General features: G+C 66.5%; 59 protein-coding genes, 1 tRNA gene and 1 pseudogene (1 of these 61 cut by a window edge). 33 read left to right on the top strand and 28 right to left on the bottom strand.

Annotated elements, in window-relative coordinates; genetic code table 11:
* Both A5756_RS17500 and A5756_RS17495 read left to right on the top strand, forming a co-directional pair.
* Window positions 1-650, top strand: the 3' portion of a protein-coding gene (locus A5756_RS17500; protein ID WP_066954966.1) for a response regulator transcription factor. 55 nt of this gene lie to the left of the window's left edge; the window shows 650 of its 705 coding nt (coding positions 56-705); its start codon lies beyond the left edge, outside the window; the stop codon is at window positions 648-650.
* On the top strand, window positions 628-2145 hold the full coding sequence (locus A5756_RS17495) for a cell wall metabolism sensor histidine kinase WalK (protein ID WP_066954988.1): 1518 nt from the start codon (window positions 628-630) through the stop codon (window positions 2143-2145). Before A5756_RS17500 ends, A5756_RS17495 begins: the two co-directional genes overlap by 23 nt.
* Here the strand turns inward: A5756_RS17495 and A5756_RS17490 are convergent.
* Complete coding sequence (locus tag A5756_RS17490; protein ID WP_066954962.1) at window positions 2138-2614, bottom strand: lipoprotein LpqH; 477 nt, start codon at window positions 2612-2614, stop codon at window positions 2138-2140. The two genes, A5756_RS17495 and A5756_RS17490, sit on opposite strands and share 8 nt — an antisense overlap.
* A 177-nt stretch (window positions 2615-2791) precedes the next feature.
* Between A5756_RS17490 and A5756_RS17485 the strand changes: the two genes are divergently transcribed.
* Window positions 2792-4663: an alkyl/aryl-sulfatase gene (locus tag A5756_RS17485; protein ID WP_066954959.1), complete on the top strand. Its 1872-nt coding sequence runs from the start codon at window positions 2792-2794 to the stop codon at window positions 4661-4663.
* On the opposite strand, the gene A5756_RS17480 is transcribed toward A5756_RS17485, so the two are convergent.
* The 6 genes from A5756_RS17480 to A5756_RS17455 form a co-directional block, all read right to left on the bottom strand.
* Complete coding sequence (locus A5756_RS17480; RefSeq protein WP_066954956.1) at window positions 4653-5624, bottom strand: NADPH:quinone oxidoreductase family protein; 972 nt, start codon at window positions 5622-5624, stop codon at window positions 4653-4655. The two genes, A5756_RS17485 and A5756_RS17480, sit on opposite strands and share 11 nt — an antisense overlap.
* Window positions 5624-6235 carry a TetR/AcrR family transcriptional regulator gene (locus tag A5756_RS17475; RefSeq protein ID WP_066954953.1) on the bottom strand — a complete coding sequence of 204 codons (612 nt, stop codon included), beginning with the start codon at window positions 6233-6235 and terminating at the stop codon, window positions 5624-5626. The genes A5756_RS17480 and A5756_RS17475 overlap by 1 nt, the downstream gene beginning before the upstream one ends.
* Entirely contained in the window at window positions 6232-7539 is a 1308-nt protein-coding gene (locus A5756_RS17470; RefSeq protein ID WP_066954950.1) for an acyl-CoA dehydrogenase family protein, read from the bottom strand. The genes A5756_RS17475 and A5756_RS17470 overlap by 4 nt, the downstream gene beginning before the upstream one ends.
* Before the next feature lie 42 nt (window positions 7540-7581).
* On the bottom strand, window positions 7582-8346 hold the full coding sequence (locus A5756_RS17465) for an SDR family NAD(P)-dependent oxidoreductase (protein WP_066954947.1): 765 nt from the start codon (window positions 8344-8346) through the stop codon (window positions 7582-7584).
* 1 nt (window position 8347) lies between these two features.
* On the bottom strand, window positions 8348-9394 hold the full coding sequence (locus A5756_RS17460) for a phosphotransferase family protein (RefSeq protein WP_066954944.1): 1047 nt from the start codon (window positions 9392-9394) through the stop codon (window positions 8348-8350).
* A gap of 62 nt (window positions 9395-9456) precedes the next feature.
* Window positions 9457-10116 (bottom strand): class I SAM-dependent methyltransferase, encoded by a 660-nt coding sequence (locus A5756_RS17455; RefSeq protein ID WP_066954940.1) that lies wholly within the window; start codon window positions 10114-10116, stop codon window positions 9457-9459.
* 104 nt (window positions 10117-10220) lie between these two features.
* Between A5756_RS17455 and A5756_RS17450 the strand changes: the two genes are divergently transcribed.
* Complete coding sequence (locus A5756_RS17450; RefSeq protein ID WP_066954937.1) at window positions 10221-10829, top strand: histidine phosphatase family protein; 609 nt, start codon at window positions 10221-10223, stop codon at window positions 10827-10829.
* A 9-nt stretch (window positions 10830-10838) separates the two neighbouring features.
* Window positions 10839-11885 (top strand): phosphotransferase family protein, encoded by a 1047-nt coding sequence (locus A5756_RS17445; protein WP_066954933.1) that lies wholly within the window; start codon window positions 10839-10841, stop codon window positions 11883-11885.
* Between the two features lie 3 nt (window positions 11886-11888).
* Here the strand turns inward: A5756_RS17445 and A5756_RS17440 are convergent, their stop codons facing one another.
* On the bottom strand, window positions 11889-12236 hold the full coding sequence (locus A5756_RS17440; RefSeq protein ID WP_066954930.1) for a lipopolysaccharide assembly LapA domain-containing protein: 348 nt from the start codon (window positions 12234-12236) through the stop codon (window positions 11889-11891).
* 100 nt (window positions 12237-12336) lie between these two features.
* Here A5756_RS17440 and A5756_RS17435 point away from each other — a divergent pair, with 100 nt between their 5' ends.
* The 5 genes and pseudogenes from A5756_RS17435 (at window position 12337) to A5756_RS17415 (ending at window position 16380) form a co-directional block, all read left to right on the top strand.
* The gene (locus tag A5756_RS17435; RefSeq protein ID WP_066954927.1) at window positions 12337-13284 is read left to right on the top strand and encodes an ABC transporter substrate-binding protein; all 948 of its coding nucleotides are present in this window, start codon (window positions 12337-12339) and stop codon (window positions 13282-13284) included.
* The gene (locus tag A5756_RS17430; RefSeq protein WP_066954924.1) at window positions 13281-14372 is read left to right on the top strand and encodes an ABC transporter ATP-binding protein; all 1092 of its coding nucleotides are present in this window, start codon (window positions 13281-13283) and stop codon (window positions 14370-14372) included. The genes A5756_RS17435 and A5756_RS17430 overlap by 4 nt, the downstream gene beginning before the upstream one ends.
* Before the next feature lie 14 nt (window positions 14373-14386).
* Complete coding sequence (locus tag A5756_RS17425) at window positions 14387-15073, top strand: ABC transporter permease (protein WP_066954921.1); 687 nt, start codon at window positions 14387-14389, stop codon at window positions 15071-15073.
* Window positions 15070-15779 (top strand): annotated as a pseudogene (locus A5756_RS17420) (ABC transporter permease). Before A5756_RS17425 ends, A5756_RS17420 begins: the two are co-directional and overlap by 4 nt.
* 4 nt (window positions 15780-15783) lie before the next feature.
* Window positions 15784-16380 (top strand): putative glycolipid-binding domain-containing protein, encoded by a 597-nt coding sequence (locus A5756_RS17415; protein WP_156659610.1) that lies wholly within the window; start codon window positions 15784-15786, stop codon window positions 16378-16380.
* On the opposite strand, the gene A5756_RS17410 is transcribed toward A5756_RS17415, so the two are convergent.
* Window positions 16343-17287 (bottom strand): prephenate dehydrogenase, encoded by a 945-nt coding sequence (locus A5756_RS17410; protein ID WP_082959056.1) that lies wholly within the window; start codon window positions 17285-17287, stop codon window positions 16343-16345. The two genes, A5756_RS17415 and A5756_RS17410, sit on opposite strands and share 38 nt — an antisense overlap.
* 131 nt (window positions 17288-17418) lie before the next feature.
* Between A5756_RS17410 and A5756_RS17405 the strand changes: the two genes are divergently transcribed.
* The 4 genes from A5756_RS17405 (at window position 17419) to A5756_RS17390 (ending at window position 19171) form a co-directional block, all read left to right on the top strand.
* Complete coding sequence (locus A5756_RS17405; protein WP_066954912.1) at window positions 17419-17940, top strand: tRNA adenosine deaminase-associated protein; 522 nt, start codon at window positions 17419-17421, stop codon at window positions 17938-17940.
* A gap of 20 nt (window positions 17941-17960) precedes the next feature.
* The gene (locus tag A5756_RS17400) at window positions 17961-18419 is read left to right on the top strand and encodes a nucleoside deaminase (RefSeq protein WP_066954981.1); all 459 of its coding nucleotides are present in this window, start codon (window positions 17961-17963) and stop codon (window positions 18417-18419) included.
* Between the two features lie 29 nt (window positions 18420-18448).
* Window positions 18449-18538 (top strand) — tRNA-Ser (locus A5756_RS17395).
* Window positions 18539-18691: 153 nt separating this feature from the next.
* Complete coding sequence (locus A5756_RS17390; RefSeq protein WP_197505792.1) at window positions 18692-19171, top strand: CAP domain-containing protein; 480 nt, start codon at window positions 18692-18694, stop codon at window positions 19169-19171.
* Between the two features lie 111 nt (window positions 19172-19282).
* On the opposite strand, the gene A5756_RS26720 is transcribed toward A5756_RS17390, so the two are convergent.
* From A5756_RS26720 to A5756_RS17380, 3 genes are all read right to left on the bottom strand, one after another.
* Entirely contained in the window at window positions 19283-19810 is a 528-nt protein-coding gene (locus A5756_RS26720) for a hypothetical protein (protein WP_369828672.1), read from the bottom strand.
* A 33-nt stretch (window positions 19811-19843) separates the two neighbouring features.
* Window positions 19844-21481 carry a DUF4185 domain-containing protein gene (locus A5756_RS17385; protein WP_066954906.1) on the bottom strand — a complete coding sequence of 546 codons (1638 nt, stop codon included), beginning with the start codon at window positions 21479-21481 and terminating at the stop codon, window positions 19844-19846.
* A gap of 80 nt (window positions 21482-21561) precedes the next feature.
* The gene (locus A5756_RS17380; RefSeq protein ID WP_066954904.1) at window positions 21562-22695 is read right to left on the bottom strand and encodes a 1,4-beta-xylanase; all 1134 of its coding nucleotides are present in this window, start codon (window positions 22693-22695) and stop codon (window positions 21562-21564) included.
* Between the two features lie 200 nt (window positions 22696-22895).
* Here A5756_RS17380 and A5756_RS17375 point away from each other — a divergent pair, with 200 nt between their 5' ends.
* From A5756_RS17375 to A5756_RS17345, 8 genes are all read left to right on the top strand, one after another.
* Window positions 22896-23282 (top strand): DUF2237 family protein, encoded by a 387-nt coding sequence (locus tag A5756_RS17375; RefSeq protein WP_066954901.1) that lies wholly within the window; start codon window positions 22896-22898, stop codon window positions 23280-23282.
* 70 nt (window positions 23283-23352) lie between these two features.
* On the top strand, window positions 23353-24615 hold the full coding sequence (locus A5756_RS17370) for a sulfotransferase (protein WP_066954898.1): 1263 nt from the start codon (window positions 23353-23355) through the stop codon (window positions 24613-24615).
* Between the two features lie 18 nt (window positions 24616-24633).
* Entirely contained in the window at window positions 24634-25875 is a 1242-nt protein-coding gene (locus tag A5756_RS17365; RefSeq protein WP_066954895.1) for an MBL fold metallo-hydrolase, read from the top strand.
* On the top strand, window positions 25872-26621 hold the full coding sequence (locus A5756_RS17360) for an SDR family NAD(P)-dependent oxidoreductase (RefSeq protein ID WP_066954892.1): 750 nt from the start codon (window positions 25872-25874) through the stop codon (window positions 26619-26621). Before A5756_RS17365 ends, A5756_RS17360 begins: the two co-directional genes overlap by 4 nt.
* A gap of 15 nt (window positions 26622-26636) precedes the next feature.
* On the top strand, window positions 26637-27116 hold the full coding sequence (locus A5756_RS17355) for a VOC family protein (protein ID WP_066954889.1): 480 nt from the start codon (window positions 26637-26639) through the stop codon (window positions 27114-27116).
* A gap of 1 nt (window position 27117) precedes the next feature.
* A complete protein-coding gene (locus tag A5756_RS17350) occupies window positions 27118-28089 on the top strand; it encodes an LLM class flavin-dependent oxidoreductase (protein ID WP_066954886.1) in 972 nt (323 codons plus the stop codon).
* A 230-nt stretch (window positions 28090-28319) separates the two neighbouring features.
* A complete protein-coding gene (locus tag A5756_RS25965) occupies window positions 28320-28466 on the top strand; it encodes a hypothetical protein (RefSeq protein WP_156659606.1) in 147 nt (48 codons plus the stop codon).
* A gap of 42 nt (window positions 28467-28508) precedes the next feature.
* Complete coding sequence (locus A5756_RS17345) at window positions 28509-29507, top strand: D-2-hydroxyacid dehydrogenase family protein (protein ID WP_066954883.1); 999 nt, start codon at window positions 28509-28511, stop codon at window positions 29505-29507.
* Here A5756_RS17345 and A5756_RS17340 read toward each other — a convergent pair whose 3' ends face one another.
* Genes A5756_RS17340 through A5756_RS17325 form a run of 4 tightly spaced genes read right to left on the bottom strand, consistent with a single transcriptional unit; the run spans window position 29508 to window position 32465 of the window.
* Window positions 29508-30122, bottom strand: a complete 615-nt coding sequence (locus tag A5756_RS17340; protein WP_066954880.1) for a TetR family transcriptional regulator — start codon at window positions 30120-30122, stop codon at window positions 29508-29510.
* Window positions 30119-30892: an SDR family NAD(P)-dependent oxidoreductase gene (locus A5756_RS17335; RefSeq protein WP_066954878.1), complete on the bottom strand. Its 774-nt coding sequence runs from the start codon at window positions 30890-30892 to the stop codon at window positions 30119-30121. The genes A5756_RS17340 and A5756_RS17335 overlap by 4 nt, the downstream gene beginning before the upstream one ends.
* On the bottom strand, window positions 30889-31389 hold the full coding sequence (locus A5756_RS17330) for a VOC family protein (protein WP_066954875.1): 501 nt from the start codon (window positions 31387-31389) through the stop codon (window positions 30889-30891). The genes A5756_RS17335 and A5756_RS17330 overlap by 4 nt, the downstream gene beginning before the upstream one ends.
* The gene (locus tag A5756_RS17325; protein WP_066954975.1) at window positions 31386-32465 is read right to left on the bottom strand and encodes a dihydrodipicolinate reductase; all 1080 of its coding nucleotides are present in this window, start codon (window positions 32463-32465) and stop codon (window positions 31386-31388) included. The genes A5756_RS17330 and A5756_RS17325 overlap by 4 nt, the downstream gene beginning before the upstream one ends.
* Before the next feature lie 106 nt (window positions 32466-32571).
* Here A5756_RS17325 and A5756_RS17320 point away from each other — a divergent pair, with 106 nt between their 5' ends.
* Both A5756_RS17320 and A5756_RS17315 read left to right on the top strand, forming a co-directional pair.
* Window positions 32572-33429, top strand: coding sequence for an SDR family NAD(P)-dependent oxidoreductase (locus A5756_RS17320; RefSeq protein ID WP_066954872.1), 858 nt, complete (start codon window positions 32572-32574; stop codon window positions 33427-33429).
* Window positions 33430-33437: 8 nt separating this feature from the next.
* Window positions 33438-33821: a DUF1330 domain-containing protein gene (locus tag A5756_RS17315; protein WP_066954869.1), complete on the top strand. Its 384-nt coding sequence runs from the start codon at window positions 33438-33440 to the stop codon at window positions 33819-33821.
* Between the two features lie 3 nt (window positions 33822-33824).
* On the opposite strand, the gene A5756_RS17310 is transcribed toward A5756_RS17315, so the two are convergent.
* Window positions 33825-34322 (bottom strand): adenosine-specific kinase, encoded by a 498-nt coding sequence (locus A5756_RS17310; protein ID WP_066954866.1) that lies wholly within the window; start codon window positions 34320-34322, stop codon window positions 33825-33827.
* Window positions 34323-34445: 123 nt separating this feature from the next.
* Here A5756_RS17310 and A5756_RS17305 point away from each other — a divergent pair, with 123 nt between their 5' ends.
* The 4 genes from A5756_RS17305 to A5756_RS17290 are packed head-to-tail and all read left to right on the top strand — an operon-like array spanning window position 34446 to window position 38461.
* Window positions 34446-35801 carry a wax ester/triacylglycerol synthase family O-acyltransferase gene (locus tag A5756_RS17305; protein WP_066954862.1) on the top strand — a complete coding sequence of 452 codons (1356 nt, stop codon included), beginning with the start codon at window positions 34446-34448 and terminating at the stop codon, window positions 35799-35801.
* 4 nt (window positions 35802-35805) lie between these two features.
* Window positions 35806-36291 carry an NUDIX domain-containing protein gene (locus tag A5756_RS17300; RefSeq protein WP_066954860.1) on the top strand — a complete coding sequence of 162 codons (486 nt, stop codon included), beginning with the start codon at window positions 35806-35808 and terminating at the stop codon, window positions 36289-36291.
* A 1-nt stretch (window position 36292) separates the two neighbouring features.
* Window positions 36293-37198, top strand: a complete 906-nt coding sequence (locus A5756_RS17295; RefSeq protein ID WP_066954856.1) for a haloalkane dehalogenase — start codon at window positions 36293-36295, stop codon at window positions 37196-37198.
* A 36-nt stretch (window positions 37199-37234) separates the two neighbouring features.
* A complete protein-coding gene (locus tag A5756_RS17290; protein WP_066954853.1) occupies window positions 37235-38461 on the top strand; it encodes a cytochrome P450 in 1227 nt (408 codons plus the stop codon).
* A 1-nt stretch (window position 38462) separates the two neighbouring features.
* Here A5756_RS17290 and A5756_RS17285 read toward each other — a convergent pair whose 3' ends face one another.
* Window positions 38463-38831 (bottom strand): hypothetical protein, encoded by a 369-nt coding sequence (locus tag A5756_RS17285; RefSeq protein ID WP_066954850.1) that lies wholly within the window; start codon window positions 38829-38831, stop codon window positions 38463-38465.
* A 226-nt stretch (window positions 38832-39057) separates the two neighbouring features.
* Here A5756_RS17285 and usfY point away from each other — a divergent pair, with 226 nt between their 5' ends.
* Window positions 39058-39438: a protein UsfY gene (gene usfY, locus A5756_RS17280; protein ID WP_231989146.1), complete on the top strand. Its 381-nt coding sequence runs from the start codon at window positions 39058-39060 to the stop codon at window positions 39436-39438.
* Window positions 39439-39526: 88 nt separating this feature from the next.
* Here usfY and A5756_RS17275 read toward each other — a convergent pair whose 3' ends face one another.
* Window positions 39527-40597, bottom strand: a complete 1071-nt coding sequence (locus tag A5756_RS17275; protein WP_066954847.1) for an ATP-dependent DNA ligase — start codon at window positions 40595-40597, stop codon at window positions 39527-39529.
* Window positions 40598-40623: 26 nt separating this feature from the next.
* On the opposite strand from A5756_RS17275, the gene ligD reads away from it, so the two are divergent.
* Complete coding sequence (gene ligD / locus A5756_RS17270; RefSeq protein WP_066954844.1) at window positions 40624-41664, top strand: non-homologous end-joining DNA ligase; 1041 nt, start codon at window positions 40624-40626, stop codon at window positions 41662-41664.
* 1580 nt (window positions 41665-43244) lie between these two features.
* Entirely contained in the window at window positions 43245-45287 is a 2043-nt protein-coding gene (locus A5756_RS17265) for a glycoside hydrolase family 172 protein (RefSeq protein ID WP_066954841.1), read from the top strand.
* Here the strand turns inward: A5756_RS17265 and A5756_RS17260 are convergent.
* From A5756_RS17260 to A5756_RS17250, 3 genes are all read right to left on the bottom strand, one after another.
* Window positions 45284-46042: a rhomboid-like protein gene (locus A5756_RS17260; RefSeq protein WP_066954838.1), complete on the bottom strand. Its 759-nt coding sequence runs from the start codon at window positions 46040-46042 to the stop codon at window positions 45284-45286. The genes A5756_RS17265 and A5756_RS17260 overlap by 4 nt on opposite strands.
* Window positions 46039-47343: a diaminopimelate decarboxylase gene (locus A5756_RS17255; protein WP_066954835.1), complete on the bottom strand. Its 1305-nt coding sequence runs from the start codon at window positions 47341-47343 to the stop codon at window positions 46039-46041. The genes A5756_RS17260 and A5756_RS17255 overlap by 4 nt, the downstream gene beginning before the upstream one ends.
* A gap of 73 nt (window positions 47344-47416) precedes the next feature.
* Window positions 47417-48046: a cysteine hydrolase family protein gene (locus tag A5756_RS17250; RefSeq protein ID WP_066954833.1), complete on the bottom strand. Its 630-nt coding sequence runs from the start codon at window positions 48044-48046 to the stop codon at window positions 47417-47419.
* A 109-nt stretch (window positions 48047-48155) separates the two neighbouring features.
* Between A5756_RS17250 and A5756_RS17245 the strand changes: the two genes are divergently transcribed.
* A complete protein-coding gene (locus A5756_RS17245) occupies window positions 48156-49358 on the top strand; it encodes a cytochrome P450 (RefSeq protein WP_066954830.1) in 1203 nt (400 codons plus the stop codon).
* Between the two features lie 6 nt (window positions 49359-49364).
* On the opposite strand, the gene A5756_RS17240 is transcribed toward A5756_RS17245, so the two are convergent.
* Entirely contained in the window at window positions 49365-49901 is a 537-nt protein-coding gene (locus tag A5756_RS17240) for a TetR/AcrR family transcriptional regulator (protein ID WP_066954972.1), read from the bottom strand.
* 154 nt (window positions 49902-50055) lie between these two features.
* On the opposite strand from A5756_RS17240, the gene A5756_RS17235 reads away from it, so the two are divergent.
* Window positions 50056-50442, top strand: coding sequence for a PPOX class F420-dependent oxidoreductase (locus A5756_RS17235; protein WP_066954828.1), 387 nt, complete (start codon window positions 50056-50058; stop codon window positions 50440-50442).
* Here the strand turns inward: A5756_RS17235 and A5756_RS17230 are convergent.
* From A5756_RS17230 to A5756_RS17210, 5 genes are all read right to left on the bottom strand, one after another.
* Window positions 50426-51589 (bottom strand): zinc-binding dehydrogenase, encoded by a 1164-nt coding sequence (locus A5756_RS17230; RefSeq protein WP_066954825.1) that lies wholly within the window; start codon window positions 51587-51589, stop codon window positions 50426-50428. The genes A5756_RS17235 and A5756_RS17230 overlap by 17 nt on opposite strands.
* 12 nt (window positions 51590-51601) lie before the next feature.
* A complete protein-coding gene (locus A5756_RS17225) occupies window positions 51602-53005 on the bottom strand; it encodes a wax ester/triacylglycerol synthase family O-acyltransferase (protein ID WP_066954822.1) in 1404 nt (467 codons plus the stop codon).
* Between the two features lie 150 nt (window positions 53006-53155).
* Complete coding sequence (locus A5756_RS17220; RefSeq protein ID WP_066954819.1) at window positions 53156-54139, bottom strand: NAD-dependent epimerase/dehydratase family protein; 984 nt, start codon at window positions 54137-54139, stop codon at window positions 53156-53158.
* Window positions 54140-54166: 27 nt separating this feature from the next.
* Window positions 54167-54847 carry a cutinase family protein gene (locus A5756_RS17215; protein WP_082959057.1) on the bottom strand — a complete coding sequence of 227 codons (681 nt, stop codon included), beginning with the start codon at window positions 54845-54847 and terminating at the stop codon, window positions 54167-54169.
* Window positions 54848-54870: 23 nt separating this feature from the next.
* Complete coding sequence (locus A5756_RS17210) at window positions 54871-55044, bottom strand: CsbD family protein (protein WP_066954818.1); 174 nt, start codon at window positions 55042-55044, stop codon at window positions 54871-54873.
* Between the last annotated feature and the right edge of the window lie 193 nt (window positions 55045-55237).

Genomic DNA, 55237 nt, shown 5'->3' with positions numbered 1-55237 from the left:
TGCTCGCCGAAATGGTGTCGATGGCGCTGCGCTACGAGGGCTGGAACATTGCGACCGCGAGCGACGGGGCGTCGGCCATCGCCGCCGCCCGCGCCCAACGCCCCGACGTGGTCGTCCTCGACGTGATGCTCCCCGATATGAGCGGGCTCGATGTCCTGCACAAGTTGCGCGAAGAGACCCCGCAGCTGCCCGTGCTCCTGTTGACGGCCAAGGACGCCGTGGAAGACCGCATCGCCGGGTTGACCGCGGGCGGCGACGATTACGTCACCAAACCGTTCAGCATCGAAGAGGTGGTGCTGCGGTTGCGGGCGCTGCTGCGACGCACCGGAGTGACGACGGTGGACAGCGGCGCGCAGCTGGTGGTCGGCGATCTGGTGCTGGACGAGGACAGTCACGAGGTCACCCGTGCCGGCGAGCCAATCGCCTTGACCTCCACCGAGTTCGAGTTGCTTCGATTCATGATGCGCAACTCCAAGCGCGTGCTGAGCAAGGCCCAGATCCTCGACCGGGTGTGGAGCTACGACTTCGGCGGCAGGTCCAATATCGTCGAACTCTACATCTCCTATCTGCGCAAGAAGATCGACAACGGCCGCGACCCCATGATCCACACGCTGCGTGGCGCGGGTTATGTCCTCAAGCCGGCTCGCTGACCCGGGGCGGGCCTGGTCCCTGCGGCTGCGGTTGCTTGTCGGGCAGATCGTCGTGCTGGCCATCGTGTGCGTCGGCATCACCGCGGTGACCGAGCTGGCGCTGAACCACCATCTGGTCAAGCAGCTCGACGGGCAACTCGCCGGCACGTCGTTCCGTTCGGCGCTGATGTACCCCGAACCGAACCGTCCGGGCTGGCGGCGCGAGCACTCCTACTACCCGCGGCCGGGCCCCGGCCCCCGATTCCTGGACGCCCCCGGTCAGCCGGCGGGCATGGTGGCCGCGGTGATCAACCACGGCAAAACGGTCGGCGCCGGCTATCTGACCGGTAGCGGCACCCGGGCCGCGCTGACCCCGACCGCCCAGGACCAACTGGAGCGGATCGCCGACAGCCGCGTGCCGGTCACGGTGGACCTGGATGGCCTCGGCCGCTATCGGGTGGTCGCCGCCCCGAGCCGAAACGGGGGCGACACCATCGTGACGGGGCTCTCGATGGCCAACGTCGATGCCACCCTGATCAGGATGCTGATCATCTTCGGCATCGTCACCGTGATCGCGCTGGCGGCCGCGACGATAGCCGGGGTCGTCATCATCCGGCGGGCGCTCGCGCCGCTGCGCCGCGTCGCGCAGACCGCGAGCAGGGTGGCCGACCTGCCGCTGGACCGCGGTGAGGTCGAACTCCCGCTCCGGGTGCGCGAATCCGACGCCAACCCCTCGACCGAGGTCGGCCAACTCGGGTCCGCCCTCAACCGGATGCTCGACCACATCGCGGCCGCGCTGTCGGCCAGGCAGGCCAGCGAGACCCGCGTCCGCCAGTTCGTCGCCGACGCCAGTCACGAGCTGCGCACGCCGCTGGCCGCGATCCGCGGATACACCGAACTGACCCAGCGCATGGGTGACGACCGGGAGGCGGTGGAGCACGCGATGAGCCGCGTGGCCTCCGAGACCGAACGAATGACGCGCCTGGTCGAGGACCTGCTGTTGCTTGCCCGGCTGGACTCAGGCCGGCCGCTGGAACGCGAGCCGGTCGATCTGTCGCGGGTGGCGGTCGACGCGGTCAACGACGCGCATGTCGCCGGGCCGGACCATCAGTGGGAGCTCGACCTGCCCGAGGAACCCGTGATCATCACCGGTGATGCGGCCCGGCTGCACCAGGTGTTGGCCAACCTGCTCGCCAACGCCCGCCTGCACACCGGCGCCGGCACGGTCGTGACCACCCGGTTGAGCACCGAGCCGGCGGACACCGTGCTGCAGGTCATCGACAACGGCCCCGGCATCCCGGCGGCGCTTCAGTCGGAAGTGTTCGAGCGGTTCGCCCGCGGCGATACCTCGCGCTCGCGCAAGGGGGGCAGCACCGGGCTGGGTCTGGCGATCGTCTCCGCGGTCGTCAAGGCTCACAACGGAACCATCACCGTGGACAGCTCGCCCGGCCATACCGAGTTCACGGTGCGGTTGCCACTCAACGGGTGGCAACCGCCCGCGTCCTCAGCTAGCTAGAGCAATTGACGTCGATTTCGAACGGCTTGTTCACCGGTTGCATCGGGTTGGCCATGTCGACCCCGGTGGCCGTCCCGGTGATCTTGTAGCTGTTGCCGTTCTTCTCGGCGGAGGCGTTGCCCTGGCCGGTCCCGGAGGTGTAGCCCAGCGTCACACCGTTGACGTTGCCCAGCCCGACCGACTTCACCTGGGGCGGGTTGGCGTCGGTGAGCACGGCGGCGATCCCGGTCGCTGCGCCACCGATCGCGATGTTGGTGTTGCCGCCGGCCGTGGTGCACACGACGGAGCCGCTCACGTTCTGGTCCTTGCCGTCGATGAGGACCTTGGTTCCGCTGGCAGCGCCCGCCGAGGTGTTCACCGCGGAGCTGGTGCCCGAACCGCCCGAACTCGACTTATTGCTGGAACAGCCGGAAATTCCGGCGGCCAGAACTGCCGCTCCGGCCACCGCGACCATCAGTCCACGCTTCACATGTTCTCCTTTGCCCGAAAGTTGCGACCCTCGGCATTGAGGGCCGTCTGGGGCAGTATGCGGGTTAACTGAGCCGAACACCTACGGTTCCGATTAATTGTTCCTGTCTTCGTCGGCCACCTGACAAGTTGCGCCGCAACGCCTCGCGAAAGGGTGCGTTGGTGGCAATGTATTGGCGTGGAGCGCACACCCCCCACCGCGGTCATCGAGGCGGCGCATCGCGCGCACGCGCTACCTTTCGATGACGACGCGGACTTTCACAACGCCGATCGCGGATTCATCGCCGCCCTGTCCCCATGCGTGATCAAGGCGGCCGACGGGCGCGTGGTCTGGGACAACGACGCCTACTCCTTCCTCGGTGGTCCCGCCCCGCCGTCGGTGCACCCCAGCCTGTGGCGGCAGTCCACGCTCGTGGCCAAACAAGGCCTCTACGAAGTGGTTCCGGGCATCTACCAGGTCCGTGGCTTCGACCTTTCCAACATCACGTTCGTCGAGACCGACACCGGCATCATCGTCATCGACCCGCTGGTGTCCACGGAGGTCGCGGCGGCGGCACTGGCGCTGTATCGCGCACACCGCGGGGGCGACCGTCCCGTCGTCGCGGTCATCTACACCCACAGCCATGTCGACCATTTCGGCGGCGTGCTGGGCGTCACCTCACAGGAGGATGTGGATTCCGGCGCGGTGGCCGTGCTCGCGCCGGAGGGCTTCGTCGAGCATGCGGTCCAGGAGAACGTCTACGCCGGCCCGGCCATGACGCGCCGGGCGACCTACATGTACGGCACGCTGCTGCCCCGCGGGCCCCGGGACCAGGTGGGCTGCGGGCTGGGCCAGGCGCCGTCCACCGGTGAGGTGGCGATCATCGTCCCCACCATCGATATCCGCGAGACCGGCGAGAAGCACATCATCGACGGCGTGGAGATCGAGTTCCAGATGGCGCCCGGCACCGAGGCGCCCGCCGAAATGCATTTCTACTTCCCGCGATTCCGCGCGCTGTGCATGGCCGAGAACGCCACCCACAACCTGCACAACCTGCTGACCCTGCGCGGTGCCCTGGTGCGCGACCCGCACGCCTGGTCCGGCTACCTCACCGAAGCGATCGACGCCTTCGCCGACCGCGCCGACGTGGTGTTCGCCTCCCATCATTGGCCCACCTGGGGGCGGGAGAGCATCGTCGACTTCCTGTCGCTGCAGCGCGACTTGTATGCCTACTTGCACGACCAGACACTGCGACTGCTCAACCGGGGCTACACCGGGGTCGAGATCGCGGAGATGTTCCAAATGCCCCCGGCGCTCGAGCGCGCCTGGCACACCCACGGGTATTACGGGTCGGTCAGCCACAACGTGAAGGCCGTCTACCAGCGCTACATGGGCTGGTTCGACGGCAACCCGGCCCGACTGTGGCCGCATCCGCCCGAGGCCCTCGCACCGCGTTACGTGGCGGCGATGGGCGGAATCGACCGGGTCGTCGAGCTGGCCCAAACGGCGTTCGACGCCGGTGACTTTCGTTGGGCGGCAACGCTGCTGGATCACGCGATCTTCACCGAGAGCGGGCATATCGGTGCCCGGGCGCTGTTCGCCGACACGCTCGAGCAACTGGCCTACGGTGCCGAGAACGCCACGTGGCGCAACTTCTTCCTCAGTGGGGCAACGGAATTGCGCGACGGCAACTTCGGCACCGCGGCGCAGGTGTCGCCGAGCATGCTGGCCCAGCTGACCCCGGAACAGATCTTCGACGGCCTCGCCGTCCGGGTCGACGGGCCGCGCAGCTGGGATCTGGACCTCACGATCGACATCGCCTTCGCTGATCTCGCCGCCAACTACCGGCTCACGCTGCGGAACGGGGTCCTCGTTCACCGCAAGGTGGCCGCTGAACCCGCAACCGCCACCGTTACGGTCCAACTGGACAGCAAGTCTCGGCTGCTGACGGCGGCGCTGGGCGACTTCACCTCGGCCGGCCTGGACATCTCCGGTGATCAGGCGGCGCTGCAGGCCTTCTTGGGCGTGCTGGACCAACCCGACCCGAGCTTCGACATCGTCACGCCGTGACGTCGATCACGACCTTGCCCAACACCTTCCGGTCGGCCACATGCCGCAGCGCGGCGGCGGTTTCGGACAAGGGGAACCGCGCGCCGATGTACGGCCGGATCGTGCCATCGGCGAACATCTCCGACAGCTCCCGCATGTCGCGGATGGCCTCGTCGGGGTGGTCGGTCATGAAGGTGCGGATCTCCATGCCGCGCACACAGATGTCCTTGAGCAGAATGAGATTGAGCGGGATGGCCGGTATTGCGCCCGCGGCATAGCCCAGGGTGACAAAGGTGCCTCCGCGCGCGAGCCCGCGCAGCGCCGGCTCCGCATAATGCCCGCCGACCGGGTCGATGATCACCCGGGCGGCGTCGCCGGTGAGCTCGCGGATGCGCGATTTCAAGTCCTCGCGGTCATAGTCGACGGTCGCCTCGGCGCCGCGCTGCCGGCACAGCTCGAGCTTCTCCGGGCTCGAGGCGGCCGCCAGCACCCGTGCCTTCATGGCGACGGCCAGGTCGACCGCGGCCAGCCCGACACCGCCGGCGGCGCCCAGCACCACGACCCAATCGCCTTCTGCCACTGCGGCGGTCGATCGCAGTGCGTGGTACGCGGTGCGGTAGGTCACGCCGACGGCGGCGGCCGACGCGAAGTCGGCGTCGTCGGGCACGAGCTCCGCCTGGCTCGCGTCCAGCAGCGCCAATTCGGCGAACGCACCGAAGGTGGTTCCCGAAACTCGCTGCCCTGGCTGGAATGGCGCGCCGGCACCGGCGGCGATCACTTCGCCGGCGATCTCGTTGCCCGGTATGAACGGCGGCGGAATCTTCACCTGATACTTGCCCGCGATGAAAAGCACGTCGGGGAAATTGACCGCGGCGGCGTGCACGCGCACCAGCAGCTGCCCGGGGGCCGGAACGGGGTCGTCGACGTCCTCGACAACCAGATCTTCCGGAGTGCCGTAGGTACGGCAGACCACGGCGCGCATCAACTGACCCCCAGACCGCGCAGACAAAACTCCACCAGGTGTGCGATGTCGTCGGACTTGGGCCGGTCGGCCGACCCCACGTATCGGCGCATGGTCGCGGCGGTGCAACTGAACACGGCCTCGACATCGCGCTCGACATCGCCACTTCCCAGCGCCGCAACGGGTTCGACGAGCAGATCGCGTAGCGGCCGCATCATCTCCTGATCCGCCGCACGCCAATTCGCGCCGGCCGACATCTGTCCGGCGGCCGCCCGGCTCAGGCTGATCAGGTGCGGGTCGGCCACCTGTGCCAACGTGCCCTCGATCCAGCGGGCGACCTGATCGCGGGGCTCGCGCTCCTTGGCCATCTGGTGCTCGAGGTAGGACACGACGATGGCCACGCCGCGTTCCATGACGGCCAGGATGAGATCGTCCTTACCGGCGAAATACCGGTAGAACGCCTTGTTCGAGGAACCGGCCTCGGCGACGATATCGCTCACCCGCGGAGGTTCCGGCGCGACCCGTTCCATGACACGGACCGCGGCGGCCAGGATGCGCTCCACCTCTTCGGTAGCCTCCCGCTGGCGGTCGTCGAGCGCCCGCTCGACCGCCGCGGTCACCCTGCTGCTCACGGCGAATCGGGCAACGCCGGAACATGATTGACGAGGCCGCCGTACTTGGTGCGTGCGGCCTCCCGGCGGATGTCCAGCAGTTCGCTCGGCCACTCGGCGTCTTCGGCCTCGTAGTGTTTGAGCAGCAGCCGGGCCAGGTTGACCTTGTGGGCCTCGGTCGGCCCGTCGGCCAGGCCGAGGGCCACCCCGCCGAGCAGCACGTTGACCAGCGGCAGTTGGTCCGTGGTGCCCAGCGCGCCGTGCACCTGGATAGCGCGCAGTCCAATCGATTTCAGCACCTGAGACGCCAGAATCTTGCAGGCGCCGATCTCGGCGCGGGCCGCATGCTCCCCGGCGGTGTCGATCAGCCACGCCGCGTGCAGCACCGCCAGCCGGAACGGCATCAGCTCGGTGTAGGAGTCGGCGATGAACGCCTGCACCAGCTGCTTGTCGGCCAGCGAGCTGCCCTGCGTGAAACGGCTTTTCGCGCGGCGCGCCATCATCTCCACCGCGCGCTGGGCCACCCCGATCGACCGCATCGCATGGTGCAACCGCCCCCCGGCCAGCCGGGTCTGCAAGATCATGAAGCCTTGGCCCGGTTCGCCCAACAGCGCGTCCGACGGCACCCGGACGCCCTCGTAATGCACCAGGGAATGCCCGGGTTCGTGCGGCAGCGCGCCGACCAGGTGGTGGGTGGCCTCGATGGTCAACCCGTCGGTACCGGCCGGCACCAGGAACGTCGAGGCGCCGCGGTGCACGGGCACGTCCGGGTCGGTGATCGCGACGACGATGAAGAACGAGGCGACGGAGGCGTTGGAGGAGAAGTACTTTCGCCCGGTGATCACCCAGTCGTCGCCGTCGCGGAACGCGCGCGTCCGGAACACTCGCGGGTCGGCGCCGCCCTGCGGCTCCGTCATCGAAAAGCACGAGAAGATCTCTCCGGACAGCAGGCCGGCGAGGTAGCGGTCCTTTTGCTCCTGCGTTCCGAAGCGGGCGATGATCTCGGCGTTGCCGGTGTCGGGCGCCTGCGTGCCGAACACGATCGGCGCCCACGGGCTGCGGCCCAGAATCTCGTTGATCAACGTCAGCTTGACCGCGCCGAAACCCTGGCCGCCCAGTTCGGGGCCCAGATGCGGTGCCCACAAGCCTTGGTCGCGCACCTGCTGCTTGAGCGGATCGACGATGCGGCGACGCTCGTCGTTCAGCGGCAGGAACTCGCAACCCGGGAACAGCACCTCGAGGGGTTCGACCTCTTCGCGGACGAAGTCGCGTACCCAGTCGATTTTCTGCTGAAATTCCGGTTCGGTGGAGAAGTCCCAAGACATTCGAATGCTCCTACTCGTTCAGTCGCGCTTGCGATCGCCGCGTCAGGGAATTCCACCGTCGGCGCGCAGGATCGACCCGGTGGTGAAACTGGAGGCGTCCGACGCCAAAAACAGTGCGGCCCCGACGATTTCGCCCGGGTCTCCGGCGCGCTGCAGTGCAAGGTGGCCAAACGGCTTGCCGTGGGCCGCCTCGAGATTCCAGGCTTTGCTCACGTCGGTCAGGAAGGGTCCGGCCATCAGCGTGTTGACCCGCACCGACGGACCGAATGCCTTCGCCAGCGCCTCGGTCATGGCGTTGAGGCCGGCCTTGGCGGCGGCGTAGGGAACGATGTCGGGAGTGGGGCGCAGCGACCCGGCGGTGCTCACGTTGATGATGGACCCGCCGCCTGCCGCGACCATCCGCTCACCCACCAACGCCGACAACCGGAACGGCCCCTTGAGGTTGAGGTTGAGAACCGCGTCGAACAGTTTCTCGGTGACGTCGGTCAGCTTGTCGTACAGGGGGGACATGCCGGCGTTGTTGATCAGCGTGTCCACCTTGCCGAATCGGTCATAGGCGGCTTCGACCAGGCCGTCGAGCTGATCCCAGCGCCCGACGTGCACCTGATAGGGCATGGCGGAGCGCCCCGTTTCCGCCTCGATCTCCTTGGCCGTGGTCACGCAGTTGTCCATGTTGCGGCTGGCGATCACGACGTCGGCGCCGCAGCGTGCGGCGGCGAACGCCATCTCGCGGCCCAGTCCGCGGCTGCCGCCGGTGACCAGCACGACCCGCTCGGTGAGATCGAAAAGCCGGTCCGCGTAACCCATTTCACCGACCCCCGGAGGGCAAGGAGCGCGCGAGTGCGGCCGCCGTCGCGATCAGCTGCGGGATCATCGTCCCGAAGGCGTCCTGGACCTTGGGGTCGACCTTTCCGGTGTGCACCCCCGCAGCGTAGGTCTTTTCCAGCACGATGCCGAGCTTCCAATTCGCCAGCACCAGGTAGTAGTCGATGTTTTCGGTGGAAAGCCCGCTGACCGCCTCGTAGTGCCGCAGCAGTTCGCTGCGGGTGGGCATGCCGCTCATGTCGAGATAGAACCCGTCGGCGCGCGGCTTTTCGCCGTCGTAGCCCAGCAGGCACCACGCCAGGTCCAGCAGCGGGTCGCCGACCGTCGTCATCTCCCAGTCCACGATCGCGGCCAGCCGCGCCGGCTCCCCGTGGGCGAACATCACGTTGGCGAATTGGTAATCGCCGTGCATGATGCCCGGTTGGTAATGCGTGGGCCGATTGTTGCGCAGCCACTCCGAGGCCTCGTCGAGGCCCGGTAGGTCGCGCACCTTGTAGGCGTCGAGGAAGGTCAGCCAGCGGTCGACCTGCCGCTCATGAAATCCGTCTGGGCGGCCGAAGCCGTCCAGACCTTGAGCCCGCCAGTCCACCCGCCCCAGCTTCGCCGCGCCCTCGACGAGCTGGAAGGCCAGCCCGCGGCGGGCGTCCAGGTCGGTGTCGAACGGCGGCTGCCACCCGCCGTCCATCGGGCTCCACCCGTCGATGGCCTGCATGACGTAGAACGGCATGCCGAGCACGGTGCCGGTGTCGTCGGCGGCGATCAGCGCCGCGTGCGGGACGTCGGTGCCGGACAGGGCACGCACCAGCCGGATCTCGCGCAGCAAGCCGTCGATGCGCGCCGCATCGGCGCGGGCGCCGGGCATCCGCAGCACCATCCGCTCGCCGCCGCGGTCGAGCAGATACAGCGTGTTCTGCGAACCGCCCTTCAGCTGCTCCAGCCGCGGCTCCTCACCGTCGCCCGGCGCACCGTTCGCATCCAGCCAGCGGGCGAGAACACCCGCGTCCAGTCGGTCCTGACCTACCGTCGTCATCCGCACACCCCGCTCTCTGTGCGGAGAATAGCATTCTCGGCGTCGACCTTCGGCTTTTCGGCTCAGTCCGGCTTGTGCGCGGTGAGCAGAAACCCGGGTGCCATGAAATGTCCTTCATCGTCGTGCTCCAGATGTGCCAGCGGCCCGTCGGAGGACGGGGCCGCGTTGCCGTAGACCTTGGCCGGGCGCAGATCGTCGACCCGCCAGAGCGTCGAGACCACCTCGCGCAACTCGGTTTCGGTAAAGCCGCGCGGTCCGCCGTGGTCGGCGTCGCCCAGCGCGCCGGTGGCAAAGGCCAAGATGTACAGCCCCGCTCCCGGGGCGGCGGCCCGAAGGATCGATTGCAGATAGTCCTGGCGCTTCTCCGGCGGCAGCGCATGAAACAGCCCGCTGTCCATGATCGTGGAGAAGCGGCCGTCGTAGCCGCGGAAGTTCGTGACGTCGGCCTGCGCGAAAGTCGCCGTGGTCAGTCCTTGTTCCGCGGCCGCCATTGCAGCGGCCTGGATGGCGGTGGCGCTGCTGTCCAGGCCCACCACGGTGTACCCCCGCGCGGCGAGGGCCAGCGACAGCGCGGCATGACCGCAACCGGCGTCCAGCACATCGCTTCGGATGTTGCCCTCGTCGATCAGCACCCCCAGCTCGGGCTGCGGCCGGCCGATGCTCCACGGTGGCGGCGTCTCCTGCCGGTACGCCACATCCCAATCCCTGCTCGGCTCGGTCATTCGTCCTCCTCGCGGTCGGCATTTGTCTGAGCCCTATTTTGCGCGGGCCGGTCCGCATGCTTTGAATGAACACGTCGCGCTCAACCACAGACAGGAACACACCCATGCAATTGCTTCTGGTCCGGCACGCGCTGCCGCTGCGCAGCGAACACGGCGAGGGCTCCGACCCGGACCTGTCGGACGAGGGGCTGGCACAGATCGAGCGACTTCCCAAGGCGCTGGACCGGTTTCCCATCTCCCGGGTGGTGAGCAGCCCCCAGCGGCGCGCAATCCAGACCGCCGAACCGGTCGCGGCGGCGCGGGATCTCACCGTCGAGGTCGACGACCGATTCGCGGAATACGACCGGGACCTTCCGCTGTACATCCCGGTCGAGCAGATCCGCGAGGAAATGCCCGAGGAGTGGGCGCGCCTGGCCCAGGGCCACCTGCCCACCGCGGTCGACGAGGACGCGTTTCTCGCCCGGGTGCGCGCGGCGGTCGACGACCTCGTCGCCTCCGTCGATCCCGACGACACGGTCGCGGTGTTCAGCCACGGCGGTGTGATCAACGTCCTGCTGCACCAGATTCTGGGGACGTCCCGGCTGTTGTCGTTCCCCGTCGACTACGCGTCGGTCACCCGGCTGCTGTTCTCGCGATCCGGTCAGGCGACAGTGGCGGGGGTCAACGGAGTCGAGCACGTGTGGGACCTGCTGCCGCGAAATCAGAGGTGGTAAACAAGTTCGGTGACTTCAGCTGACCAACTCGAGGGCCTCGACCTGGCCTCGCTGGATCGGTACCTGCGTTCGCTCGGCATCGGACGCGACGGTGAGCTGCGCGCGGACTTCATTTCCGGTGGCCGTTCCAACCTGACCTTCCGCGTCTACGACGACGAGACCAGCTGGCTGGTGCGGCGCCCGCCGCTGCACGGCCTGACCCCGTCGGCGCACGACATGGCCCGTGAGTACCGAGTCGTCGCCGCGCTGCGCGACACACCGGTTCCGGTGGCGCGCGCGATCGCGCTGTGCGAGGACGACTCGGTGCTGGGCGCGCCGTTCCAGATCGTCGAATTCGTCGCCGGCCAGGTGGTGCGCCGTCGCGCCCAGCTCGAAGCCCTCAGCCACACCGTCATCGAGGGCTGCGTCGATTCGCTGATCCGGGTCCTCGTCGACCTGCACTCCGTCGACCCCGAGGCCGTGGGGCTGGCCGATTTCGGCAAGCCCAGCGGCTACCTGGAGCGACAGGTGCGGCGGTGGGGTTCGCAATGGGCGTTGGTGCGGCTGCCCGACGACCGCCGCGACGCCGACGTCGAGCGCCTGCACTCCGGTCTGCAACAGGCCATTCCCCAGCAAAGCCGCACGTCGATCGTGCACGGCGACTACCGGATCGACAACACCATCCTGGACCTCGACGACCCGACGAAGGTGCGCGCCGTCGTCGACTGGGAGCTGTCCACCCTGGGGGACCCGCTGTCGGATGCGGCCCTGATGTGCGTGTACCGCGACCCGGCGCTGGATTTGATCGTCAATGCGCAGGCGGCCTGGACGTCACCGCTGTTGCCAACGGCCGACGAGTTGGCCGACCGGTACTCGCTGGTCGCCGGCTTGCCGCTGGCGCATTGGGAGTTCTATATGGCCCTGGCTTACTTCAAGCTGGCCATCATCGCGGCCGGCATCGACTTCCGCCGGCGGATGTCGGACCAGGCTCGCGGCATGGACTCCGACAACATGCCGGAGGTCGTGGCCCCGCTGATCTCGCGCGGGCTGGCGGAGCTCGCCAAGCTCCCCCGTTAGGCCCTAGCGCGCCGCCGCGTGATGCTTCTTGGCCGCGCGGCGCAGTTGCAGGATTCGCGCGGTGCCGACGGCCACCGTGATCAGCCCGCCGACCACCGCCGCGAGCAGGATGGCCACGCCCAGCGGCAGGCGCCAGTGCCAGCCCAAGAACGTAAAGGGCGTCTCCGCCGTGTTCTGGGTGATGAAGATCAGCAGCAGAATCAGAATCAGGAAGCCGCCGATCAGGGACGACCACAGCGCGCCGGCGCGGGTGAACCCGATCGCGGGTTCCTTGGGCGCCGCGCCCGGCTTGGGCGTCGCGGGGGGCTTGGGGGGCGGCTGGCTGGGCGAGGCAGGGGGATGGCTGCTCATAGGGTCATCTTTGTCCCATCCGGCACAGAATGAAACCAAACCGGGCAACCGGCCCGCTGGGTCCCGGCGCGCGGGCGACTCTGAGGTTAGTGTCGGCGGTATGGGGATGCCGTCGCGCGCGCGCCGCGCGATCATCCAAGCGGCCGTGTGGCTCACGGCGATCTGCGTTCTCGCGGCGTGCAGCAGTTCCGACCCGCTGGGTGCCCAGGTCCGCAGCCCCAAATCCATCGTCGTGGGGTCCGGCGACTTCCCGGAATCGCAGATCATCGCCGAGATATATGCACAAGCGTTGCAGGCCAACGGATTCGAGGTCGGCCGGCGGATGGGGATCGGCAGTCGGGAGACGTATATCCCGGCGCTGAAGGACCATTCCATCGATCTGGTGCCGGAGTACATCGGCAACCTGCTGCTCTATTTCGCGCCCGAGTCGACGGCGACCATGCTCGACGCCGTCGAATTGGAGCTCGACCGCAGGCTGCCCGGCGACCTGGCCGTCCTGACGCCCTCGCCGGCCACCGACACCGACACCGTGACGGTGACAGGCGGGACCGCTAATTCGTGGAATCTGACGACAATCGCGGACCTGGCGGCGCATTCGGCGGACGTGAGGTTCGGGGCGCCGTCGGCCTTCGCGAACCGGCCCTCCGGCCTGGCCGGGTTGCGGCAGAAGTACGGACTCGACATCAGGCCGGGCAACTTCGTCGCCATCAACGACGGCGGCGGCGCGGTGACGGTGCGCGCCCTGGTGGAGGGGAGGGTCAACGCCGCCAACGTTTTCACCACCTCGCCCGCAATCCCGCAGAACCATTTGGTGGTGCTCGAAGACCCGGAGCACAACTTCCTGGCCGGCAACATTGTGCCGCTGGTCAATTCGCAGAAGAAGTCGGACCGGCTCAAGGAGGTGCTGGACGCCGTGTCGGCGAAGCTGACCACTCCCGGCGTGGCCGGGCTCAACGCCGCGGTGGCGGGAAACTCCGGTGTCGATCCCGACCAGGCCGCCCGGGACTGGTTGCGGAACAACGGCTTCGATCATCCGGTCGGCCCATGATCGTCTTCGACAAAGTCAGCAAGTCCTTCGCCGACGGGACCACCGCGGTGGACCGGTTGAGCCTGGTGATCCCGAACGGGAAGTTGACCGTCTTCGTCGGTTCGTCGGGCAGCGGCAAGACCACGGCGCTGCGCATGGTCAACCGCATGATCGAGCCCACGTCCGGCACCATCACCGTCGACGGTGTGGACGTGTCCAGCCTGGACCCGGTGCGGCTGCGCCTCGGGATCGGCTATGTCATCCAGCATGCCGGGCTGATGCCGCACCTGCGGGTGATCGACAACGTCGCAACGGTTCCGGTGCTGAAGGGGCAGTCCCGCCGGGCGGCTCGGGCCGCCGCCTACGAGGTGCTCGAACGCGTCGGGCTGGACACGAAGCTGGCCACCCGCTACCCGGCGCAGTTGTCCGGTGGTGAGCAACAACGCGTCGGCGTGGCGCGTGCGCTGGCCGCCGATCCCCCCGTCTTGTTGATGGACGAGCCCTTCTCGGCCGTCGACCCGGTGGTCCGGCTTGACCTGCAGAACGAGATCCTGCGTCTGCAAAGCGAATTGCACAAGACCATCGTGTTCGTCACCCACGACATCGACGAGGCACTCAAGCTCGCGGACAAAGTCGCGGTCTTTCGGGCCGGCACGTTGCAGCAGTACGACGAACCCACGCGGTTGCTGTCGCGCCCTGCCAACGATTTCGTCTCGAGGTTCATCGGTCTCGGCCGCGGATATCGATGGTTGCAACTCATCGACGCGGCCGGCTTGCCGGTACATGATGTGCAACGCATCCCGGCGCACGACCTCGCCGACACCGCCCTCGCGGACGGCTGGGCGGTGGTGGTGGATGGCGCGGGCGCGCCGATGGGTTGGATCGATTCCGAAGGCCTGCGCCGGCATCGCGCGGGTGCGTCGTTGTCGGACAGCATGAGTGGCGTCGGCTCGTTGTTCCGTCCCCGCGGGAACCTCAGCCACGCGCTGGACGCGGCGCTGTCGTCGCCGTCGGGCGTGGGCCTCGCGGTCGACGAAGGCGGCAAAGTCATCGGCGGTGTGCTGGCCGACGACGTGCTGGCCGCGGCGGAAACCCGAAAAAAGACGTGACCGGGGGAACAGATATGCACTACCTGCTCACCCACCTCGACGACGCCTGGGCGCTGACCATCGTCCATTTGCGGTTGGCGTTGGTGCCGGTGCTGATCGGGTTGGCCCTCGCCGTCCCGCTGGGCGCGGCGGTGCAACGCGTACCGGTTGCCCGCCGGCTGACGACGGCGACCGCGAGTGTCGTGTTCACCATTCCGTCGCTGGCGCTGTTCGTGGTCTTGCCGATGGTCATCGGGACCCGCATCCTCGATGAGGCGAACGTCATGGTCGCGCTGACGGCCTACACCGCGGCCCTGCTGGTGCGGGCGGTGCTCGAGGCGCTGGACGCGGTGCCGGCCCAGGTGCGCGACGCCGCCACCGCCGTCGGTTACCCGCCGATCACCCGCATGCTGAAAGTCGAACTGCCGCTTTCTGTTCCGGTCCTGGTCGCCGGGTTGCGCGTGGTGGTCGTCACCAATATCGCGATGGTCTCGGTGGGTTCGGTGATCGGCATCGGCGGCCTGGGCACCTGGTTCACCGAGGGGTACCAGACGAACAAGAGCGATCAGATCCTTGCCGGCATCATCGCGCTCTTCGTGCTGGCCGTCGTCATCGACGCGTTGATCGTGGTGGCCGGCCGCCTGGCCACGCCGTGGGAGCGCGCCGGGCGCTCGCCGCGTCGACGGTCGGTGGTGGCCCCGATAGTGGGTGGCGCGCGATGAACTTCGTGCAGGGCGCCATCTCCTACCTAATGACCGCCGGCAACTGGACCGGCCCGGTCGGGCTCGCGGCGCGCGTCCTGGAGCATCTCGAGTACACGGCGGTCGCGGTGGGCGCCTCGGCCCTGATCGCCGTCCCGGCCGGTCTCATCATCGGGCACACCGGCCGCGGCACGGTGCTGGTGGTCGGCATGGTCAACGGGTTGCGCGCGCTGCCGACGCTGGGCGTGCTGTTGCTCGGGACGTTGCTGTTCGGGTTGGGGATGGGGCCGCCGCTGGTCGCCCTGATGCTGCTGGGCGTCCCGGCGCTGCTGGCCGGCACCTACGCGGGAATCGCCAACGTGGAGCCGACAGTGGTCGACGCGGCCAGGGCGATGGGCATGACCGAGGCGCAGGTGCTGTGGGTGGAGGCGCGCAACGCGCTGCCGTTGATCCTGGGCGGGTTGCGCAGCGCGACGCTTCAGGTGGTCGCCACCGCCACGGTTGCGGCCTATGCCAGCCTCGGCGGGCTGGGCCGATACCTGATCGACGGAATCAAGGAGCGAGAGTTCCACCTTGCCCTGGTCGGTGCCTTGATGGTGGCCGCGTTGGCGCTGGCGCTGGACGGGCTGCTCGCATTGGTGGTGTGGGCGTCGGTGCCGGGCACCGGACGACTTCGCCACACTTACTCGACAGGCCTGCCGCGGTTCGCCCGCACGTCTTACGGTAGGTGAGTGAACGCAGACCCCTCTGATCCTCGGCGCGTGTGGCAGGCAATGTTGACCTGGCGCGCCCAGGACGTCTCCCGGATGGAATCGGTACGAATCCAGGTGTCCGGCAAGAGGATCAAGGCGAACGGCCGGATCGTCGCTGCCGCCACCGCCACCAACCCGGCATTCGGTGCGTACTACGACCTGCAAACCGATGAGACCGGCGCCACCAAGCGGCTGGGGATGACGGTCACCCTCGCCGAACGGGAGCGCGTGCTGTCCATCGCCCGTGACGAAGAGAACATGTGGCTGGTCACCGACCATCAGGGCGAGCGCCGAGCGTCGTACAACAGCGCGCTCGACTGCGATGTGGTCTTCAGCCCGTTCTTCAACGCGTTGCCCATTCGGCGGCTCGGCCTGCACGAGCGACCGGACTCGGTCACACTGCCGGTGGTCTACATCAACCTGCCCGACATGGCGATCACCGCGGACCTCGTGAGCTACACCAGCACGGGCGGCCACGACGGCATCAAGCTGCACTCCCCGGTCGCCGACACCGTCGTGAGCGTCGACGACGAGGGCTTCATCGTCGACTATCCAGGCTTGGCAGAGCGGATCTGATCACGCGGCCCGCCCGGCCCGCGGCGGCCAACTCCTCGCGCCAGTTCTCACCGCCGATGATGACGTGGAAGACGTCGGAACGCGGAAAGCTGTCGTAGCGGGTGCGGGCGGCGTGGCCGGCCTCGACGAGCTCGGCCACCGAGTTGTTCGCGACCAGCGACTCGCGGGCCCGGCTCAGCAACTCGATCATCCGGTCGACGGCCGGCACCAGCTGGTCGGAGTTGCCCTCACACATCGCCCGCACCAGGTCCGGGGCGGTGCCGGCCACCCGCGTCCCGTCGCGGAACGATCCGGCGGCCAGCGCGAACGCCAGCGGGACGTCCCCGGCGATGACCGCCAGCGCCTCGGCGAGCAGGTGCGGCAGGTGCGAGATCGCGGCCGCCGCCGCGTCGTGATCGTCGGACTTGGCCGGGACCAGCACCGCGCCGCAGTCCAGGGCCAGCGTCATGACCATCGACCACACCACCGGGTCGACGTGATCGTCCACGCTGATCACCCACGGCGCCCTGGTGAACAGGCCCGGGTGGCCGGCGGCCCAGCCCGAATGGGCGGTGCCCGCCATCGGGTGACCGCCGACGAATCGTTCCTGCAGGCCGGCCGCGACAACCTCGTCGAGCACGGCCCGTTTGACGCTGGTGACGTCGGTCAACGGGCAGGCCGGGGCCAGTTCGGCGATGTGGGCGAGCATGCCGGCCAGCGCCGGCATGGGGACGGCCAGGACGATCAGCGCGCCGGTGTCGGCGGCGCGGGTGAGCGTCGCCGTCAGGTCGGTGGTCGCGTCGAAGCCGTCGGCGGCGGCTTCTTTTGCGCCCTCCACCGACCGGTTGTAGCCGAACACTTCGCGGCCTGCCGCCGTGGCGGCCCGCATTATCGAACCCCCGATCAGCCCCAGCCCGAGCACGCACACCGGGGTTTGAGAAACAGGGCTAGCCACAGACCTAAGGTTGGCACAATCTGGCGGCGGCGGTGCGTCAAGATGTCGCCGCGGTTTCGCTCCATCTGGTCAGGGGGCCTGGTCTGCGACTACCGTAAGCGGCCATGGGAGCACAACGGGCCCCAGCCCAAGGCCTGTCCGCCGATACGCCGGACGGTTTCGGCGTAGCTGTCGTGCGCGAAGAGGGCCAGTGGCGGTGTTCCCCGATGGCCCGCAAATCGCTGCTGAGCCTCAAGGCCGCCGAGACGGAGCTGCGGGAATTGCGCAGCGCCGGCGCCGTGTTCGGGCTGCTCGACGTCGATGACGAGTTTTTCGTGATCGTGCGCCCCGCGCCGTCGGGGACCCGGCTCCTGCTCTCGGACGCCACCGCCGCGCTGGACTACGACATCGCCGCCGAAGTGCTGGACAAGCTGGACGCCGACATCGACCCCGAGGACCTGGAGGATTCCGACCCGTTCGAAGAGGGTGACCTGGGATTGCTCTCCGATATCGGGCTGCCCGAGGCGGTGCTGGGCGTCATCCTCGACGAGGCCGACCTGTACGCGGACGAGCAGCTCGGCCGCATCGCCCGGGAGATGGGCTTCGCCGACCAGCTGTCGGCGGTGATCGACCGCATCGGTCGGTGATCGCAAGCGCTGGCCGGTCGGTGATCGCTGACGAAGATCTGATCCGTACCGCGTTGTCGGTCGCCGCGACGGCGGGTCCCCGCGACGTGCCCATCGGCGCGGTCGTCGTCGCGGCCGACGGAACTGAGCTCGCCCGTGCGGTCAATGCCCGCGAAGCCCTGGGCGATCCCACTGCGCACGCCGAGATCCTGGCGCTGCGGGCCGCGGCCGGCGTGCTCGGCGACGGATGGCGCCTGGAGGGCGCCACGCTGGCGGTCACCGTCGAACCGTGCACCATGTGTGCCGGCGCGCTGGTCCTGGCCCGCGTCGGCCGGCTGGTGTTCGGCGCGTGGGAACCGAAGACGGGAGCGGTGGGATCGCTGTGGGACGTGGTCCGCGACCGGCGGCTCAACCATCGCCCGGAAGTGCGCGGCGGCGTGCTCGCCGAAGAGTGCGCCGCACCGCTGGAGGCCTTCTTCGCCCGCCAGCGATTGGGGTGAGGGGCTCAGGGTTCGGTAAGCTGCTCGGCGGTGGCGTGTCCGAGCGGCCTAAGGAGCACGCCTCGAAAGCGTGTGACGGCTAACACCGTCCGAGGGTTCAAATCCCTCCGCCACCGCCAACACCTTCACCTGCTATCGCGGGTGGGGGCCGCCCCTGCGTTCTCACGCGGATCCCGCGTGTCGGTTTAGCAAAGACGATTTTCGGCCAATCTCGGTCGATGGTGGCTAGCATTTATTCACGGACAAATTCGATGCGCGCGGCAAGAGGCCACATGACGAAGAAAGTAGAGATCGTCGCCATCCTCTCCTGCTGTTGCGTCCTCACTACGATGCCGGGCACGGTTGGTGAATTCGTCGCGCGCGCAGACGATTCCGGTGCGGCGCTGTATAGCGGCGTCAACGGGCTTCGTCAGCCGTGTGGGCCACTCGCAGATGATCCCCGGTTGAGGGCGGCAGCGCAGCGCCACGCCGAAGACATGCTGCGCACCGGTTTAAGCGGCCATATCGGTTCCGACGGCTCATCGCCGCGGACGCGTATCGCTGATGCCGGCTACACCAGGGCCCCTGCCACCGGCGAGATCGTATTTTGGGGCACCGGATCGGCCGGGACTCCCGCCCAGGCCGTCGACTCATGGATGCAGAGTCCTCCACACCGGGGGATCATCGTCAACTGTGCTTTCACCGCGGCCGGATTCGCCACCGCCTCTGACGGCAACAAGATGACTGCGGTGGGAGACTTCGCGGCCTCCTAGGTCCTTGCTATTCAATCTCGGTTGGTGACGGTAACGGGATGCTGTCTAATGCTTCGAAGGATCGTCGTGCCGCATTGCGATGTATCCAGTGAGATGCCGCTTAGGCGGCGTCTACACATGGGGCAGCCAACCCGAGCCGTGCGGCGACAGCACAAACCCACGGCCTTGCGGGTCCTTGCAGGCGGTCATTCCGGAGTTGTCGACTCCGCACGTGAACCCATTCACGGAAAGGGAATGAAACGGAGGAAGCGTTTTGATGGGTTGGTCATCGATCACACGAGACGGCTCCCCCTCGTTGGTTTGCTTCAACCCTGTCGTAGTTCCTATCCAATTCACCGCAGCGCGACTGGCATTGGTGTTGCCAGTGGCGGGAGGTATCGCCGGGAAATTATTTCCACTGCACTGCGCTTGGTCGGGCAAAAAATTGCAAACTATACCGTCAGGTGTGAGGAAGTAAACTGTCGCTAGCGGTGGCCGTCCTGGATTAGGAACGTCGATCGTGTAGTCGGCGGGTGCTGCGACAGCATATTTACTCAGGTCGGGAAACTTGGGTCCGTCGGCATGCGCCGCGCAAGCTGCTAATAAAGTGGCGCCCGCTAAACCGGTGACCCGGAACAGATTTAATAGCACCGTCTTCATCCTATCGAAGTCCGCAACGAAGGAAGTTATGGATCACTGGTGGAGATTCAATTGGAATTCGCGGGTATCGTATGGAGCACCGACCGGCTGGTGATCGGGTCCCTTGGATGTGTTCCATTCACTGACAAACATCCTGAGGTTATCAAGCGTCGAGCCAGGCAATATATATCCCCCGTACGGCTGGTGCATGTAGTTTGCAGCGGTCCTGTCGCCGTTTTGGACAACCATGGTCGGGTTTACGTCTGGACTGAAGATACCAGTCGGGCTCGAACCGATACGTACCTCAACACTTCCACCATGCGCATCCACATTGAAACCAGACAGGACAGGTTTGCCGCCGATCTCGCGAAAGCTGAGCTCACCGTAGCGATCGTTAGTTACTTGTACGGGACGGTCCACCGGAGTTCCCCAATCTTTGCCAGTCCAAGGTTGCCAACTGCCGCGGTCCCACACTTTGTCAGGATCTGCGCGGTACATGGTGACGCCTCGGCTGCGGTCGAAGGAATCTGCCGCGATGTAGACCTTGCCGTCGGACCCCTTGTAACCGCTGACCTGACTGGGGGCGTCTCCCGCCGCACGCAATGAATTCGGCACCATGGTCCACCCCTTGCCCGGGTCGCCATTGACTTCCACCAACCATGAAGCGACCGGTTGGAGATCCCCCTTAGTACCCGTCACCATCATGTATGTTTTTCCGCCTGCAGTTATAGTCCCTGCAGGCAGGGTGTCAGTGACGCCCGCCGCCTCGTTTGGGATAGGAAATAGCTCATGGCCGCTATCCTTCGCTCCGGTCAACGGCGCGCCGAAGTGCGGGCGTCCGTCGGCGTCGAAGGTCACCGGGACGGCCACTGATCGATAATGATCACCTTCGCCAACTTTGTTGCCGGAAAACGAATCACCGAAGATCGCAAGGAATTTCCCCGGCTGTCCGGGCACCTCGACGATCTCACCAAGATCTGCCGCGCCGATTCCCGGGATGCCAGGAACGGCACCAGTGCCGGCGACGGGTCCGAGATCTCTAACCTCGCCCCGTAACGGCTGTTCGAGCGTGTCGTCGATGTTCGCGGGCGGATCGTAACCCTCGGTGTGCAACGAGCCCAGCGCTTTATGCAGCGTGTCGGAGTAGGCGTTGCGGATCGAATTCATCTGCTTCACCGCGTCACGGACGTCATCCACAGCGTCGGCGTGGGCTGCGTCCATGATCATGTGCAGCTTTGCTACCTCCTTCGGCGGAAGGCTCGGATCCCGCAGATCCGCTTGCGCGGCGCCATAAAGCTTGTCGAGAAACTGCAGCTGATGGTCCAAGGTGGCAATCTCGGCGGCACCCTGCTTCTGCGCATCGGCCAACGCGGCCGCGATGTTCTCTAAGTCAGCGCCGATTTTGGGCAACTGCTCCGATTGCGCGCCAAGGGATTTCGTCACTCGCTGAACTTCGGCGGAGTCGTTGATCGGGTTGTCACCGTTCTGGTGGTTCCACGACTCGGCAAAGCGCTTCTGGGCTATCTGGAAGGCATGGTCGGCTTCGGCGGTGTGTCGGCCCGCGGCATGAAACGCCTCGGCCAGGCTTGAGATTTGAAACGGGCTACCCGCCTGCAGGCTCTGGTTGATCGCCCACGGGTCGCCCCCGCCCGAGGCGATCAGCTCTGGTTCGCTCAGATGAGTCAGAGTCACCGCCGCCCCCTTCTGCGGCTCAACCCTACTACCGCAAAAGTGGCGGTCAACGGCAAATTCGGCTAACCGAACAGCCCCGCTCAGGCTTGGCTGCCGGCCAGTTTTCGGGTCGTCAGCGCTTCGGTGTCCTGGAAGGGCCGGCCGTCGGGCCGGAGCAGGTCGTGGAACCAGACTTTGGGGATCGCGGTGTACGGGTGGTCCCACGATTCCCAGGGAAAGTAGGTCTGGGTCTTTCCGGCGACCAGACCCCAGTTGATGGCGCCGACGTTGTGGCGCTTGGCGACCGGGAGGATTCCCTCCACGGTGCTGCCCCGGGGCCGGGCCATGTACTCCGTGCAGAGGATCGGCCGCCCCAGGGGGGCAAGGTCGCCGATCCGGGACTCGAAGCCCGCGGGCTCGGCGTAGGAATGGAACGTGATGACATCGGCGTTGGCGAGCTGGATGTCGCTGATTGCGCTGCGGCCCTGGGGTTGTCCCCAGTCGCCGCGCCACACGCCGCTCGTGAGCGGCTGACTGGGATCAACCGCGCGCGCCCAGCGGAACACTTGGGGAAGCAGGTTGGCGACCAGCTGATCCTTATCACTGCGCTCGGTGCTCCTGTACTGCCGCGCGGGGTTGTCCGGCTCGTTCCACAAGTCCCAGCCCAGAATGCGGTCGTCGCTGCGGAATTGGGTCAACACCGCGGTGACGTAGTCGCGCATGACGCCGGCGTAGCGGGGGTCGCCGAGCCTTTCGGCCCCCGGGCTCTGCACCCAGCCGGAGTTGTGCACGCCCGGCCGCGGCGCGCGTTGTCGACCGGCCTTGGGTGCCGGGTCCCAGCACGAATCGAAGAAGACGAACAGCGGTTTGATGCGATGGCGCGCGGCGATGTCGACGAACTGCGCAAGGCGCGTCTGGAAGCCGCGCTGGTCCTGCGCCCACAGCTGATCGTGGAGGAACACCCGGGCGGTGTTGTGCCCGTAGAACCTGGCCCAGCCGAGCTCGGCGTCGATGCGCCGCGGGTCGTAGGTGTCGGCCTGAAACATCTCCAGCTGGTTGATGGCGTTGGAGGTGATGTAATTCGATCCGACGAGGAAACCTTGCGCCTGATACCACCGGTTGGCGCGGTCGGCGGGCCACCGACCCGGTTCCTCCGCGGAGGCGCGTGGCGCTCGCGCCAGCGCGGTGCCGGCTGCCAGCAGAAGTGGCAGCTTGAGGGCCGTTCTTCGTTGCACGATGTGACGATAAATTTTCCCGGCGATTTCCCCGGGATTTGCTCAGCGCGTCGCGCCAGCTTGACGTGGGAATTGTTATCGGTTCGTCACTGGCGCCCGCACTCACGCCGCCCCACCCGCACCGCAGCCGGACAAATTTGCCCCGGCGGAGACGGCAAAGTTACTTCAAACTTCACCCCCGGGAGCGCAATACTGAACCCGTGCCCGATCGAAACGTGTTAGGCGGCCCGCTGGAACCGTGCGGCACAGAACCCGTGACCGGGTACTACCGTGACGGCTGTTGCTCGACCGGCCCCGAGGACCTCGGCCGGCACACGATCTGTGCGGTCATGACCACGGAGTTCCTCGAGCACCAGCGTTCCATCGGCAATGACCTTCAGACACCGGTTCCCGAATACCGGTTCCCGGGCCTGTTGCCCGGCGATCGCTGGTGCGTCACGGCGCTGAACTGGCTGCGGGCGCACCAGGATGGCTGCGCGGCACCCGTGGTGCTGGCCTCCACGCACGAGCGCACCCTCGAGGTGGTGCCCCTCGAGGCGCTGGAGGAGCACAAGGTCGACGTGCCCGACGACTTGGCGAACCTGTAGGACCACAGCAGATCGACACCTGACGTCTGTGTCATATTTCTCTTCGACGACACGTCGAAAAGAGGATCCGGTGGGCTCTGCCGTTGACGAGATCGACTTCGACGACCTGACCGCGCCCAGGCTGACCGACGTCCAACGCCAGATCCTGGAATTCACCGAGGCCAAACACGTCGACTTCGACATCGACCGGATGCTCGCGGAGGCCGTCGAGCAGGCCGGAGTCGACGACCTTGACGATGTCGACGGCTTCGGTGATCGGCTCGCCGCGCACATCGCCGCGATCGAAGCCGACGAGGGTCTGCGCCAGCTCACGCGCTCGTCGTTGCGACAACGCGTCGTACGGTTGCTGCGCAACCGGTTGTCCCTGACCGAGCTCCTCAAGCGGTACCCCGAGATCGAAGCCATCCCGATCGAGCGTCCGTTCATCGTCGTCGGAATGCCGCGTTCGGGGACCACGCATCTGGTGAATCTCATTGCCGCCGACCCGCGCCGGAGGGCGTTGCCGTATTGGGAGAGCCAGGAGCCGATTCCGGCCCGCGGTCAGGGGCCGGACATCCTCGGGGTCGACCCCCGTTATGCGCGAGCCAAATCCGAGCACGACGCGTTGATGGCCAGTGCTCCGGTGGTCGCCGCCATGCACGACCGATTCCCCGAGGCGATCGAGGAAGAAGTCGAACTGCTCGACCTCGATGTGGCCGCCTACGTCCTGGAATGGCATGCCCGCGTGCCGGATTGGCGCGACTACTACCTGAGCCTGGATCAAACCCGGCACTACGCATACCTGAGAAAGGTTCTGCAGGCGCTGACCTTCCTGCGCGGTCCGCGGACCTGGGTCCTGAAAAGCCCGCAGCACTGCGAGCAGCTCGGCCCGCTCCTGGCGACGTTTCCGGACGCTACCGTGGCTTTCACGCACCGCGATCCCGTCGCGGTTATCCAGTCGGCGATCACGATGATGGCCTACTCCGATCGGCTGCGGCGCACAAGCATCGAGCCAGACTGGCTGCTGGACTATTGGAGCGACCGGGTGCACCGGTTGCTCAGCGCGTGCGTGCGCGACCGCGATCTCGTCCCGGCCGAACGCAGCATCGACGTCAGCTTCCACCAGCTGAACGGCAACGAAATGCAGCTGCTTGAAAGGCTTTACGAATGCGGTGGCGTCGACCTGCCGCCGAAGGTGCGGACGCGCTTCCAGAAATACCTGGGCGGCAATCCGCGCGGCAAACACGGCCGCATCCACTACGACCTGCAAAAACACTTCGGCGTCACGGCCGACGAGCTGCGCCGACGATTCGACTTCTACTTCGACAGGTTCGACGTCCTTGCCGAGAGCTAACCGGAAGGCGACACATCGATGAATTTCGAACCGGTCTACCGCAACAGGCCCGGGGCGGACGCCATGCGCCCCGCGGCCGCCGAACGGGCCGAGGAGATCGCGCCCGGTCTGTGGGTCTCACCGGGGCTGTCGAATTCCTACCTACTCACCACCCGTGAGGGACGGGTGATCGTCAACACCGGCATGGGTTTCGAGGGCCCGGTGCATCGGGCGAACTTCGACGCCGTCGACCCCTCGCCCGTGCGCTACATCATCTTCACGCAGGGCCATGTCGACCACGTCGGTGGTTTGGACAGCGTGCGCGACCCCGACACCACCGTCGTCGCGCAGGCCAACTGGACGCTGTGGCGCGACGACAACGAGCGCCTCATTCCGTATCGCGCCAGCCGTAGCGCCTTCGCGTTCAAGGACACCCTGGCGACCGGTATCCAAGCCGTTCAGCGGCGGCTGGGGAGTAGCCGGCTGGCCGGCCAAAGCGTTCCCGTCGTCGACCTCGATTTCGAGGACACCTTGACCCTGGAGGTCGCCGGTCGGCGGATGGAGCTGATCTCGGTGCCCGGCGGCGAGACCACCGACTCACTGGTGGTGTGGCTGCCGGATGAGCGTATATGTTTGTGCGGTAACGTCTTCGGCCCGCTCTTTGGGCACATTCCCAACCTGGTCACCATCCGTGGCGACCGGTACCGCGACGCGCTGACGGCCAGCGCGTCCGTGGAGCGGGTGCGCGACCTGCGGGCCGACCTCCTGGTGACCGGTCATTTCGAACCGATAGCCGGGGCCGAGCTGATTTACGCCGAACTGACCCGGCTGCGCGACGCGATCCGGTACGTCCACGATCAGACCGTCGAGGGGATGAACGCCGGCAAGGATGTCCGGACCCTGATGCGCGAGATCGCCTTGCCCGCGGAATACGAAGTAGGACAGGGCTATGGAAAGGTGGCCTGGGACGTGCGGGCCATTTGGGAGAACTACTCCGGCTGGTTTCACCACGAGTCAACCACCGAGCTCTATCCGGTCGGGTTCGACGCCGTCGCGGCCGACGTGGTCGAACTGGCCGGAGCCGACGCATTGGTGCGCCGGGCGCGGGCACACCTCGCCGACGGGCGCCCGCTGCAGGCCATCCACCTCGCCGAGCTTCTTCCGTCGGACCATGCCGGGGCCCGGGACGTGCTTCGGGACGCCCACGAAGAACTTCTCGCCGGCAGCACGAACTTCTGGGAAACCGCCTGGCTGAGAAACCAGATAGCGAGGAACTCATGACGGCACGCGTCAGCTTCGACTTCACCGGGACCACGGCCCTAATCACCGGCGCCACCAGCGGGATCGGGCACGCGACCGCCGTGTTGTTCCGCGACTCCGGCGCCCGCGTCGCCATCACCGGAACCAAACCGGCGGCGGACGACTACGAAGTTGACCTGTCCGGCATGGATTATCACCAGCTCCAGATCAGCGACCCGGATTCGGTGGACGCGCTGGCGGACAAGTTCAACCGGCTCGACGTACTGGTCAACAACGCCGGCGCCAATTTCCCTGGCGGCCTTGACGAATCCAGGCCCGATGGGTTCGAGGCCTCGGTCGCGCTGAACCTCACCGGGCCGTACCGGTTGACGGTCGGGCTCTACCGCGCCCTGAAGGCGTCGACCGCCGCGGGCGGCGCCAGCGTGGTGAACCTGGCGTCGATGTCTGCGCTGCGGGCCGTTCCCCTGGTGCCCGGATACGGTGCGGCGAAGGCGGGGATCGTCTGCATCACAAGGAACCTCGCGGTCAAATGGGCCGGTAAGGGAATCCGGGTGAACGCGGTGGCGCCGGGCGCGATCGACACCCCGATGACCGCGCCCATGCACGGCTCGGCCGAATTGGTGGAGTCCGAACTGGCGCACATCCCGCTGCGCCGTTTCGGTTCGGTCGGGGAGATCGCCCCGACCATCGCCTTCCTGTGCACCGAGCAGAGTAGCTACACCAGCGGCGCGGTGTTCGTCATCGACGCCGCGTCGGACTGCGTCTGAGACACGAGGGAAGACATGTCAATTGCGTTGCGGCCCGAGGACTTCTACCACACCGGCATCATCGTGCCCGACCTCGATGCGGCCATGGGCCGACTGAGCGCGCTGGCCGGCTACCGGTGGATCAACCCGATGAGCTACACCCTGCCGTTCCGCACCGCGGCGGGTGTCCGCGAATTGACCTCGACGATCGTCTACTCCTTGCAGAGTCCGCACCTCGAACTCGTGCAGGAGGTGCCGGGGAGCCCGTGGACGGCAGCGCCGGGCAACGCGGTCCACCACCTGGGCTACTTCAGCGACGACCTGTCCCAGAGTGCGCGTGCGCTGGAGGCCAACGGCTTCACGCTCGAGATGACGGCGGACGTCCCCGGCTCCGATCTCGGGCTATTCGCCTACTACACGGACGCCTTCGGCGCCCGCATCGAGATCGTCGACCGCGCGCTGTTTCCTGACTTTCCCGCGTTCCTACGGTCGATGGCGCGGTCCGAGGGGGCATGACGTGTTGCTGACTGTGCTGCGGTTCAACTTCGCCTCGCCGCAAGGCGAACCACGCAGCCAGAGCGGGTTGTTGTCGGCCGCCCTCGAACTTGCGCAGTGGGGCGAATCGCACGGCATCACCTCCATCAGTGTCGACGAGCACCACGCGACCGGCCACGGCTGGAGCTGCAATCCCATCATGGCCGCGGCAATGTTCTTGGCCCGAACGTCGAGGCTGATCGCCAGCGTGGATTGTGCGCTCGGCCCGCTCTGGAATCCGGTCCGGCTCGCCGAGGACATCGCTCTCGTCGACAATATGAGCCGCGGCCGGTTGCACACCACGGTCGGCCTCGGGTACCGCACCATCGAATATGGCGCAATGGGCGTCGATTTCGCGCGCCGGGGCGCTCTGATGGACAGCCTGCTCGAGCGGATGCTGTCGGTATGGTCCGGCGCCGAGGCCGAAGCGGGAATCTGCACCGGCACCTGGACCCGGCCGCATCCGCCCCTGTACGTCGGCGGCGGCGCCCGTGCCACGGCGCGACGTGCGGCACGATTCCGGCTGCCCCTCAGCCTCGCCGACCACCTGCCCGACATCGCCGCCTACTACCGCCAGCTGTGTGCCGACGCCGGCATGACGCCGCTCATCCTCATGCCGGGACCGGTTAACCGCGGAATGATCTTCCTGCACGAGGACCCGGACCGGGCATGGGCCGAACTCGGCGACCACATCCTTTGGGAGGCGGTCACTTACGGCGGATGGTCGACCGACCAACGGTCCCTGATGCATTTGCCCGGCGTGCAAACGCTGGACGAGGTCCGTGCGTCGGGCCGGTACCGCTTCCTGACTCCCGACGAGCTGATCGCGGAGGTGCGCGACGCCGACGACTACGGACCGCTCGTGATGCACCCACTGGTCGGTGGCATGCCCGTCGACGAAGCGTGGAAGTCGGTCCAATTGCTCACCGACAAGGTCCTGCCCGCGCTGAACTAACGGGCCAACCGCAGATTGCGCCCCGGAATAAGCGGGTATGCGGCCAGCCATGAAATCTGGAGCAAGGACCCTGACGCTCGTCGGCGGCGCCGCCGCACTCGGTTTGGCGGTCGCCCTAAGTGGTGGTACGGGCGCAGGCACGTCGGCGAGCAAGGCGCCCGAGGCGCCGCCGACGCCCACGTCGTCCAGTCCGGCCCCACCGCCACCACCGCCCGTTCCCGGTGGGGCCTATGGGGGCAGCGGGAGCACAGGCACGGGTGGCGGCGCCGCTGGGGGTGCTGGCGGAGGCGCCGGTGGGGGCGGTTAGGCGCGAGCTGGCGACCTATCGCCGGGCCCGGCCCAACGACCCATATCGCCGCGACCACAACCAGGGCTAGCCGCCGCATCACCAGACCAAGCGTCGGTGCTTGAATGGTGAGATGGGTGACCCCGCGCCCCAAGTGGCGATTTTGGACGACTATGCCAAAGCGGCCCTGCGGCTTGCCGACTGGTCATCGGTGCAAAACCGGTCCCGCGTAACCGTTTTCGATCGCCACCTCTCCGAGGACGAAGCGGCGGAAGAGCTGCGGCCATTCGATGTGATCTGCACCCTGCGCGAGCGGATGGCGCTACCGCGAACGCTGCTCGCGCGGCTGCCGAACTTGAAACTGATCACGATCGTCGGAAGAAGCCTGCCCAATCTGGACCTGGATGCGGCAACCGAGCTCGGCGTCATCGTCGCCCACACCGACTTCGCCCATCCGCGATTCCGATCCGTGCACGACGCCACCCCCGAATTCGCCTGGGGGTTACTCATCGCCACGGTACGCAACCTGGCGGAAGAACACCGGCGCATGCGAGGCGGCGGCTGGCAGGTGACGACGGGTCTCACGTTGTCCGGCAAGACGCTCGGGTTGCTCGGCCTGGGCCGGGTGGGCAAGCGGATGGCCGAATACGCGAAAGTCTTTGGCATGGACGTCATCGCGTGGAGCCAGAACCTCACCGCGGACGCCGCCGCGGCGGCCGGCGCGCGCCGGGTCGAGAAGGCGACGCTCTTCGAGGAGTCCGACGTGGTCTCCATCCACGTCGTTTTGTCTGAACGCACCCGCGGTCTGGTGGGTGAGCCCGAGCTGGCCCTGATGAAGCCGCAGGCATACTTGATCAACACGTCGCGGGGCCCGATCGTCGACGAGGCCGCGATGATCGTGGCTCTCGAGACCGGGCGCATTGCCGGTGCGGGGCTGGACGTCTATGACGTCGAACCGCTGCCGTCGGATCACCGGTTAAGGCAGCTTCCGAATGTGACGCTGTCGCCCCACCTGGGTTACGTCACCCGTGAGATGCTCGCCGCCTTCTACTCCGACACTGTGGAGGCGGTGACCGCGTGGCTGGACGGGGCCCCGATCCGGATCGCGAACCCCGAGGCGTTGCGGGGTTGATCAGGTGCGCTTCCGTTTCCAGTGCTGGCTCTTGACCGCTTCGAGTGCTTCGGTGACGTAGCGGTCCAGTGGCCAGGGGCGACCCGACTGACGTACCCATTGCTGGAAACCGAAATCGGCTGCTGCGAAAGCGAGTTGGACCAGCAAGCCGGGACGGAGGTCGGCGTCGGAGTTCACGCCCATGCGCTCGGCGATCAGCTTGGCCGCCCGCTCCTTGTCGGCGGGCGTGTGAACGGTCACCTTACGCAGCAGGTCGGGGGCCACCAGCAGCGCTTCTCGCCACTCGTCGGTATCCGCCTGGTCGAACGATCGGGTCCGCGTGATGATGGCGTTGATCAGTGCGACATCGGGTGGCTCACTCGCGGGCCGCTGCTCGAGCAGGTTGACGATCGCTGCGCCGCCATGGCGAACGGGTGCGAGCAGCAGCTCTTCCTTCGTTGGCACGTACCGGAAAAATGTTCGCGGCGAAACTCCTGCGGCAGAGGCGATTTCCTCGGTCGTCACGGCGTCGTATCCGCGCTCGACGAAGAGCCGGAACGCCGCGCGCCTGATGTCGGCCCGGATCTGGGCGCGCTGCCGGTCCCGCAGCGATTCTCCTCTGGTGGGAAGGGTCACCGGAAGCAGCCGATTCCACCGTCGACGTGAATGGTCTGGCCGGTGATGAACGTCGCGTCGCTGCCCAGCAGGAAGGCCACCAGCGCGCCCACGTCGGTGCGGACATCCCCTATCCGTTTCATCGGCACGCGCCGCACGGCCTTCTCGTACTCTCCGGGGGCGAACGACTTCCAGAACTTCACACCGTCCGATTCGGCGAACGGGCAGATGACGTTGACCCGGATGTTGTCGCGCCCCCACTCCAAAGCGGCGACCTTCGACAGGCCCCGGATGGCCTCCTTGGCGGCGGCGTATCCGCCCCATTTCGGCTCGCCGCCGGTGCCCGTCCCGGAGCCGAGATTGACGATCGAGCCGCCGCCCGCCTCGACCATCACGGGGTGCACGGCCTGCATGAGCAGGAAGGTCGCCCGCGGGCCGACGTCGTGACCGAGCGCGAAGTCCTCCGTGGTGATATCGACGAACGCCTTGGGCTCGTTGGTGGCGATCGCATTGTTGACCAGGCCGTGCACCGTGCCGAAAGCGTCGACCGCGGCCGTCACAATTCGTTGGGCGCTGTCCGGGTCGCGCAGGTCAGCCGTCAGCTTCTCGACGCGTCCCAACGCCGACAGTTCGGCGGCCGTCTTGCCCAGCAACTCGTCCTGGATGTCGACCAGCAGCACCGCCGCTCCGCGTTCCAGCAGTGCGGCGGCGGTGCCCTTGCCCACGCCTTGGGCGGCGCCGGTGACGATTGCGACGTGCTCGCGCATCGAGGAGGGATGGCTGTAGGTCATGTGACCGGTCCCATCCGCAGCGGGGTCCCACGATGCATCTCGTAGGTGCTGCGCGCTCCGTCGGGCAGCTGGATGAACTCGACCGGGGTTCCGTCCGGGTCCTTGACGAAAAACATTCGCACCCCGCCGATTTCGAAGGGTTTCTGGTCGGGCGGGTAGCCGGCCGCGCTAACACGGCGGTGGGTGTCGTCGAGATCGGGCACCGACAGGGAGACGTTGTGAATCCCGGTGATACCGCGACGCGCGGGCCGCTGATCGGCAGGGCTCGCACCCAGTGAGAGCAGTTCAACCATCAGCCCGCCGAGCAGCCCGCCCACCACCCGGCCCTCCTGTTTGCGGGTGGCGTGCAGCACCGCGTCGAAAGGCTCACCGGAGATGAGGGTTTCGAACACGATCTCCATGCCGAGCAGGTCGCGGTAGAACGTCAGGGCACGGTCCATGTCGGTCACACCGACGACGAGGTGACAGAACGATACGTCGCCGAGGGCGCCGGTCATGACGAGGCGAGTTGGGGTGCCGGGCGGCCCGCGAACATGGGCAGGTCCAGGTAAGTCTTGATGCCGGGTCCGGCGGCGCAGACGTCGGGGATCGCGTTGACGCAGTGATTGGCCGTGGCCACCACGCCGGGGTTCTTCACCAGCCCTTCGGCGATCGTCTCGGGCTGCAGACCCTTGAAGGTGAGGCTCACGGTGGGATCACCGGTGATCTCCACCTCGAAGCGTTCGCCCCGGCCGCCGAAATTCCACGCCGGCTCCAGGTTTTCCTCACCCATCAGCCAGTTGACCGCGGCCGTGATGACCGGCTCGCCGTCTACCAGGGCCTGCCAGCGGAACCGGCGCGCGGCCACGGTTCCGGTGGTGATCGGGAACGGTGCGTAGTCGATGTCGGCGGTCGCGACGGCGACATCCTGGATGGTCCTGATGTTCGGTTCGATGCGAAATCCCATGTGATCTGCGATCATTCGCACCGACTGCTTGAATCCGGCATCGAGCAGCCCGGCCATGGGCCCTTGCATGGCTTCCTCGGGGGTGCCGCCGAAGCCCATGATGTGGCGCACGACGTCCGGGGCGTTGTAGGTGCGGATGTCGGAAAATTCCTCGGCGCGGATGTGGGTGACTGCCGACGACAACGACGAAAGCATCAGCGGGAATCGTTCGGTGATGCCCCCGGGGTGGATCCCCGAACCGTGCAGGGTCACCTTGCCTTCCACCGCCGCGTCGGCGACGGCCTGGTGCCGGCGGTTACCCGGATCGGGATACACCCAGCCGACGGGCGTGACAACGTTCTTGCCGGATCGCAGGATCGCGATCACCTCGTCGTCGTTGGGTATCAGCGGGCTGTACATGACGCAGTCGGCGTCCAGCGCCAGGATCTCGTCGATGCTGGAAGTGGCGGTGACACCGAGGTCCTCAGTTCCGAGGATTCGCCCGACGTCGACCCCGTTCTTGTCGGCGCTGTGCACCCAGCAGCCCGCCAGCTCCAGCTGCGGATGGTTCAGGACGCACGCGATGGCCGCCTTGCCGACGCCTCCGGTCGCCCACTGGATGACACGAAGCTTGGACGGACTACTCATCTGCTGACCTCCGAATTGCATGCCCTTACACGCCCACGACCGGACTGGCACAGTATGACCCGCTGACAGTGACTGTCAACATCGACTGCGAGTGGGAAGGCCTGTCATGAGCATCCTTGACGGCAAGGTCGCGATCGTCACCGGCACGAGCCGCGGTGTGGGCGTCGGCATCGCCCACGAACTGCTCCGCGCCGGTGCCACCGTCGTCGGCTGTTCGCGTTCGCCGCTGGACGCCATCCCCGGTTGCGAAACCGACTGGGCCGCCAGGGCCTACCAGAAAGTGTGTGACCAAGGGGACTACCGCGCGATCGATTCCTTCGTCTCCGACGTCGTCGCCGAGCACGGGCGGATCGACATCCTGGTGAACAACGCCGGCGGTACCGTTCCGGCGCCGCACGCCGACAGCATTCCCGAGCTGGTGCAACGCATTCAGGGGGCGCCAGCCAGCGACGACGAATATGAGCGCACCGCGCTGTTCCACGCGTACGCGGTGCAGATGAACCTCATCAGCCCGCTCTGGTTCGCCATCCGCGTCTACCGGCAGATGCGTACCCAAGACGGTGTTGGCTGCATCATCAACATCTCCAGCGGGGCCGGCCATCCGGCCGGGTCGCCGACGTTGGTTTCCTATGGCGCGGCCAAGAGCGGGCTCAACCATCTCACCCGCTCGCTGGCCGAGGAGTGGGGGCCCAAGGTGCGGGTCAATTGCATCGCGCTGGGGCCGACGATGACCGAGAACTTCCGGTCGTTCGTGTTGCCCAAGGACGACCCAACGGGCGCAGAGTATTTCGCCGCGATTCCGCTACGGCGCGCGGGCGACCCCGCGGAGGTGGGCAGGGTCTGCGTGTTCCTGGCCGGCGGGGAGGCCGACTTCGTCAACGGCACCACCATCGAGCACGACGGTGGCATGCTGCCCGGCGTGCTGTACGAAGCAGGCCTGAAGACCATCACCGATCTGCTCTAATCGTCACCATGAGCAACTTGGAGCCCACCGCCGAACAGTTCGCGGCCCTGGCCGCGCGGCCCGCCGACGCACCCGTGGTGATGGTCAACCTGTTGAAGTTCAAGACCCCGGATGGCCTGGAGTCCTACCTGCGCTACGGGCAGGAGGTCGCACCGCACCTGCAGCGGGTGGGTGCCACCGTCCGCTACGCGGGAACCGCACCGGCCTTCGTCATCGGCGACGGCGAAAAGCCATGGTGGGACGCCATTCTCATCGTTGAATACCCGACGCCGCAGGCGTTCATCGACATGGTGACCACTGCCGAGTACGCCGAAGTGCACCAACACCGCGCCCCCGGGCTCGATCGGGGTGATCTGATCGCCACGTCGGTGTGGTCACTCGCGGGCGGCTGACACTCAGAGCTTGTATCCGATAGCGCGCAGCAGATCGTGGCGCTCGGCCGCGTCGCGGTCGCCTTCCACTCCGACGGGAGTCTGACCGTCGATGACACCCACGATGCCGCGACCGCGCGGGGACTCCGCGACAATGACTTCAACGGAATTGGCTGTGGCGCAGTAGATCCCGCAGACTTCGGGCACCGCTTTCACGGGGTTGAGGACATTGACCGGAAAGCCCTCCCGCAAGAAGATCACGAAGCTATGTCCGGCCGCGATGGCCAGCGCGGCGCGAGTTGCCAGGTCGACCAAGTCCGCGTCGTTGCCGCTGTGGCGAACCAACCGCGGTCCGGACGCTTCGCAGAAGGCCACGCCGAACCGCAGCGATGGGCTCACGCCGACCAGGGCCTCGTGCAGGTCTTCGACCGTTTTGACGAAATGCGCCTGACCGATGATCACGTTGACATCCTCTGGCTTGTCAACGGCCACCACATCCCAGGTCAACGATGGTGTCGTCACGAACCCATGCTGCCACCCGGCTGCGGGCCTACGGTACGGCCTTTTGTCCTTTCGGTCGGGTCGAAAGACCGCGATGTTCGAAGAGCGCCTTCGGCCCGGCGTCCGTCGAGGTCTAATTGATGGATGGAACTGATGATGCCCACCGACGCGATATTTCTGCTGGGAGAGTCGCGGGAACACCCCATGCACGTCGGCGGTCTGCAGTTGTTCGAGCTGCCGGAGGGCGCCGGCCGCGGCTTCGTCCGTGACCTCTACGACCGCTTGGTCGCGCAGGATGATTTCCAGCCCACATTCCGCAAGCATCCGGCGACGTTCGTCGGTGGAATCGCGAACCTGGGCTGGTCTTACGACAAAGACGTCGACATCGACTACCACGTCAGGCGCTCGGCGGTGCCGTCGCCCGGCCGGATCCGTGAACTGCTCGAGCTGACCTCGCGGTGGCACAGCAGCCTGCTCGATCGTCATCGTCCGCTGTGGGAAACGCACATCATCGAGGGTCTCAAGGACGGCCGGTTCGCCATCTACACGAAGATCCACCACGCACTGATCGACGGCGTCTCCGCGCAGAAGCTGATGCAGCGCGCGTTGTCGACCGATCCCGACAATCGTGAGATCCGCGCGCCATGGAGCCTGCCCAAAAGCAAGCGCAAGAGCAACCCGGTAAGCCCGCTGACTTCGGCGCTGCGGGCGGCGGGATCCCTTGCGGCGCTCGCCCCGTCGACGCTTTTGCTGGCCCGAGCGGCGCTGTTCGAACAGCAGCTGACGCTGCCGTTCGGAGCCCCGCGCACCATGCTGAACGTCAAGATCGGCGGCGCGCGCCGCTGCGCCGCGCAGTCATGGTCGTTGGACCGGATCAAGAGTGTCAAGAAAGCCGCCGGCGTGACGGTCAACGATGTCGTCCTGGCGATGTGTTCAGGCGCCCTGCGCTACTACCTGCTCGAGCAGAACGCGCTACCGGACACACCGCTGATCGCGATGGTCCCCGTCAGCCTCCGCACCGAAGACGAGGCCGACGCCGGGGGCAACCTCGTCGGAGCCATCCTGTGCAATCTCGCCACCGACACCGACGATCCCGCGCAGCGACTGCAGACGATCAGCGATTCGATGCGGAGCAACAAGGAGGTGTTTTCGCAGTTGCCTCGTTTCCAGGCGCTGGCGCTGTCCGCAGCCAATACGTCAGCGCTCGCGTTGGCGGCGGTCCCCGGCTGGGTGGCGTCGACGTCGCCGCCGTTCAACATCATCATTTCCAACGTAACGGGGCCTACCCAGCCGATCTACTACGGGGGCGCCCGGCTCGACGGAAACTATCCGCTGTCGATCGCGCTGGACGGACAGGCGCTGAACATCACGCTGGCCAACAACGCCGGAAACCTCGACCTCGGCTTGGTGGGATGCCGTCGCAGCGTGCCGCACCTGCAGCGTCTGCTCGCGCACCTCGAGTCGTCGCTCAAGGACCTGGAACGCTCGGTCGGGTCCTGAGCGAATGCCGAAGCTCAGTGCGGGTGTGCTGTTGTACCGGACCCGCGACGGCGTCGTCGAGGTCCTGATCGCCCATCCGGGGGGCCCGTTCTGGGCGCGAAAAGACGACGGGGCGTGGTCGATTCCAAAAGGGGAGTACGCCGAGAGCGAAGATCCGTGGGCGGCCGCGCAACGCGAGTTCTTAGAAGAACTCGGGCTTTCGGCCCCGGCCGGGGCCCGGCTGGATCTCGGCCAACTCAAACAGTCCGGCGGCAAGCTGGTCACCGCCTTCGCCGTTTGCGGCGACTTGGACGTGACCGACGCGCGCAGCAACACCTTCGAATTGGAATGGCCGAAGGGTTCGGGCAAGTTTCGCGAGTTCCCGGAAGTCGATCGGGTGGGCTGGTTTTCGGTGGCGCAGGCCCGCGTCAAGCTCCTGAAAGGGCAACTCGAATTCTTAGACCGATTGATGGCGTATCCCGATTTGGCGGGGTTACACGAAGGGACCTGACATGCAGACGTTACGCACACCCGACGAGTCGTTCGACCGCGTGCCCGACTTTCCGTATGCGCCCAGGTATTGCGAAATATCGGACGGCGAAGGCGGGACGCTGCGGGTCGCCTGGGTGCAAGACGGCCCCGAGCGCGCCGACCCGATCCTCATGCTGCACGGCGAACCGTCGTGGTCTTTCCTGTACCGCAAGATGATTCCGGTACTTGTCGGCGCCGGACACCGGGTCATCTGCCCCGATCTGGTCGGGTTCGGTCGCTCGGACAAACCAACCCGCCGCGAGGATCACAGCTACGCGCGCCACGTCGAATGGATGCGCGCGGTGGCCTTCGACGTCCTCGACCTTCGAAACGTGACCCTGGTCGGCCAGGACTGGGGCGGGCTGATCGGTTTGCGCCTCGCCGCCGAACACCCCGATCGATTCGCCCAGCTGGTCGTGGCCAACACCGGCCTGCCGACCGGGGAGCAGCCGATGCCCGACGTCTGGTGGCGTTTTCGCGAGGCGATCACCACCGCGCCGGAGCTACACGTCGGCGCGTTCGTGCAGGGCGGCTGTCGGCAACCGATGAGCGACGACGTGCGCGCGAGCTATGACGCGCCGTTCCCCGGCGACGAGTACTGTGCGGGTCCGCGGGCCATGCCGGGCTTGGTGCCGACCTCGCCGGACGATCCCGCGGCGGCGGCCAACAAAGCGGCGTGGGCCAAACTCTCGGCGAGCCCCACTCCAATGCTGGTCGCCTTCAGCGACAGCGACCCGATCACCGGCCCGATGGGCGCCATCTTCCAACGCGAGATGCGCGGCGCGCAGGGAATCGATCATCCCCTGATCCGCGGCGCCGGACACTTCCTGCAAGAGGATGCGGGCGAGGAGCTGGCGGGCCACATCGTCGAGTTCCTCCGTCGCTGAAACTACGTGCGGTCCGCCTAGGGGCAGAATGGCCGCATGACGACCGCGCCGACCGATTCCCAGGGGTTGCTGCTGCAGCTGCTGGACCCGGCCAACCGGCCCGACCCGTATCCACTGTGTGCGCAGTTTCGCGACGGCGGCGCGCTGCAATTGCCCGGCGCCAACCTGACCGTCTTCTCAAGCTACCGAGACTGCGACGAGGTGTTGCGGCACCCATCGTCAAGCAGCGACAACGTCAACTCGACGGTCGCCAAGCGGCAGGCCGAGACCGGCACGGCGCCGCGCAGGCAGGGCCCGCCGGGCTTTTTGTTTCTCGATCCACCCGATCACACCAGGCTGCGCAGGCTGGTCAGTAAGGCATTCGCGCCGAAGGTGGTGAACGCGCTGGAACCCGATATTCGTTCGCTGGTCGACGGAATGCTCGATCGGGTCGCCGAAAAGGGCCACTTCGACGTCGTCGAGGATTTCGCCTATCCGCTGCCGGTCGCGGTGATCTGCCGGCTGCTCGGCGTGCCGCTCGACGACGAGCCCCAATTCAGCCGTGCATCCGCCCTGCTCGCCCAGGCGCTGGATCCGTTCTCGACGATTACCGGAGTGCCGCCCGAGGTCGCGAATGAGCGACAGCAGGCCGGAACGTGGCTGCGCGAGTACTTTCACGGCCTGGTCGACCGCCGCCGTTCGACACCCGGTGACGACCTGCTGTCGGGGCTGATCGCGGTGGAGGAGTCCGGAGATCAACTGACCGAAGAGGAGATTGTCTCCACCTGCAATCTGCTCTTGATCGCCGGACACGAGACGACGGTGAACCTGATCGGGAATGCGATGTTGGCGATGTTGCGCGATCGCGGCCAGTGGAGCCGGTTGGGCGCCGACTCCGGACGAGCGTCGGCCATCGTGGAAGAGACCCTGCGGTTCGACCCACCCGTACAGCTGGTCGGGCGAATTGCTCTCGCCGACATGATGATTGGTGGAGTCGAGGTACCGGCGGGCGATGTCATGATGTTGGTCCTCGCCGCCGCCCACCGTGACCCTGCGGAATTCGACCGGCCCGATCTCTTCGACCCGGAGCGGAAAGGATTGCGACATCTGGGTTTTGGTCGGGGAGCGCACTACTGTCTGGGCGCGCCGCTGGCCCGGCTGGAAGCAAGTGTCGCGCTGGCGGCGGTAACCGCGCGCTTCCCAAACGCGCGGCTGGACAGCGAGCCGCAGTACAAGGCCAACGTCACGCTGCGCGGACTGTCGCGGCTGTCCGTCGCGGTCTAGATCACCCGCGCTCCCAGGGCGGGCTCTCGCCCATCTTCTTGTAGTACTTCGCCAAGTGGCTCTTTACACGGTCGACGTCCGCCTTCGGCAGGTCGATGCCGCCACGGGCGCCGTCCATGATGGCGCCGGCCGCCATCACACCACGCGGCACAGCCTTGAGGTCGCCGCCGACGACATCGGCGATCAACAGTTTGTACGCCGTGAAGTTGTCCTTCTTGGCGTTGTCGTACCAGACGTGGGCGTCGCGGTACTTCTGGTTCGGTGCGTCCTGCGCGTCGGCCCATTTGCGGACGCGCTTCTCCGCGGCGTCACCGTCCCACTTGCGATCGCGATCGGCCAACGGCAGGTCTTGAAACGCTGTCACTGACATGTACGTCCGCGTGCCCGCCCGCGGCGGGCGCTAAACGCCGGGGCCGTCGAATGGCGGCTGTCTTTTCGCGCACGGCCTCCACGATGCGTGGAGTTTCCCTGTCTCTGAGCTGCGCGAAAGCAGGGGTGCCCAAGTTTTCGCCGGATCCGCCGAACCTCCCCCCGACGGTAATCGTCTTTATAAGTAACGAATGCCGCCACTCGTCCGACGACCAAGGGAGAGGATGATGGGAGACAGGCATCACGATCCAACTGATCATTTCCGGACCACGCAACCGCACGCCGGCATGACGATGAAGGACAACCTCTTATGGCCGGGGCTCATCCTGCTAGCTATCGGGGTATCCGGGATGATAAGCACTGCGGCGGTCGCGGCCTACGGACATTACGAATGGCTCGCCACGACGGGATTGGTCGCCGGACTGGGAACCATCGCCGGAGCGCTGTGGTGCGTTGTGGAGCGTCGCCGTGTGGCTCGGATCGACGAGCAGGTATATCGACTACGGCGACGCCCGCGACGCCAGCGCGCCGACGGCTCAGAAATGATCGGCGAATTGGCAAGGGAATTAAGCGAATTGGATGTGTCAGGCGTGCAGCAAAAGTGCTGATCGCGGGTGCATCGCGCTCATAAAAGCGATCAGCGAAGTCCAGCTGACGGCGCGGTCGTCTTTTCCTGCCTAACCAGCCGCCGCTTTTCTAGCTCGATCCCAAACCGGGCACGATGTCGCCGAGGCTGAAGGTGACCGGCTGTTCGAGTTGTTCGTATGTACACGAGCGCGGCTCGCGGTCCGGGCGCCACCGGTTGAACTGCGCGGTGTGACGAAAGCGCCGGCCTTCCATGTGGTCGTAGCGAACCTCGACAACGCGCTCCGGACGCAGCGGCACGAACGAAAGATCCTTTCCGGCGTTCCAGCGCGAGAATTCGTTCTTGCGCGGCGTCCGTTCGCCGGCCTCATGGGCAGCCCAATTCCACGGGTGGTCCTCGAAACCGGTGACGAGCGGCTGCAGCTCGGTGAACAGGCGCCGTCGTTCGGCCATTGGAAAGGCGCCGATCACCCCGACGGACGCGAGCTGACCATCCTCTTGGTAGAGCCCGAGCAGCAGCGAGCCGATGGCGTCTCCGCCGGACTTGTGCACGCGGTAGCCGGCGACCACGCAGTCGGCGGTCCGCTCGTGCTTGATCTTGAACATGACGCGCTTGTCGGGCTGATAGGTGACGGTCAGCGGCTTGGCGATCACACCGTCGAGGCCGGCCCCCTCGAATTCGTCGAACCAGCGCCGCGCAACCTCAACATCGGTGGTGGCCGGAGTGACATGGATCGAAGGCCCCGAGTCCGCCACGGCATCGACGAGGGCGGCGCGCCGCTCGCTGAATGGTCGCCGCAGGTAGTCTTCGTCGCCCAGGGCGAGCAAGTCGAATGCGATGAAGGACGCCGGTGTCGCCTCGGCGAGCATCCGCACCCGCGAATCTGCTGGGTGGATGCGCTGTTGTAGTGCCTCGAAGTCCAGGCCGTGGTCGGTTGCGATGACGATCTCCCCGTCGATCACGCAACGCTCGGGCAGCTCCGCGCGGACCGCGGCCACCAACTCGGGGAAATAGCGCGTCATGGGCCGTTCGTTGCGGCTGCCCAGCTCCACTTCGTCGCGGTCACGGAAGCAGATGGACCTGAATCCGTCCCATTTCGGTTCGTATGACGCATCGGGCGGGATCGACCGCACCGATTTGGCAAGCATCGGCGACACCGGGGGCATGACGGGTAAGTCCATACGCCGATTGTGCTGGAATCTTTGGTATGGCCGCTGCAGAAGAGCTCGACGTCGACGGTATTGCGGTTCGCCTGACCAATCCGGACAAAGTTTATTTCCCCAAGTTGGGCTCGAAAGGCACCAAGCGGCGGCTGGTCGAGTATTACCTCGCCGTGGCTGGTGGTCCGATGCTCGACGCGCTCCGTGACCGGCCCACTCATCTGCAGCGCTTCCCGGATGGCATCGACGGTGAGGAGATTTACCAGAAGCGGGTCCCGCAGCATCACCCCGACTATCTGCAGACCTGCCGGGTGACGTTCCCGTCTGGACGCACCGCCGACGCGCTGAAGGTGACGCACCCCTCCGCCATCGTCTGGGCGGCACAGATGGGCACCATCACCTTGCACCCGTGGCAGGTGCGCTGCCCGGATACCGACCATCCCGACGAGTTGCGCATCGACCTGGATCCGCAGCCGGGCGTCGCCTTCGAGCAGGCGCGCGAGGTCGCGGTTGACGTGTTGCGACCACTGCTCGACGAGCTCGGTCTGGTGGGATATCCCAAGACATCCGGCGGGCGCGGGATCCACGTCTTCCTTCGGATCGCCACCGACTGGGATTTCATCGAGGTACGCCGAGCCGGCATCGCGCTGGCCCGTGAAGTAGAGCGACGCGCGCCTGAGGCCGTCACCACTGCGTGGTGGAAAGAACAACGCGGTGAGCGTATTTTCATCGACTTCAATCAGAACGCCCGGGATCGCACCATGGCATCCGCGTACTCGGTACGCCCCACCCCGATCGCGACAGTGTCGACGCCGCTGACATGGGACCAACTGGCCGGCGCGGAACCAGACGACTACACCATCACAACGGTTCCCGATCTAGTGAAGGGCCGCCAAGACCCCTGGGCCGCAATGAATGACGTGGCGCAGTCGATCGCGCCCCTACTGGCGATCGCTGACGCCGACGAAGAACGCGGCCTCGGCGATATGCCGTATCCGCCGAACTACCCGAAAATGCCCGGAGAACCGAAACGCGTTCAGCCCAGCCGGGATACGGACTTGAAGAAGAACGGCAAAGGGAAGCAATAGAGCTTCGGCCCACGGGCGCCGAGCACTGCGCAGCCGCGATTTCGTTGTGCCACAGGGCGTGCGGCGATTTGTCACAGTGACGCCGGCGCGGCGCCTAGTCGACGGGCACGCTAAAGGAACCCTGACGGACATCGGTGCGCTGACTGGCACGCCCTATGGCCGAAGGCGGACCTGCAAAGTAGAGCGTGCCAGTAGCGCAACCCCGACGGCCTATGGCGTACAGGTGATTCCGGTCGCTCCACCGCTGCACGAGAAGGTAGGCACCGTGCAGCCGGAGCTCGTCAATGCGGTGAAGGCGAGGGCCAGGCCGAGGACAACCTTGTACTTCATACGAGACATGAACCACTCCATCCATCCGAGGAGAAATGTTACGCCCGAGACGAGTTATATTACGTGAGTACAATCCGGAATACTATGGGATTAAACGAATTTGCGAATTCCTGGTCCCCTAGCGGTCGATAGGTTGTAAGACCACGGCCATCGATTCCGGTATCGAAGGTCCCTGTGCCGCAACGACTTAAGGATCCGGGTCACCGTGATGTCCGCACTGGTTAGTGGGGCGGCCACATAGGGCAGCGCACCAGGAGTATCAGGCATTCGGCGGCAACGGATTCGATGCGGCTGTGCCGACGTGCATTAAAGCGCACAACGACCGCCCGGATCGCGCGATACACTTTCGTCACCGGCGCGCGCGAACGAAGCGTGCGACTCGCTGCTCAGATAAGTGCTTGGCGTGCAGGCAGTCTCATCTCGAGCACTACGACGAGAGCCGGTGCGCTAACTGGCACGCCGAGCACTAGGTGGGCCCAAAAGTGGGTCTTACCAAGGAAAGCGTGCCAGCAGCGCACCCCTCGAAGGCCGAACGGCCCCTATGGCGTGCAGGTAACTCCAGTGGCTGCAGTGCTGCAGTCGATCACAAGCGGCACCGTGCAACCCGAGGATGTTAACGCGGTGGCGGCCAGAATCAGCCCGAGGACAACCTTGTACTTCATACGAGACATGAACCACTCCATCCGTTAGAGGAGAGATGTACGCCCGAGGGGAGTTATGTTACGTGAGTGCAATGCGGAATGCTATGGGATTTACTAAATTTGCGGCGGCCTACTTCAACTGATTGAAAGCGCGGCATAGTCGTCGGCAACGCGGCCGGCGGATGCGTCCATGATGGCGACTGCGAGCCTGATTTGCATTCATTTTCCAAAATCTTCCGCAGGGGCGGGGCGCGGCATAAGATAGGGAATAGCGCGCGATCCGACCTACATTTCCAACAATGCAGGGCGATGCGAAACATGCTCGGGGGAACCGAGATACGGACTCTGGGGTCCCCTGCAGCGCTGCCGATTGTCGGCGATCCCCGCATTCGCTGTGCCCATTGCAATCCTGCCGACCAACTCGGTAGGCTGTCTGGACGACCACACCGCGCCGGTGTATACGCTCGCGCCAATCTCGGTCCGCTCTTCTCTCAAGTGCCAACACGGTGAATGCATTTCATGCCAGAGTGATCTTTCGTGTCCCACGGCACCGGCCTGATTAGATTCCAAATCCGGTCAACCCGACCGAGAAAAGTAGGCTTCTTCGCTATGCCGGTGGCTCTTCGTGCGTGGTGCGCAACGCTAGCTTTTGCGCTCTCGGTGCCGGTCAGTATTACCGCTGCGGGCGCGGCGCTCGCGACGCCGATCGGTAATGACGCCGGCGACCGGCTGGTCGGCTGGGACACCTATCGACGGCTCGACCGGTTGCCGTATCTGCGCACCGACACGCAGGCCCTGCAGCTTTCCAGTTTCGACCGCAGCGGCGGTGATTTCGACCTCTCCACCGGTAATCGCAACGGCACCGGAGGATGTTTGACCTCGGGCGGTGCCGGCTGCGTCATCGCGGAGGATCGCGGTGCCGGCGAGGTGGATTCGATCTGGCTCACCCGCGACGGCGGCAAGGTGACCCGGCTCGGGAACATCCGCGTCGAACTGGACGGACGAACGGTGATCGACGCTCCCCTGCAATCGGTGGTCGACGGTGCGTTGGGTGCGCCGTTCGAGTGGCCGCTCGTTGCGAATGCGGCGCAGTCGCCGGGTGGTGTGTACATCAAGGTGCCGATGCCCTACCGACAGTCGATGCGGATCAGCGTCGCGTCGAATCTCGAGTACTACCACGTCGACTATCGACAATTCTCGAGCGCCATGGGCGTGTCGACTTTCTCGCCCTCCGACCCCGCGCTCGACGTGCTCGCGATGCTGCGCGCCGCGGGCGCCGTCGACCCCAAACCGTCTGCGGCTGCGGCGGTTCACGACAACCGGGTCGTCGAGGTCCCGGCCGGGGCCGAGATGACCATCGCGGAATCGGCCGGCGCGGGCACCATCTCGGCGTTACGGCTGCAACTGCCCGAACCGGCGGACCAACTGCTGAGCGGCTTGCGGCTGCGAATGGACTTCGACGGCCGCACCCTGGTCGACTCGCCGCTCGGGGAGTTCTTCGGCGCCGGGCTGGGTGCCAACACCGTGCGGTCCCTGATGTTCGCGGTGGTCCAGCAGCCCGGGGGACCGCTGTCGTTGTCCGCATGGTGGCCCATGCCTTTCGCCCACGCGGCCCGCATCACGATTGTGAACACCACCGACCACCCGGTAGCCGGAATCGACAGCGACGTGACCACCGCCCCCGATGCCCAATGGGCGGCCGCGCTGGCCAGCGGTCGCGCCGGCTACTTCACCGCTCGCTCGCATTCCGGGCCGACGGTCGTCGGTCAGGACTGGTTGTTCGCCGACGAGCAGGGCCACGGGAAATTCGTCGGCGTCAGCCACACCATCCGCGGTTCTCGAATCAGGACCGCGTTCAGTGACGCCGCCCCTTACTTTCTCGAAGGGGCCGAGCGCGTCTACACGGACGGCGCCGGGTCGCCCCAGTGGTATGGCACCGGTACCGAGGACCTCTACGAGGGCGGTTGGTATTTCAAGGATGGCACCCGCTTCAGCGACCCGCTCACCGGGCAACCCGACCGGCGCACGGCCACCGCCGGCTGCGCCGACTACTGTGTCGCCGTTTATCGACTCATGCTCGCCGACGCCATCGATTACCATTCCGCGATCCGCTTCGGCATCGAGCACGGTAAACGGAACATGGTTCAACCCGACTACAGCTCAACAGCTTTCCTCTACACGCAGCCGAATGACACTCTTACGCCTGGCGACGACGTTCGCCCGGGCGACCCGGTCAGTCGACTCCTGCACGGCTACGCCGACATTGACGGCGCCGATCAGCTGCTGGTCAGCGAATATGAAGGGGCCGACGACACCCATCCGGTGATCGGGTCGGTCCGCGCCACCAACGCCGCGGTCACGTTCCACCTCGAGACCGACCCGGACAACCGCGGCATCGCGCTGCGCCGCACGTCGGATCAGGCGGACGGCTTCCAGTCGGCGGACGTCACCATCGATGGCGTTCCCGTCGGGAATTGGCTGCAGCCGCGCAGCAACGGCTTTCATCGCTGGCTCGACGACACGTACCTCTTGCCGCAATCGATAACCGCGGGCAAAGCGCAGCTGGCGATCACCCTCACGCCCACACAAGACTCCCCGCCGTGGACGGCCAGCCGCTATCAGATCGAGACGCTGACCGGCTCAACCGATTAGACCGCGGCCGACCGCACCACCCGGTTGGCGAGCAGGGCCATCACGACACCCGTCAACCCGCCGACGGGAGCCATCAACGACGAGCATCCCGACAGCACGAAGAACCCGAACGCGGCGCCGACGGTCAGCAAGGCCGCGTGCACGGGCGTCCAGCGCGCCATCGACGGCAACCGGAACGACAAGCCCATGCCAAGGAGTAGCGCCAGAACGTGACCGAACGCGGTGAAGTCCGCATTAAACGTGGCCACCAACCCGATGCCGAGCCACCAACCGATCCAGGCCGGACGCCAGCGCAACGGTATCGATGCGGTCAGGGCGCCCAGCACGCACACCGCGCCGTAGCTGATCCCGACATCGGTGGCTCGCGCGACCGAGAACGGCAACCATCCCGTCTCCACCGCGGCGACCAGCCCTACCGCGAGGATCAAGGTGGCGCCGATGTGGCCGACGGCAAAGGTGATCAGCAAGCCCCGACCGCGCCAGATGAGTTCGCCCAGCGCCAGGAGGCACACCAGCCCCGGCAACCAGAGATAGACGTCGCCCCCGTCGCTGACGAATGCGCTACCGACCAGGGCGGCCAGGTGGCCGTGCGCCAGGTTGTGCAGGTTGGTGCTCATTTCGCTCACGACCGAGGCGCGGGTGCGCGCACCCATGGCCGTCAGGGTGACGGAGACCGCGAGCAACAGGACGGCGTACGCCACCGTGACACGCAAGCGGTCGGCGCGTGCGCGAACGTTCGTGCCGGGCGACGTCATTGGCCGTTCCAACCGCGGTCGCGGGCCAGCAGGTCGGCCACGGTCTCCCGGCGCACCAGCTCGCGAGAGCGGCCGCCGGAGACCGCGACCAGCGGCGGCCGGCCCACCAGACTGGGGCTCGATACCGTCGAGTGCTGATAGGCGCCGGTGCAGGCCACCGCCAGCAGATCGCCGGGGTGGATGTCCGCGGGCAGCTCGACGTCGCGGGCGATCTCGTCACCGTGTCCATTCCGGCCCACCACGGTGACGGGTGCGCTGGCGGTCGGGCGGTGGCGGTTCGCCAGTGCCACCGTGTATTTCAGGCCCAAACTCCGCGGGTTGTCGGCCGGGCCGTCGTCCACCGCGATGAAGGTATGCCCGCCCGGCTGCCGCTTCACAGCGGTGACCCGGCACAGGGTCACCCCGGCGCGTGCGGCGATCGCCCGGCCGGGCTCGATCGCGATCTTCGGCCGCGGGAATCCGTGCTCCGCGCAAGCGGATTCCAACGCGGCATCCACGGTGGCCCCGAGTGACCGCAGGTTGAGTTCCGGGTCGCCCGAACGGTATGGGATCGCGTGACCGCCGCCGAGATTGAGCTCAGTGAGGACGACCTGATGGTGCTCGCGGACCGCGGCCATCACGCCGATCGTCTGCCGGATAGCCGCACCGTACAGCGAGGCGTCGGTGATGTGCGCCCCGAGTTGGCAGTGCAGCCCCACCAAGTCGAGCGACGGCTGGTCCACGACACGCCTGAGCGCAGCCTGGCCCCCCGCCAGGGCGAAGCCGAATTTTTGGTCGGGCGTCCCGACGTCGGGAATGACCCGCACCAGGACGCGCTGACGGTGCCGCGCCCGGCAGGCGAGCAGCGAGATCTCGCTGGGTGAGTCGATCACGATCCGCCCGACGCCGGCCGCGATCGCGTCACCGAGTTCAGTCGCGGTCTTCGCGCCGGCCAGCACGATCCGCGAGGGCGGGACGTCGGCAGCCAGCGCGGTGGCCAGCTCGGCGGCCGAGCACACCTTCACGCCGGCCCCTTCGTCGGCGGCCCAGCGGGCCACGTCCACGCTCAACAGCGCCTTGCCGCCGTAAATCAGCTCGGCATCGGGGAGCGTCGCGCGATAGCAGCGGATGCGGGCGCGAAAATCCTCCTCGTCCACCACGTAGGTGGGGGTGCCGTACTCGGCGGCGATATCGTCGGCGGCGACGTCCCCGACGCACAATCGGCCCAGGTCGTCGACGTACGCGCTGAGCGGCCAGACCGCGCGGTCGAGGTGCGGGTTCAGCCCGTGCCTCACCGACGGAAGCAGCTCGAAGAGCGTCATACATCCACGGTGCCGGTCCGGCCGCGGGCGTGCCGCCTTCTTAACGAAGCCTTCACACCCGGGCGGTAAATCTTCACAGATCCGGAACACTGGCCGTGATCGAGGCGATCACCTCGCTCGCCGGCAGGATCGCGGTCGCGTAGTTCGGGATGTTCACCTCGAGCGCGGCGCGCATCTCGACGTCCGAATAGTCCGCGGTTGCGTCGCGCACCACGGTGACCTCGTAACCAAGCTCCGCGCCGTACCGCACCGTGGCCTCGAGGCAGGTGTGGGCGATCAGCCCCATGACGATGAGCCGATGAATGCCGTGCCGCTTGAGCTGCAGGTCCAAATCGGTATTGGCGAAACCACTTGAACACCAATGCTCATGGGCGACGATATCGCCGGGTTGCGGTTCGAACCCGTCGCGAAGCTCACCACCCCAGGTGCCGAACTCGAAGGTCCTGCGCGACCACGCCGCCTTCTGGACGGGGGCGATGTATTTCCACGTCTCGTAGTCGCCGGGGCGGTATCGGCGATGCAGCGCGTAGAACACGCGGATGTTCGCGGTCCGCGCGGCGTCGAGCACCTGCCTCATGTGCGTGACGCAGTCGTTGCTCTCGATGACGTTCTTCAGGCGGTCCCACACCTTGCCGCCGGGGGAGATGAAGTCGTTGTACGGATCGATCACCACCAGCCCGGTGGTGTCCTGGCCAAATGTCACGCGGACATCATCCCTCTCCGGCGTCTTGACTGCCCGGTCTACCTGCTGCTAGACATGGGTTCGCCGCAAATTTGGGCGATCGCCCAAACGGTGTGGAGGTGAAGCATCGATGACCGTCGCCAGCGACACGGACGTCTACTACGACCCCTACGACGTGGACATCAACGCCGACCCGTATCCGACCTACGCGCGGCTGCGCGACGAGGCACCGATCTACTACAACGAGCGCTATGACTTCTGGGCGCTGTCCCGGCATTCCGACGTCGAGCGGGCGCTGGCCAACTGGGAGACGTTCTCCAACAAGCGCAGTGACATTTTGGAGCTCATCCAGTCGAAATTCGACATGCCCGGCGGCGTCATGATGTTCCAGGATCCGCCCGAGCACACCAGGCTGCGCGGCCTGATGGCGCGCGTGTTCACGCCGCGCCGGATGGCCGCCCTCGAGGACCAGATTCGGCAATACTGCGTGCGGTGCCTGGACCCGCTCGTCGGCTCGCAAGGCTTCGACATCATCGCGGAGCTGGCCTCGATGATGCCGATGCGGGTGATCGGGATGCTGTTGGGAATCCCTGAATCCGAACAAGTCTCGGTGCGCGACGCCAATGACGCCAACCTGCGCACCAAGCCGGGCGCACCGCTGAAGGTTGCCGACGCCGATTCGATCGCCGACGGCCGGATCTACGCCGACTACGTGGAATGGCGGTCCAAGAACCCTTCCGATGACCTGATGACGACGCTGCTCAACGTCGAGTTCGACGATGAGCACGGGGCGCACCGAAAGCTGACGCGCAAGGAGGTGCTGCACTACACGCAGGTGGTGGCCGGGGCGGGCAATGAGACGACCGGCCGGCTGATCGGCTGGCTGGCCAAGGTGCTCGCCGAGCATCCCGAACAGCGGCGCGTCGTCTATGACAATCGGTCACTGTTGACCCGTACCGTCGACGAGACATTGCGATTCGAACCGACGGGGCCGCACGTCGCGCGTTGGATGGCAAGGGATTTCGAGTGTTACGGCACGACGGTTCCCGCCGGCAGCGCCATGCTGCTGCTGTTCGGCGCCGCCAACCGCGACCACCGCCGCTACACCGATCCCGACACCTACAACGTCCGCCGCGACAACATCTCGCACATCACGTTCGGGAAGGGTGTGCACTACTGCCTTGGCGCCAACCTGGCCCGCCTCGAGGGTCGCGTTGCGCTGGACGAGATTCTCAACCGCTGGCCGGAATGGGGCATCGACTACGACACGGCGCAACTGGCCTCGACATCGACCGTGCGTGGCTGGGAGCGGCTGCGGGTCACATTGCCCTGAAACGGATTAACTCGGCATTTCGAACCGGTCGACGATCCGGCTCACCAGCGCGACGGCCTCCGAGTGGCCGGTCGTGGCGCCCAGCGCCTGCTCCAGGATGAGCATGCGGCCGACCGCGGCGATGATTACCGCGAGGCCGGCGGGCGGGAAATCGCCTGTGTCCAGGCCGTGTTCGCGGACGATGAAATTCAGGGCGGTGGTCTGCATCTCGCGCCAGCGCTGGAACCAGGCCGCGATCTCGGCCCTGATTTCCTTGCGGTGGTTGGCGAGACCCATGAACTCCAGCAGCAGGCGGGTGTCCTTCGGCTCGATGAGCGTGTCCCAGAAGGCATGCAGGGGGCGGTCGGATGCCAGCGCCCGCCGTTGGCGTTCCAGATAGGCGGCAGCGCCGCGCCGGAAGACGTTGAGGTAGAGATCGTCCATGGTCGGGAAGTAGTAGTGCACCAGGGCGGGTTTGACGCCGGCTTCGGCCGCCACCCGGCGCGACGTCGCCGCGGCGTAACCCTCGTCGACCATGATCCGGACCGTCGCGTCGATCAACATGTCGCGCGTCGTGGAGTCCCTGGCCATCAACGGACCCTAATTTGGGCGATCGCCAAAAATCAACACGGCGGGCGAGCGCAGGCCAAGTCCATGATTAGGGAATCGGTGGCCGGGGAATTGTCATCCGGACAGTTCAAAAAGTGAAGGAAAAATCGTGGCTCCAAGCTTCAAAGACGTCATCGCATCCAAATACCTGCTGCTGACCACCTTTACCAGGGACGGTCGCCCGAAACCGACGGCGATCTGGGGTGTGCCCGAGGGGGAGAAGCTCCTGGTCATCACCGACGACGGGTCGTGGAAGGTCAGGCGGATCAACAACACGCCGCGGGTGACGATCGCGAGGAGCGGATCCCTGGGCAAGCCGAAGAGCGAGCCGGTCGAAGCGATCGCGCGGGTCCTGCCGAAGTCGGAGACGCGGCGGGTGTACAACGCCGTGCTCAAGCGATACTGGTACCACGCGTGGTGGTTTTATGCGCACTCGATCGTGCGCGGCGGCGTCGACAAGGTGCACGTGGGGCTAGAGATCACGCCGGCCGCTTAGCGTCGCTCTTCGGGTCGATCAGGATCTTCGCGTGCGCCTCGGGGTCACCGAGTGCCTCGAAAGCGGCGTCAACGCCGGACAACCCGACCGTCCCGGTGATCAGCGGTGCGACGTCGACCTTGCCGTCGGCGAGCATATGCAGGGTGTCGCGGAACTCCAGTGGCGTGTAGCCGAGCACGAACCGCAGGTCGATTTCTTTGTTGATCGCCATGGCCGGCCGAATGCGGTCGGCACCCATGCAGACTCCGACGACGACGACGCGCGAGAACAGCGGCGCGCTGGAGATGATGTCGTCGATGATGCCCGGGACGCCGACGCATTCGAAGATGACGGGATGCTTGGGGGTGGCCGCGCCGGCCGCTTCCGCGGCGCGCCACACGTGCCACCACGGCAGCCGCAGCCTTTGTAGCTTCTCGATCGTGCCGACCGCGAGGTCGAACGCCTCGAGGATGCCTTGCAGATGCTTACGGCCGGCCTCGGTCTCGTAGGGCGAGTCCTGTGCGGGGTCGACGACGATATCGGCACGGCAGGCCGTCGCGAGCGCCCGGCGGCCCGCCGAGAAGTCGCTCGCGACGACGGTGCGCACCCCATGCGCCTTGAGCATGCAAATAATCGCGAGACCGATTGGCCCGCAGCCGATGACGATGGCGACGTCCCCCTTGCCCACCTCGCCGCGCCGAACGGCGTGCCACCCGACGGCCATCGGCTCGGTCAACGCGGCGACGTCGGGGGACAGTCCGTTCGGAACGGCGAACGTCAGCGACTGCTCGACCAGAAGCTGCTCGGCGTAGGCGCCCGGCGCCATGGTCGACAACCCGATCCCGTGCACCTCCTTGCCGCGCCGCAGCAGCGGCAGGGCGACGACCGGGGTGCCGGGCCGCGGGGCCTTGCGGGTGCCGGGACCGTAATCGATTACCTCACCGCAGAATTCATGACCGAACACCACCTGCTGATCCGATCGCATGAACGCGTCATATCCCGACTCGGCCATCACGTCGGCGAGTTCGTCGCAGTGCCGGCGCGCGTGCAGGTCCGATCCGCAGATGCCACATCGGAGGACGTCGATCAGCAACTGGCCTTTGCCCGGTGTCGGTGCGGGCAGGTCCACCACTTCGAGTTTTGCGTTGGTGCACGTGACGCTCTTCATCCGTCGATCCTCCTACACGGTGGCCGACTTGGAACCCTCCGGTTGCAGTCCCGCCGCCTCTTTCAGCTCTCCGTAGGCCCGTCGGGCGCACCGGGCGAGGCGCGGTAGGTCACCGAGCGCCGCGGCGTTGGCGATGAAACCGAAGTCCATGCTGTCGTGGTAGGACGCGAAGGTGGCGTTGAGTCCGATCGAGGCCGCGAGGGCGGAAACCGGGTAGATGCCGAGGAGGCGCGCACCGTTGAGGTATTTGATCTCCGCTGCGCCCGCCACGTTGGAAATTACGAGGTTGCACGCCGGGTGCGCGACCCGGTCCAGGTGCGTGGATGAACCCAGGCCGGCGAGCGCCACGAGCCCGGCCGCATAGGTGAGTGCCGCCTCGCTGGACATGCGGCTGAGCTCCTTTTTGCACGCGGCGACCGAGTCCACCACTTGGTGGATCCGTTCCGGCATGCTCGCTCCGGGCTCTCCGAGTCGCGGAAACACGGCCGATACTCGCGTGCCGATCGTCGTGTCCCGGCCGCCGCGCAACGACACCGGACACATCGCAATGAAAGGGTGCGCGAAGGCTTGGCCCGTCTCGCGTAGGTAGGCGTGCAGTCCGGCATCGATGACCGTGACAGCCACGTCATTCAGGGTCGCCCCGAGGCGCCGCCCGACCTCATGCATCTCTTCGAGCGGCAAGGAAAGCGTCGCGAAGCTTCGCCCAATCTGCAGCGGGGCGTTGGTCGGGGCGTGTTGCGCCCCGAACGGCAGACTGCCCTCCAGATGTGATCGGACCATAGTCGCGAAGAGCTTGCGCAGCGCGCCGACCGAAATCTGGCTGAGCGCCTCGACCTGCGTGAGGGTAGCGCGAATCGAATCGGTGATCCGCGACGTGAGGGGTGTCGGAGGGTGTGGTGTGGGTTCCGGCGCGCCCAGCGCGAAGGCGGGCGTCGGGACGGTGCGCTCCCCGGTCGTGCTCAGCCCGGCGTAAAGCAGCTTGAGGCCGGATTCGCCGTCGATGATCGAGTGATGGGTCTTCGTGTAGATCGCGAACATACCGTCCGGCACTCCATCGATCACCCAGCACCGAAATAGCGGCCGGTTACGGTCGAGTTGTGGCTCGTGCAGATCCGCGACGAGCCGCAGCAGATCGTCGTAGGAGGAGCGTGCGGGCAGGGCCAGGTGTCCGACGTGGTAGTTGGGGTCCCACTGCGTCACCTCTCGGAAATGGGGCGCACCCCGACCGAGCAACTCCGGAACGTAGTTGAAGGGCGGTGCCGGCGCGCACGCTCGATACGCCTTCACGATCTCGCGCACTATCGGCGCGCGGCCGGCCGGCTTCTTGAACAACAGCATGGCGCCGACGTGCGTAGTACCGGCTGGCGACTCGATCAACAGCCATGAAAGATCCAGGGGTGGAATGGGTTTGGTCATGCCGTACCTCCAATCCGCAGTCCGACCCTGCCCGGGCGCGCATGACTCGAATCGATACGGCGATGGTCTCTCCGCCGACCACGGCCGGCGAGGGCATTAGGACCCCGTTTACGGCAGTCGTTAGTCCTTCAGCTGAGCGCCGCGCCCCGCTCAGCTCACGGCGCGAAGGGCTTCGAATGTGTCAGCCAGAGTCTCTTGCGGATCGCGGTAGGTGATGCCGAGTTCGCGCTCGCTGGGGGAATCATCGGACGCCGGCATCTGCGTGTAGTACTGCATCCCGGCCCATGTGAAGGGCGTATCGAAGGGTACGAACCGGCTGGCGCGATCCATTACCGCCCCAGCGACGCGCAGCGCGGTGTCGGGAATCGGAACCGAGACCATCGCAGACCCGGACACCTCGCCGAGCATCTTTGCCAACTCCGCCGCCGGAACGCGGTGGCCGCCAGCCATGTACCGGCGCGGCCCGCGGCCGGGCTCCAGCAGGGCCGCATGCAACGCGGCCAAATCGCGCACATCGACGATCAACCAGGCCCCGCTCCGCCCCGGGATCACATGCATCTGCAGGGCGGCCTTGACGCCTTCGCCGGCCTCGCCGAACTGGTCACCCACCGGCGGACCGATGACCATGCCCGGGTAGGTGATGTCCACCGGCGCGCCGGCATCCTGCAGACCGCGGGCATAGATCTCGACCTGCGCCTTGGAAGTCCCGTAGCCGTCCGCCCCGCCGACGACCGGCAGGTCCGCCGACAGCTCTTCGAGGCCGGCGTGAAAGAGCGCGCTGAAACTGGACACGTGGACGATCGGGTCCAGGCCCAGCTCGACCGACTGGCCGAGGACGTTCTGGGCGCCCTGCATGTTGGTGGTGAGCATTTCCGTCGTCTGGCGCGGGTCGGTGGCGACCAGGGCGGCGCTGTGCACGACGGCTTCACAACCGTCCAGCGCCTTGCGCACCGCTATCCGATCGGTGATGTCGGCGACGGCGAAGTCGGACACGTCGACGCCCAGCTTGGCCACCGTAGTCTCCAGCTTGCCGGGGTTGCGCACCAGAAATCGGATCGAGTGCCCCGCGTCCGCGATGGCTTTAGCCGTCCAGCCGCCGACGAATCCCGTACCGCCTGTGATCAGAACGCGCATGCTGCGATCTTTGCAGGGCCTTCCGGGCTACAGGTGACTGGAGGCGAAGTTGGCGGCCTGGCCCGTCATGCCGTTCATCCCGTAGGAAGTGTGCGCGGCGAAGTCGTCGCCGTTGCCGCTGCCGCACACCGGGTCGCCCTGGGCGCACAGCTCGATGGTCTTCGGCTGATACAGGGGGCCGATGGCCAGCGGCGGAGCGTGGTACTTCTGCAGGAAGTCGCCCGACGGCGTTCCGAATAGGGTGACCGCGGCGACATGGTTGGCGACATCGGTCGGCATGGGCGGGGGCACGGCCGACGCGGGCACCCCCGGCGGCACGGCCGCCGAGGTGACATACCCGGCCAGGGCGGCGCCCTGCGAGTACCCGCCGAGCACCTCGCGGGTGTTGGGGCAGTTCTTGGCGGTGGCTTCGACGTGCGAACTGGCGTCACGGATGCCGTCGACCACCGTCTGCGGGAAGTCGGGAGCCGAAAAGTCCGTGCTGGCGGGGTAATTCACCGCATACACCCCGAGCGACCGCGAGCCGATCTGCGAGCGCAGCGCGTCCACGAACGACCCGCCGATGCCGCCGATGCCGGGCGGCTCGCCCGACCCGCGGGCGAACACCACCTCGACATCGGGACACGGTTCCGCGGACGCCGATGGGCTGGGCGCGCTGGACACCAGGGCGCCGGCTACCAGCGCCGCCAGTCCAACGAGCGCCGGCAGCCGGCGCAGCGCGGAAAGCCCGCTCACTTCTTGAACGCGTCTTTCACCTTCTCGCCCGCGTCCTTGAGGCTGGACTTCGCCTGGTCGGCCCGGCCCTCGTCCCTGGTGTCGTGGTCTCCGGTCGCCTTGCCGACGGCCTCTTTGGCCCGCCCGCCCAGGTCTTCGATCTTGTTCTTCAGCTTGTCCTCGTTACTCATGCCGGTGTGGCTACCCAGCAATGGGCGAGGTTAAAACCCCGTCCTGCCATCATGGAGGGCGTGAGCGCCGCAATCGTGGTCGCAATAGTGGTGGGGCTGATGCTGCTGGGCGTCGGCATGGTGGTCAACCAGTTGCTTCGGCTGCGCAGGTATCTGAACGATTCGCCGACGGCTCCCCCGCCCGCCCCGGAGC

The organism is Mycobacterium sp. 852002-53434_SCH5985345 (assembly GCF_001667155.1).
In the GTDB taxonomy this organism is placed as follows: domain Bacteria; phylum Actinomycetota; class Actinomycetes; order Mycobacteriales; family Mycobacteriaceae; genus Mycobacterium.
This window is presented reverse-complemented; position numbering and strand designations above follow the sequence as displayed.

Excerpts from the sequence above, each read along its gene's own strand:
- A5756_RS17495 (WP_066954988.1), top strand. The coding sequence starts at position 628 with ATGTCCTCAAGCCGGCTCGCTGACCCGGGGCGGGCCTGGTCCCTGCGG.
- A5756_RS17480 (WP_066954956.1), bottom strand. The coding sequence starts at position 5,624 with ATGCGCGCCGTGGTCTGCCGTACCTACGGCACTCCGGAAGATCTGGTT.
- A5756_RS17470 (WP_066954950.1), bottom strand. The coding sequence starts at position 7,539 with ATGTCTTGGGACTTCTCCACCGAACCGGAATTTCAGCAGAAAATCGAC.
- A5756_RS17465 (WP_066954947.1), bottom strand. The coding sequence starts at position 8,346 with ATGGGTTACGCGGACCGGCTTTTCGATCTCACCGAGCGGGTCGTGCTG.
- A5756_RS17460 (WP_066954944.1), bottom strand. The coding sequence starts at position 9,394 with ATGACGACGGTAGGTCAGGACCGACTGGACGCGGGTGTTCTCGCCCGC.
- A5756_RS17455 (WP_066954940.1), bottom strand. The coding sequence starts at position 10,116 with ATGACCGAGCCGAGCAGGGATTGGGATGTGGCGTACCGGCAGGAGACG.
- A5756_RS17450 (WP_066954937.1), top strand. The coding sequence starts at position 10,221 with ATGCAATTGCTTCTGGTCCGGCACGCGCTGCCGCTGCGCAGCGAACAC.
- A5756_RS17440 (WP_066954930.1), bottom strand. The coding sequence starts at position 12,236 with ATGAGCAGCCATCCCCCTGCCTCGCCCAGCCAGCCGCCCCCCAAGCCC.
- A5756_RS17435 (WP_066954927.1), top strand. The coding sequence starts at position 12,337 with ATGGGGATGCCGTCGCGCGCGCGCCGCGCGATCATCCAAGCGGCCGTG.
- A5756_RS17430 (WP_066954924.1), top strand. The coding sequence starts at position 13,281 with ATGATCGTCTTCGACAAAGTCAGCAAGTCCTTCGCCGACGGGACCACC.
- A5756_RS17425 (WP_066954921.1), top strand. The coding sequence starts at position 14,387 with ATGCACTACCTGCTCACCCACCTCGACGACGCCTGGGCGCTGACCATC.
- A5756_RS17405 (WP_066954912.1), top strand. The coding sequence starts at position 17,419 with ATGGGAGCACAACGGGCCCCAGCCCAAGGCCTGTCCGCCGATACGCCG.
- A5756_RS17390 (WP_197505792.1), top strand. The coding sequence starts at position 18,692 with ATGACGAAGAAAGTAGAGATCGTCGCCATCCTCTCCTGCTGTTGCGTC.
- A5756_RS26720 (WP_369828672.1), bottom strand. The coding sequence starts at position 19,810 with ATGAAGACGGTGCTATTAAATCTGTTCCGGGTCACCGGTTTAGCGGGC.
- A5756_RS17365 (WP_066954895.1), top strand. The coding sequence starts at position 24,634 with ATGAATTTCGAACCGGTCTACCGCAACAGGCCCGGGGCGGACGCCATG.
- A5756_RS17360 (WP_066954892.1), top strand. The coding sequence starts at position 25,872 with ATGACGGCACGCGTCAGCTTCGACTTCACCGGGACCACGGCCCTAATC.
- A5756_RS17355 (WP_066954889.1), top strand. The coding sequence starts at position 26,637 with ATGTCAATTGCGTTGCGGCCCGAGGACTTCTACCACACCGGCATCATC.
- A5756_RS25965 (WP_156659606.1), top strand. The coding sequence starts at position 28,320 with ATGGGGGCAGCGGGAGCACAGGCACGGGTGGCGGCGCCGCTGGGGGTG.
- A5756_RS17345 (WP_066954883.1), top strand. The coding sequence starts at position 28,509 with ATGGGTGACCCCGCGCCCCAAGTGGCGATTTTGGACGACTATGCCAAA.
- A5756_RS17335 (WP_066954878.1), bottom strand. The coding sequence starts at position 30,892 with ATGACCTACAGCCATCCCTCCTCGATGCGCGAGCACGTCGCAATCGTC.
- A5756_RS17330 (WP_066954875.1), bottom strand. The coding sequence starts at position 31,389 with ATGACCGGCGCCCTCGGCGACGTATCGTTCTGTCACCTCGTCGTCGGT.
- A5756_RS17325 (WP_066954975.1), bottom strand. The coding sequence starts at position 32,465 with ATGAGTAGTCCGTCCAAGCTTCGTGTCATCCAGTGGGCGACCGGAGGC.
- A5756_RS17320 (WP_066954872.1), top strand. The coding sequence starts at position 32,572 with ATGAGCATCCTTGACGGCAAGGTCGCGATCGTCACCGGCACGAGCCGC.
- A5756_RS17315 (WP_066954869.1), top strand. The coding sequence starts at position 33,438 with ATGAGCAACTTGGAGCCCACCGCCGAACAGTTCGCGGCCCTGGCCGCG.
- A5756_RS17305 (WP_066954862.1), top strand. The coding sequence starts at position 34,446 with ATGGAACTGATGATGCCCACCGACGCGATATTTCTGCTGGGAGAGTCG.
- A5756_RS17300 (WP_066954860.1), top strand. The coding sequence starts at position 35,806 with ATGCCGAAGCTCAGTGCGGGTGTGCTGTTGTACCGGACCCGCGACGGC.
- A5756_RS17295 (WP_066954856.1), top strand. The coding sequence starts at position 36,293 with ATGCAGACGTTACGCACACCCGACGAGTCGTTCGACCGCGTGCCCGAC.
- A5756_RS17290 (WP_066954853.1), top strand. The coding sequence starts at position 37,235 with ATGACGACCGCGCCGACCGATTCCCAGGGGTTGCTGCTGCAGCTGCTG.
- A5756_RS17285 (WP_066954850.1), bottom strand. The coding sequence starts at position 38,831 with ATGTCAGTGACAGCGTTTCAAGACCTGCCGTTGGCCGATCGCGATCGC.
- usfY (WP_231989146.1), top strand. The coding sequence starts at position 39,058 with ATGGGAGACAGGCATCACGATCCAACTGATCATTTCCGGACCACGCAA.
- A5756_RS17275 (WP_066954847.1), bottom strand. The coding sequence starts at position 40,597 with ATGGACTTACCCGTCATGCCCCCGGTGTCGCCGATGCTTGCCAAATCG.
- ligD (WP_066954844.1), top strand. The coding sequence starts at position 40,624 with ATGGCCGCTGCAGAAGAGCTCGACGTCGACGGTATTGCGGTTCGCCTG.
- A5756_RS17265 (WP_066954841.1), top strand. The coding sequence starts at position 43,245 with ATGCCGGTGGCTCTTCGTGCGTGGTGCGCAACGCTAGCTTTTGCGCTC.
- A5756_RS17260 (WP_066954838.1), bottom strand. The coding sequence starts at position 46,042 with ATGACGTCGCCCGGCACGAACGTTCGCGCACGCGCCGACCGCTTGCGT.
- A5756_RS17255 (WP_066954835.1), bottom strand. The coding sequence starts at position 47,343 with ATGACGCTCTTCGAGCTGCTTCCGTCGGTGAGGCACGGGCTGAACCCG.
- A5756_RS17245 (WP_066954830.1), top strand. The coding sequence starts at position 48,156 with ATGACCGTCGCCAGCGACACGGACGTCTACTACGACCCCTACGACGTG.
- A5756_RS17240 (WP_066954972.1), bottom strand. The coding sequence starts at position 49,901 with ATGTTGATCGACGCGACGGTCCGGATCATGGTCGACGAGGGTTACGCC.
- A5756_RS17230 (WP_066954825.1), bottom strand. The coding sequence starts at position 51,589 with ATGAAGAGCGTCACGTGCACCAACGCAAAACTCGAAGTGGTGGACCTG.
- A5756_RS17225 (WP_066954822.1), bottom strand. The coding sequence starts at position 53,005 with ATGACCAAACCCATTCCACCCCTGGATCTTTCATGGCTGTTGATCGAG.
- A5756_RS17220 (WP_066954819.1), bottom strand. The coding sequence starts at position 54,139 with ATGCGCGTTCTGATCACAGGCGGTACGGGATTCGTCGGCGGCTGGACG.
- A5756_RS17210 (WP_066954818.1), bottom strand. The coding sequence starts at position 55,044 with ATGAGTAACGAGGACAAGCTGAAGAACAAGATCGAAGACCTGGGCGGG.